The 57,545-nt window shown below is 73.5% G+C and carries 44 protein-coding genes (1 of these 44 cut by a window edge); 21 read left to right on the top strand and 23 right to left on the bottom strand.

The features are described from left to right. The 9 genes from AQJ11_RS08125 to AQJ11_RS08085 all read right to left on the bottom strand — a co-directional run. On the bottom strand, positions 1-1,735 hold the 5' portion of the coding sequence (locus tag AQJ11_RS08125) for an ATP-binding protein (RefSeq protein WP_059262402.1). Its footprint begins 1,013 nt before the window's first position; 1,735 of the gene's 2,748 nt are visible here — the first part of the coding sequence; it begins with the start codon at positions 1,733-1,735; its stop codon lies beyond the left edge, outside the window. 129 nt (positions 1,736-1,864) lie between these two features. Then, positions 1,865-2,929: a helix-turn-helix domain-containing protein gene (locus AQJ11_RS08120; RefSeq protein ID WP_244218155.1), complete on the bottom strand. Its 1,065-nt coding sequence runs from the start codon at positions 2,927-2,929 to the stop codon at positions 1,865-1,867. Between the two features lie 193 nt (positions 2,930-3,122). Further along, a complete protein-coding gene (locus tag AQJ11_RS08115) occupies positions 3,123-3,974 on the bottom strand; it encodes an NmrA/HSCARG family protein (RefSeq protein ID WP_014676892.1) in 852 nt (283 codons plus the stop codon). A gap of 90 nt (positions 3,975-4,064) precedes the next feature. Continuing rightward, positions 4,065-5,855, bottom strand: coding sequence for an ATP-binding cassette domain-containing protein (locus tag AQJ11_RS08110; RefSeq protein ID WP_059262401.1), 1,791 nt, complete (start codon positions 5,853-5,855; stop codon positions 4,065-4,067). Further along, on the bottom strand, positions 5,852-7,606 hold the full coding sequence (locus AQJ11_RS08105; protein WP_059262400.1) for an ABC transporter ATP-binding protein/permease: 1,755 nt from the start codon (positions 7,604-7,606) through the stop codon (positions 5,852-5,854). Before AQJ11_RS08105 ends, AQJ11_RS08110 begins: the two co-directional genes overlap by 4 nt. After that, positions 7,603-8,859: a cytochrome d ubiquinol oxidase subunit II gene (locus AQJ11_RS08100; RefSeq protein ID WP_059262399.1), complete on the bottom strand. Its 1,257-nt coding sequence runs from the start codon at positions 8,857-8,859 to the stop codon at positions 7,603-7,605. Before AQJ11_RS08100 ends, AQJ11_RS08105 begins: the two co-directional genes overlap by 4 nt. Next, the gene (locus AQJ11_RS08095; RefSeq protein ID WP_058083356.1) at positions 8,852-10,219 is read right to left on the bottom strand and encodes a cytochrome ubiquinol oxidase subunit I; all 1,368 of its coding nucleotides are present in this window, start codon (positions 10,217-10,219) and stop codon (positions 8,852-8,854) included. The genes AQJ11_RS08100 and AQJ11_RS08095 overlap by 8 nt, the downstream gene beginning before the upstream one ends. A 120-nt stretch (positions 10,220-10,339) precedes the next feature. Further along, positions 10,340-10,915 carry a Dps family protein gene (locus tag AQJ11_RS08090; RefSeq protein ID WP_058083357.1) on the bottom strand — a complete coding sequence of 192 codons (576 nt, stop codon included), beginning with the start codon at positions 10,913-10,915 and terminating at the stop codon, positions 10,340-10,342. A 125-nt stretch (positions 10,916-11,040) separates the two neighbouring features. After that, complete coding sequence (locus AQJ11_RS08085; protein ID WP_015493427.1) at positions 11,041-11,484, bottom strand: SsgA family sporulation/cell division regulator; 444 nt, start codon at positions 11,482-11,484, stop codon at positions 11,041-11,043. A 272-nt stretch (positions 11,485-11,756) separates the two neighbouring features. Between AQJ11_RS08085 and AQJ11_RS08080 the strand changes: the two genes are divergently transcribed. The 8 genes from AQJ11_RS08080 to AQJ11_RS08045 all read left to right on the top strand — a co-directional run bounded on the left by AQJ11_RS08080 (position 11,757) and on the right by AQJ11_RS08045 (position 21,192). Next, complete coding sequence (locus AQJ11_RS08080; protein WP_014676899.1) at positions 11,757-12,746, top strand: pirin family protein; 990 nt, start codon at positions 11,757-11,759, stop codon at positions 12,744-12,746. A 20-nt stretch (positions 12,747-12,766) separates the two neighbouring features. Continuing rightward, positions 12,767-13,105 carry a GNAT family N-acetyltransferase gene (locus AQJ11_RS08075; RefSeq protein WP_059262398.1) on the top strand — a complete coding sequence of 113 codons (339 nt, stop codon included), beginning with the start codon at positions 12,767-12,769 and terminating at the stop codon, positions 13,103-13,105. A 365-nt stretch (positions 13,106-13,470) separates the two neighbouring features. Continuing rightward, positions 13,471-15,648, top strand: a complete 2,178-nt coding sequence (locus AQJ11_RS08070; protein ID WP_059262397.1) for a xanthine dehydrogenase family protein molybdopterin-binding subunit — start codon at positions 13,471-13,473, stop codon at positions 15,646-15,648. Further along, positions 15,645-16,577, top strand: coding sequence for an FAD binding domain-containing protein (locus AQJ11_RS08065; protein WP_059262396.1), 933 nt, complete (start codon positions 15,645-15,647; stop codon positions 16,575-16,577). The genes AQJ11_RS08070 and AQJ11_RS08065 overlap by 4 nt, the downstream gene beginning before the upstream one ends. Continuing rightward, positions 16,574-17,056, top strand: coding sequence for a (2Fe-2S)-binding protein (locus AQJ11_RS08060; RefSeq protein ID WP_014676904.1), 483 nt, complete (start codon positions 16,574-16,576; stop codon positions 17,054-17,056). The genes AQJ11_RS08065 and AQJ11_RS08060 overlap by 4 nt, the downstream gene beginning before the upstream one ends. A gap of 66 nt (positions 17,057-17,122) precedes the next feature. Then, positions 17,123-18,112: an amidohydrolase family protein gene (locus tag AQJ11_RS08055; RefSeq protein ID WP_014676905.1), complete on the top strand. Its 990-nt coding sequence runs from the start codon at positions 17,123-17,125 to the stop codon at positions 18,110-18,112. Positions 18,113-18,132: 20 nt separating this feature from the next. Then, positions 18,133-19,371: an XdhC family protein gene (locus AQJ11_RS08050; RefSeq protein WP_059262395.1), complete on the top strand. Its 1,239-nt coding sequence runs from the start codon at positions 18,133-18,135 to the stop codon at positions 19,369-19,371. 78 nt (positions 19,372-19,449) lie between these two features. Then, a complete protein-coding gene (locus AQJ11_RS08045; RefSeq protein ID WP_059262394.1) occupies positions 19,450-21,192 on the top strand; it encodes a pyruvate dehydrogenase in 1,743 nt (580 codons plus the stop codon). A gap of 10 nt (positions 21,193-21,202) precedes the next feature. On the opposite strand, the gene AQJ11_RS08040 is transcribed toward AQJ11_RS08045, so the two are convergent. After that, positions 21,203-22,855, bottom strand: coding sequence for an MFS transporter (locus tag AQJ11_RS08040; RefSeq protein ID WP_014676908.1), 1,653 nt, complete (start codon positions 22,853-22,855; stop codon positions 21,203-21,205). A 201-nt stretch (positions 22,856-23,056) separates the two neighbouring features. Here AQJ11_RS08040 and AQJ11_RS08035 point away from each other — a divergent pair, with 201 nt between their 5' ends. After that, positions 23,057-24,019, top strand: a complete 963-nt coding sequence (locus AQJ11_RS08035) for an AraC family transcriptional regulator (RefSeq protein ID WP_059262393.1) — start codon at positions 23,057-23,059, stop codon at positions 24,017-24,019. 28 nt (positions 24,020-24,047) lie between these two features. On the opposite strand, the gene AQJ11_RS08030 is transcribed toward AQJ11_RS08035, so the two are convergent. The 4 genes from AQJ11_RS08030 to AQJ11_RS08015 form a co-directional block, all read right to left on the bottom strand. Next, positions 24,048-24,785: a YoaK family protein gene (locus AQJ11_RS08030; protein ID WP_014676910.1), complete on the bottom strand. Its 738-nt coding sequence runs from the start codon at positions 24,783-24,785 to the stop codon at positions 24,048-24,050. After that, on the bottom strand, positions 24,766-25,290 hold the full coding sequence (locus AQJ11_RS08025; RefSeq protein ID WP_014676911.1) for a DoxX family protein: 525 nt from the start codon (positions 25,288-25,290) through the stop codon (positions 24,766-24,768). Before AQJ11_RS08025 ends, AQJ11_RS08030 begins: the two co-directional genes overlap by 20 nt. Before the next feature lie 52 nt (positions 25,291-25,342). Beyond that, the gene (locus tag AQJ11_RS08020; RefSeq protein WP_014676912.1) at positions 25,343-26,005 is read right to left on the bottom strand and encodes a hydrolase; all 663 of its coding nucleotides are present in this window, start codon (positions 26,003-26,005) and stop codon (positions 25,343-25,345) included. A gap of 104 nt (positions 26,006-26,109) precedes the next feature. Beyond that, the gene (locus AQJ11_RS08015) at positions 26,110-27,978 is read right to left on the bottom strand and encodes an amidohydrolase (protein WP_244218179.1); all 1,869 of its coding nucleotides are present in this window, start codon (positions 27,976-27,978) and stop codon (positions 26,110-26,112) included. 431 nt (positions 27,979-28,409) lie between these two features. Here AQJ11_RS08015 and AQJ11_RS08010 point away from each other — a divergent pair, with 431 nt between their 5' ends. Both AQJ11_RS08010 and AQJ11_RS08005 read left to right on the top strand, forming a co-directional pair. Continuing rightward, positions 28,410-29,381 (top strand): alpha/beta hydrolase, encoded by a 972-nt coding sequence (locus AQJ11_RS08010; RefSeq protein WP_059262718.1) that lies wholly within the window; start codon positions 28,410-28,412, stop codon positions 29,379-29,381. 20 nt (positions 29,382-29,401) lie between these two features. Next, entirely contained in the window at positions 29,402-30,118 is a 717-nt protein-coding gene (locus AQJ11_RS08005; RefSeq protein ID WP_014676916.1) for an alpha/beta fold hydrolase, read from the top strand. A 90-nt stretch (positions 30,119-30,208) separates the two neighbouring features. Here the strand turns inward: AQJ11_RS08005 and AQJ11_RS08000 are convergent, their stop codons facing one another. From AQJ11_RS08000 to AQJ11_RS07990, 3 genes are read right to left on the bottom strand one after another with little or no spacing between them, the layout of a single operon-like run. Then, a complete protein-coding gene (locus AQJ11_RS08000; protein ID WP_059262392.1) occupies positions 30,209-32,383 on the bottom strand; it encodes a bifunctional serine/threonine-protein kinase/ABC transporter substrate-binding protein in 2,175 nt (724 codons plus the stop codon). Continuing rightward, positions 32,383-34,521, bottom strand: a complete 2,139-nt coding sequence (locus AQJ11_RS07995; protein ID WP_059262391.1) for a bifunctional serine/threonine-protein kinase/ABC transporter substrate-binding protein — start codon at positions 34,519-34,521, stop codon at positions 32,383-32,385. The genes AQJ11_RS08000 and AQJ11_RS07995 overlap by 1 nt, the downstream gene beginning before the upstream one ends. After that, entirely contained in the window at positions 34,518-35,372 is an 855-nt protein-coding gene (locus AQJ11_RS07990; RefSeq protein ID WP_244218154.1) for a hypothetical protein, read from the bottom strand. Before AQJ11_RS07990 ends, AQJ11_RS07995 begins: the two co-directional genes overlap by 4 nt. A gap of 567 nt (positions 35,373-35,939) precedes the next feature. Here AQJ11_RS07990 and AQJ11_RS07985 point away from each other — a divergent pair. The 5 genes from AQJ11_RS07985 to AQJ11_RS07965 are packed head-to-tail and all read left to right on the top strand — an operon-like array spanning position 35,940 to position 40,808. Beyond that, entirely contained in the window at positions 35,940-36,878 is a 939-nt protein-coding gene (locus AQJ11_RS07985; RefSeq protein WP_014676920.1) for a chlorinating enzyme, read from the top strand. A 14-nt stretch (positions 36,879-36,892) separates the two neighbouring features. Then, positions 36,893-38,536 carry an amino acid adenylation domain-containing protein gene (locus AQJ11_RS07980; RefSeq protein ID WP_059262390.1) on the top strand — a complete coding sequence of 548 codons (1,644 nt, stop codon included), beginning with the start codon at positions 36,893-36,895 and terminating at the stop codon, positions 38,534-38,536. 31 nt (positions 38,537-38,567) lie between these two features. Then, positions 38,568-38,843, top strand: a complete 276-nt coding sequence (locus AQJ11_RS07975; protein ID WP_059262389.1) for a phosphopantetheine-binding protein — start codon at positions 38,568-38,570, stop codon at positions 38,841-38,843. 4 nt (positions 38,844-38,847) lie between these two features. After that, positions 38,848-39,621 (top strand): thioesterase II family protein, encoded by a 774-nt coding sequence (locus AQJ11_RS07970; RefSeq protein ID WP_059262388.1) that lies wholly within the window; start codon positions 38,848-38,850, stop codon positions 39,619-39,621. Then, positions 39,618-40,808 (top strand): acyl-CoA dehydrogenase family protein, encoded by a 1,191-nt coding sequence (locus AQJ11_RS07965; protein ID WP_059262387.1) that lies wholly within the window; start codon positions 39,618-39,620, stop codon positions 40,806-40,808. Before AQJ11_RS07970 ends, AQJ11_RS07965 begins: the two co-directional genes overlap by 4 nt. Positions 40,809-40,832: 24 nt before the next feature. Here the strand turns inward: AQJ11_RS07965 and AQJ11_RS07960 are convergent, their stop codons facing one another. Beyond that, entirely contained in the window at positions 40,833-42,020 is a 1,188-nt protein-coding gene (locus AQJ11_RS07960; protein WP_059262386.1) for an aromatic ring-hydroxylating oxygenase subunit alpha, read from the bottom strand. 288 nt (positions 42,021-42,308) lie between these two features. On the opposite strand from AQJ11_RS07960, the gene AQJ11_RS07955 reads away from it, so the two are divergent. The 5 genes from AQJ11_RS07955 to AQJ11_RS07935 all read left to right on the top strand — a co-directional run bounded on the left by AQJ11_RS07955 (position 42,309) and on the right by AQJ11_RS07935 (position 48,319). Continuing rightward, positions 42,309-43,817: a peptide ligase PGM1-related protein gene (locus AQJ11_RS07955; protein ID WP_015493428.1), complete on the top strand. Its 1,509-nt coding sequence runs from the start codon at positions 42,309-42,311 to the stop codon at positions 43,815-43,817. 339 nt (positions 43,818-44,156) lie between these two features. Continuing rightward, positions 44,157-44,579, top strand: a complete 423-nt coding sequence (locus AQJ11_RS07950; protein ID WP_244218178.1) for a hypothetical protein — start codon at positions 44,157-44,159, stop codon at positions 44,577-44,579. A 113-nt stretch (positions 44,580-44,692) separates the two neighbouring features. Then, positions 44,693-45,856, top strand: a complete 1,164-nt coding sequence (locus AQJ11_RS07945; RefSeq protein ID WP_059262384.1) for a PLP-dependent cysteine synthase family protein — start codon at positions 44,693-44,695, stop codon at positions 45,854-45,856. Beyond that, positions 45,853-47,094: an MFS transporter gene (locus AQJ11_RS07940; RefSeq protein WP_059262383.1), complete on the top strand. Its 1,242-nt coding sequence runs from the start codon at positions 45,853-45,855 to the stop codon at positions 47,092-47,094. Before AQJ11_RS07945 ends, AQJ11_RS07940 begins: the two co-directional genes overlap by 4 nt. 301 nt (positions 47,095-47,395) lie before the next feature. Next, positions 47,396-48,319: a MalY/PatB family protein gene (locus AQJ11_RS07935; RefSeq protein ID WP_244218153.1), complete on the top strand. Its 924-nt coding sequence runs from the start codon at positions 47,396-47,398 to the stop codon at positions 48,317-48,319. Positions 48,320-49,064: 745 nt separating this feature from the next. Here the strand turns inward: AQJ11_RS07935 and AQJ11_RS07930 are convergent. The 5 genes from AQJ11_RS07930 to AQJ11_RS52630 all read right to left on the bottom strand — a co-directional run. Beyond that, entirely contained in the window at positions 49,065-50,990 is a 1,926-nt protein-coding gene (locus AQJ11_RS07930) for a cellulase family glycosylhydrolase (protein ID WP_059262382.1), read from the bottom strand. Between the two features lie 135 nt (positions 50,991-51,125). Beyond that, positions 51,126-53,045: a glycoside hydrolase family 97 protein gene (locus tag AQJ11_RS07925; protein WP_059262381.1), complete on the bottom strand. Its 1,920-nt coding sequence runs from the start codon at positions 53,043-53,045 to the stop codon at positions 51,126-51,128. Positions 53,046-53,265: 220 nt separating this feature from the next. After that, the gene (locus tag AQJ11_RS07920) at positions 53,266-55,587 is read right to left on the bottom strand and encodes a glycosyl hydrolase family 95 catalytic domain-containing protein (protein ID WP_208616462.1); all 2,322 of its coding nucleotides are present in this window, start codon (positions 55,585-55,587) and stop codon (positions 53,266-53,268) included. Between the two features lie 285 nt (positions 55,588-55,872). Beyond that, positions 55,873-56,985 (bottom strand): glycoside hydrolase family 19 protein, encoded by a 1,113-nt coding sequence (locus tag AQJ11_RS07915; protein WP_208616461.1) that lies wholly within the window; start codon positions 56,983-56,985, stop codon positions 55,873-55,875. A gap of 130 nt (positions 56,986-57,115) precedes the next feature. Beyond that, positions 57,116-57,545 (bottom strand): septal ring lytic transglycosylase RlpA family protein (locus tag AQJ11_RS52630; protein ID WP_279616939.1); only part of this gene is annotated, 430 nt, incomplete at its 5' end.

The following is a 57,545-nucleotide window of genomic DNA, read 5'->3' as shown; positions in this document are numbered from 1 at the left end:
GCCGCTCGCTGGTGTCGAAGTCGTCCATGTGCTGGTACGCGACGATCTCCTCGGGGAAGAAGGTGGGGTCGACGGCGCTGAGCGCGGTGAAGCGTTTCAGCGCGAGGGCGTTCTCCCCGGCGTTGAGCGCGATCTCCCCGAGCGCGAACAGGGCCTGGACATGGGCCTCCCGGTCGCCGGTCACGACGGCGGCACGCAGCGCGTCCTCGCCGGCCTGCCGCGCCGGTGCCAGGTCGTGCGCCCGGGACAGCGCCAGCGCGCGCAGGCCGGCCAGCCGCGCCTCCACCTCCGGGGCCGCGCCGCCGACCGCGAGCGCCGCCTCGGCCCGGCGGCGCAGCTCGTCGGCGAGGTCCAGGTTCCACAGCGTGCCGCCGAGGGCGGCATGGAGCCGGCCGAAGGTCTCCATGGGCGGCCGGCAGGCCAGCAGCCGGTCGCCGGTCGCGAGCGCCTCCCGGTTCCGGCCGGCCCGGGTCAGGGACACGATCGCCTGCTCACCCACGGCGAACCACAACGGGCGTGCCACCGGCACCAGGTCCAGCGCGCGCGTCATCAGGTCGGCCGCGAGCCCCGGCGTGACCGGCAGCACGTCGGCGGCGGCGCGCCTGAGCAGCGCCACCGCCTCCTCGTCCCCGGGCTGGGCGCCCCTGAGGATGTGCGACACCACGTCGATCGGCTGGTGGCCCGCGGCGACGAGCCGGCCCGCGGCCTCCCGGTGCAGCACCTTCCGGGCCGAGGGCGGGATGTCCACGTACACCGCCTGGCGCAGCAGGTCGTGCCGGAAGACGAGCTGGTCGCCGTCGTCGTCCAGAAGCCCCGCGCGCAGGGCCTCCTCCAGCGCCGGGAGCAGCGCGACGGACGGCCGGCCGCAGAGCGCGGCGGCGTCCTGGAAGCCGAAACGGCGGCCCAGCACCGACCCCATCTGAAGGAAGCGCAGTGTGTCGGGGTGCAGCGAGCCGAGCCTGCCGCGGACGCCCACCACCAGCCCCGGGGGCACGGGCTCACCGGAGGTGTCGGTGGTCCGCAGCCCCGCGAGCATCTCGACGGCCAGGAACGGGTTCCCGCCCGCTCCGGCGAGCAGCTCGCGCACCCGCTCGTCGACGGCCGCCCCCAGGGTGTCACCGGCCAGCTGGCCGATGGCCGCGCCGGACAGCGGGCCCAGGGACACGGTGCGCACCGGGAGCTCGTCCGCCCCGGCCGCGACGATCTCCTCCGCCGGGCCGCCGACGCCCTGCCGCTCGGTCAGCAGCCACAGCACGGGTGAGGTCCGCAGCCGGCTGGGCAACTGCTGCAGGGCGAACCGGCTCAGCGGGTCGGCCCACTGGACGTCGTCCAGGGCGATCAGCACCGGCGCGCCGCCGGCCCGGTCCTCGATCGCCTCCGCGAGACGCTCCACCAGCCAGATCCGCTGGTCGTGCCGGTGGGCGAGGTCGACCAGCGCGTCGCCGGACAGCAGCGGCCGGTCGCCGTGCAGGACGCAGGTCGCCAGCGACGACAGCGGCACGAGGTGGTGCAACTCGTCGGCCTTGCCGTAACCGACGGAGAACCCCGCTGCCTCCGCGCCGGTGACGACCTCGGTGAGGAGCGTGGTCTTGCCGATGCCCGGTTCCCCGCGGAGCACGGCGAGCGCCCCGCTGCCCGTGCGGGCCACCGCGTCGATCAGCGTCCGCAGCACTTCCAGTTCGGCCTCCCGGCCGCGCAGACCGCTGCGCGACAGCGGTCCGCCTGACCCCGCCACCTAGGCCCCTCCTGTCCGCACGCGCCGGTCAGGCCGGCGTCCCGGGGGCCACTATGACAAAAACGGCAGCTCAGCGCATTGTCAGGACGCGACGCGTGACCCGGCTCATGCCGACGCGGCCGGTCCGGCTCATGCCGACGCGGCTCGTCCGAGCGACAACGAAGCGGGGATCGCGGCCGTCCCGCCCCGGAACGGCGCGGACCACTCACGCAGGGCGGAGGCGCGCCACGCGGCGGGGGAGACCCCGTAGGCGGCCCGGAACACCCGGCTGAAGTGGGAGGCGCTGGTGAACCCCCAGCGGTGCGCCACCGCGGCGACGGTCAGGTCCGCCGACTCCCGGCGGGCCAGGTCGCGACGGCAGTGCTCCAGCCGGCGTTGCTGGATCCACCGGCTGACGGTGATGTCCTCCAGCTCGAACAGCTTGTGCAGATAGCGCACGGAGATGTGGTGGGCCCGGGCGATGGAGTCCGGCGACAGGTCCGGGTGCGCGAGGTGCCGGTCGATGTACGCCCGGATCCGCACCAGCGACATCCGGGCCCCGCTCGCCGGGTCCTCGGTTCCCCCGCCGAGCCGCTCCTCGGCCAGGGTCTGCACCAGGTCCACCACGTTGCGGGCGATCAGCTCGCCCGTCCGCTGCGGATACGTCGCCGCACTGTCCACGAGCCGGGACAGCAGCGGCGTCAGCAGGCCGCCGACCGCCGACTCGGAGCCGAGCGGAGCCGCTGTGATCCGCCGCAGCTCCGACTCGCTCAGCCCCAGCACCTCCCGGGGCAGCACGAGGGACTTCGTCAGGAAGGGCTCGGGGAAGGTCAGCTGGACGGGCCGCGCCATGTCGTAGACGAAGAGCTGCCCCGGCCGCACACGGGCCTCACGGCCGTCCTGTTCGACGTGGGCGGCGCCCTGGCAGAGCAGCATCACCACCACGTAGTCGTCGTTGCCGCCCTGCGCGATGACCCGTCGGGTGCGCGGAGCCCGCTGCGGATCGCCCTCCACGGCCACGGTCTGCATCGGGCCCAGCGGCGACGTGCGGATCGTGCCGCAGGCGACGTCGTCGGGGACGCCCGGGTCCACGGCGCCGAACGTCTGGGACAGGGCCTCACGCCAGTACGCCCGCCGCCGGTGCGCGGGAACCGTCTTCGTGCTGTGGAGGGTGCCTGGGGCCCCGGGGTCCGGTGTCGATGGATCCGACGACATGCTCTCCGCCCTTCGGCCGCTGCGCTTTCGAAAACGCAGCGTGCCAGGGTGGCCGGGTGACCACATCGCGTGAATGCGTGAGACCAGCGGTACAGGCCGGGGACCCGGCGGTTCCGCCCCGGACCGGCCGGGGCGGAAGCGCCCGGGATCGACCGGAGCGGTTCCGTCCCGGACCGATCTCAGGACGGCCGGTTCAGCGGGCGCCCGCCCAGGTGCGCCGTGCCCACTCCGCGAAGGGGGTCCAGCGGATCCGCGGGTGGGCGGCGTGCAGCGCGGGGATGTCGACGCGGTAGCCCGGTCCGTTCAGGAACGCCCACATCGCGTGCATGTCCGGATTGCCGATCGCCGCCAGCGGGACCTGCTCGTGCCGGACCTCCCGCCCGAGCGCCGAGCCGAGCGCGGCCGCCATCTGGTCGGGAGTGGGTGCGTCGCCGGCCAACTCGATGCGCCGCCCGGTGTAGGGAGCGGGGTCGAGCAGCACCTCCGCCGCGAACGCGCCGAGGTCCGGACGGGCGAGCTGCTGCAACGGCCGGTCGGGCGGCAGCGGCAGATCGAGGACGCCCTCCAGGACGCGCTCCGCTCCGCCCAGCGCGTTGTCGAAGAAGTAGGTCGGCCCCAGGATCGTGTACGGCACGTCGCCGGCGGTGAGCTCCGCCTCGATGCGCGCCTTGCTCTCGAAATGCGGCACCCCGCTGTCCTGGTCGGCCCCCGCCACGGAGCTGAACACGAGATGCGGAACGCGCTTGTCCCGCGCGGCGGCGAGGATGGCCCGCCCCTGCTCCACCTCCGCGTCGACTCCGGCCTCGAAGGGAGTGGTGAACGCGAACACAGCCGCGACCCCGCTCATCGCCGAGGCCATCGACTCACGGTCGCTCAGCGATCCCGCCACCACCTCGACGCCCCGCGCGGACAGTTCCCGGGCGGACCTCCGGCCCGGGTCACGCACCAGCGCGCGGACCCGCGCCCGGCGGCCCAGCAGCGCGTCGGTCACCGCCCCGCCCTGCCCGCCGGTCGCCGCGAGCACCAGAACCGGTTGGTCGGTCATCGAAGATCTCCCTCTTTCGTGTGCGGTGAGGGGCGCCGGCCGGAATGCGCCGCCCCTCGTAACCTTCCACCTCGGCCGTCGTACCCGGCGTCATGGCGCGCGGGTGGCCGGGACCGGCAGCGACGGCGCCACGGCGGCGAGGTCGCCCCCGAGGCGGACGACCTCGGTAGGTGGTCGTTCCAGCAGGTCCACGTCCTGGTCCTGGAGCGCGATCACCAGCGCGGTGTCGGGCAGCGCCCGGGGCAGCCCGGCCAGCAGTGCCTGGGCGGTGGGGCGGTCCAGACCGGCGACGGGTTCGTCCAGGAGCAGGACCGGGGGACGTCTCAGCACGGCCCGCGCGATGGCGAGGCGCCTGCGCTGCCCCTGGGACAGCAGGCGCCCGCCGGGGCCCACCGGGGCGTCGAGCGGCAGGGCCGACAGGCCGACCACGTCCAGTACGGCCTCCAGGGCGGTGGGGTCGGCCGAGGGGGCCGCCTGCCGCAGATTGGCCGCCACCGTGTCGTCGGCCAGCCAGTCGTCGGCCTCCACGAGGGTGACGGTCCCGGCGACGGCTCCGGCCGGCAGCCGGTGCACCGGGGTGCCGTCGAGCAGCACCGTGCCGGCGGGGGCGGGCAGCCGCCCGGCGAGCCGGCCGAGCAGCGTCGACTTGCCGCTGCCGTTGGGGCCGGTGATCAGCGTCAGGCCGGGGCCCGACAGGGTCGTGGTCAGGGTCGCGGAGGAGCCGAACAGGGGCAGGCCGGACGCCTCCACGCAGCGGGCTCCGTCAAGCGCGGTGACATGTCGCGGCCACCGGTTCCAGGGCTGGTCCGCGGGCCGCTCCGTGCTCTCGTCCACGGGTCCCTCGCCGGGCTGGTCCACGGGCTGCTCGGCGCCCCCGTCCACAGGCCGCTCCACGGGCCGCCCCGCGCCCCCGTCCGCAGGCCGCTCGTCCGCCGCGAGCGGTGCGAGGCGGTCGGCGGCGTCTCCGGCCGCGGCCAGGTGCTGGAGTAGCCGGGGCAGTCGCTCCAGCAGGTCCCAGCCCGCGGCCAGCAGCAGCACCTCGCCCACCACGACGGCGACCGGCTGGGCCGGGGCCGAGCCCAGGGCGATCACCAGGACCGCCGCCTGTCCCACGGCGGCCAGGAGTCGCAGGCTCAGCCGGCCGAGCCGTTCGGCTCGGGCGGCGGCCCACTCGGCGGACTCGACGGCCGTCACGGCGGTCGCCGCCGCCCGCCGTGCCTGGGGAACGGCATCCAGACAGCGCAGTTCGTCGAAGGCGGCCCGGCTGCCGAGCAGCACGGTCCGCAGTGCCGCCCTGGCCTCGGCGGCGGTGGCGAGCTGGGCCCGCGCCCGCCGGTGGGCGTGCCGGGCGCACCAGAGACCGGCCGCCCAGACGACCAGTTCGGCCAGCCCCAGCCGGGGCATCGCCGCCAGCAGCAGGATCTCCACCAGGCACGCGGTGACGACCGCCGCTCCCAGTGGCGCGCAGACGTTCGCGGGCAGGCCCGCCACGGTCTCCACGTCGGTGGTGAGCCGGGTGAGCAGCGTCCCGTCGCGCTGGGCGCGCAGCTCCCGTGCGGTGAGCCGGGCGGCGCCCCGGGCCGACCGGGCGCGCAGCGCCACCTGGGCGGAGAGCAGGGCCCGGTGGCTGACCAGGCGTTCCAGGTACCGCAGACCGGTACGGCCCAGGGCCAGCGCCCGCACGGCACCGGACGGATACATCCACGACCAGGTGGTGTCGGCCTGGAGCGTCACCACGGCGCAGGTCGTCAGGAACCACCCGGAGACACCCAGCAGCGCGGCACCGGCGAGTTCGCCCGCGGTCGCCAGCAGCATGCCGGTGAGCAGGGCGCGGAGCGGGACGGCCGTCCGCAGCAGCCGCCAGGCACGGCCCGGCCTCATCGGGTCCCCTCGTGGTCGCCTCGGGGGACTTTCCCGTGGTCCAGCGTGATCACCTGGTCGGCGAGGGACAGCAGCGCGGGGCTGTGGGTGGCGAGCAGGACCGTCCGGTCGCGGGTCAGGGTGCGCAGCGCGAGGATGACGCGCCGCTCCGCCTCGGGGTCGAGGTGGGCGGTGGGCTCGTCCAGGCACAGCAGCGGGGCGTCCCGCAACAGCGCGCGGACGAGGGCGAGTTGCTGCGACTGCCCGGAGGACAGGCCGGTGCCCCGCTCGCCCACCGGTGTGTCCAGCCCCTGGGGCAGTGCGGCCGCGAGGTCGGTGAAGCCGAGCGAGTCGAGGGCGTCCAGCAGATCGTGGTCGTCGGCGGTGGGCCGGGCCAGCAGCAGGTTCTCGCGCACGGTGCCGGGCAGCAGGTGTGCCGGCTGGCCCACCCAGGCGACCCGGCCGGGATCGGCGGGCACGGGCCGGCCGTCGAGCACGTGCTGCGCGCGTCCGTCGTGCGGTGCGCGCAGCCCGGCCGCCACGGCCAGCAGGGTGGACTTGCCCGCCCCGCTGGGCCCGGTGACGGCGAGGCACCGCCCGGGCGCGAGGTGCGCGCTCACCCCGTCCAAGGCCGGTGTCTCCCGGTCCGGATGCCGGACCGTCACGGCGTCCAGGCGCAGTCCCGGCGGTGTCCCGGACGGCCGCGACGGCGGGCCGGCCGGCGTCTCGTCCTCGCCCTGGGCGTCCAGGAGCGGGGCCAGCAGGTCGGCGGCGGCGGTCGCCCGGGCGCGGGCGTGGTAGCCGGCGGCCAGGTCCCGGGCGGGCGCGAAGTAGGCGGGCACCAGGACCAGGACGAACAGCGCGGCCGGCAGGCTTATGTGGTCCGGTACGAGGGGCAGCCGCAGGTAGTCGAGGAGGGCGAGCCCGCAGTAGGTGGCGACCACGGCGAGCGTGCCGGTGATCAGCAGTTCGACCCACGCGGTCGACAGGAAGGCGATCCGCAGCACCTTCTCGGTGCGACCGGCGACCTCCCGGTCGTGGCGGGCCAGCGCACCGGCCGCCTCCTCGTGCGCGCCGAGCCCGACCAGGGTGGGCAGCCCGCGCAGATGGTCCAGCAGCCGCGCCCGGTGGGTGCGGATGGCCGACAGCTGGGCGCGTACGGCGGTCTGCGTGCCCAGGCCGATGACCTTCAGGTTGGCCGGCAGCAGCGGTGTCGCCGCCAGCACGAGCAGGGCGACGAACCAACTGCGCCAGGCGATGGCGGCCAGGGTGATGCCGCTGCCCAGCAGCATGGTGGTCCGCGCGGGCACGTACTCGGTGAGCCAGTCGCTCAGCTCGTCGACCTCGCCGTCGACCGCCTCGGCCGGATCCGTGTCGTCCCCGTCGGTCCGGGCCGGGCCGTGCAGCGGCAGTGCCGACGCGACGAGCCGGACGCGCAGGGTCTCACGCACGGCCCGGGCACCCCGGGCGGCGGCGGCCTCGCCGGCGCAGAGCAGTGCGGCCCGCAGGGCCACCCCGGCCGCCGTCACCAGGGCGGGCGCCAGTACGGCGGACAGGGGCGCGCCGTGCAGCGCGTCCAGTCCGCGCTGGGCCGCCCAGGCCAGACCGCCCGCCCAGACGACGGTGCCCGCCTGGGCCGCGCCGCGCAGGAGCCCCGCGCGGCGCAGCTCAGGCCGGCCGGCGGAGGCCCATTCCCGCAGTCGTCCGGTCGCCGGGGTGCCGGCGCGGTCCGTGGCCAGTTCGTCCAGCAGCACGGTGGTGGCGGTGCTCACGGAGTGCGCTCCGCCTCCGCGTCGAAGCAGCCGGACCGCAGGTCACGGCGGTCGGTGGCGATCCACGCGGCCAGTGCGGCCCCGGCGAGCACGGTGACACCGAGCGGGCCGATCCACTCGGCCACCCCGCCGAAGACGTCCTGCGACAGGGCCGTCGCCAGGATGCCGAGCACCACCAGCAGGATCCGGCGCAGCACGGTCCGCACGGTGCCGGAGGGCGCGGGAGGAGCCACCGGCGGGCGCGGTACCGCCCGCAGCGGCGGAAGGACCTGTTCCACCGGATCGGCGTACTTGCCCCGGAAGCTGCGCCACGCGTACACGTTGTAGGCCAGGACGAACGGCATGCACAGTCCCACGCCCAGCACCAGGAAGAGCTGGGAGGAGTGCGGGCTCGCCACCTGGTGGACCGTCGACGCGGGCGGGACGACCACCGGGGCGGTGAGCGCCACCAGAGCCAGCAGACCCGCGGCCGTCAGGGTGGCCACGGCGGCGAACGGCCGCCAGTCCGGAGCGCGGCCGAAGCCCGACCACGCGACCGCTCCGGCGCCGACGGCCACCGCGACCGCGAGCCAGAACGGTACCGCCCGCAGCGGCTCGTCCAGCCGGAGGTGCTGCGGGTCGGCGCCCGGCAGCAGCAGGCCGAGCACGACCGCCAGGGCCGCCGTGGCCGCGAGCAGCGCCCGTCCGGTGCGGCGGGTCCGCGACCGGGACCAGCCCTCGGTCTTGTCCTGCAACCAGGCGGCCCCGGCCAGCAGGTAGACGACGACCAGACCGAGCGCGCACAGCAGGCTGTAGGGGCTGAGCCAGTCGAAGGCCCCGCCCGTGAAGCGCCCGCCCTCCTGCCGGGGGCCGGTGAGCACCGCACCCAGCACGAGACCCTGGCAGACGGCCGCCGCGAGGGACGCCCCGCCGAACAGCAGCGCCCAGCCGCGCCGGTAGCCGCCGGCCGCGCTGTGCATCTCCAGGCCGAGCCCGCGCAGGATGACGGCGATCAGCATGCCGACGAGCGGCAGGTAGACGGCGGGCAGTACGACGGCGTAGGCGCCCGGCAGACCGGCCCACAGGACGACTCCGGCCAGGATGATCCAGCTCTCGTTGGCGTCCCAGGCGGTGGCGACGATCTCGCCGTACTCCCGTCGGCGTTCGGGCCCCGCGGCCAGGCTGAGCATGCCCACCCCGAGGTCGTAGCCGTCGAGGACGACGTACATGCCGAGCGAGAAGAGGGCGAGGGCATAGGCGGCGTACTCAAGCAACGAGGGCCTCCGGGACGTCGGGCGCGGCGGGCCCGGTGGGCAGTGGCTCGGGGCCGGCCTTGACCGTACGGACGATGTAGCGGACCCAGATGGCCAGCAGGGTGACGTAGAGCAGGACGAAACCGGCCAGGGTGGCGGCGACTTCGAAGATGCTGAGGTGGGAGACGGCGTCGGCGGTGCGCAACTGGCCGTAGACGACCCAGGGCTGGCGGCCGGTCTCGGCGACGATCCAGCCGCCGGTGATGGCGATGATCCCGGCCGGGGTCATCCACACCATCCAGCGCAGGAAGCGGGGGGAGTCGAACAGGCGCCGCCGCAGGCGCAGGACGACGCCGGCGAAGGCCGTGGCGAACATGAGCAGCGCGGTGAAGTACATCGCGCGGAAGCCGTAGAACGTGGTCCACATGTTGGGGCGTTCGTCGGGCGGGGTCTGGAGCAGTCCGGGCGTGTTGGTCTTCCCGCTGAGGTCCTGGGCGATGACCGAGCCGAGGTAGGGGACCTCGACGTGCAGCCGGTTCTCGCCCCGGTCGGTGTCGGGCACGACGAGCAGGTTGTAGCCGTTGTTGTCGCTCTTCCAGTTGCCCTCGAACGCCTCCAGCTTCGGTAGCTGGTGCTGGCCCATGAAGACCGCGGTGCCGTCTCCCACGTAGAGCTGGATCGGCATCAGCACCCCGAGCACCCCGAGGGCGATGGACAGGCACCGGCGCGCCATGGGCTGCGCGGTGACCCGGTTCTTGACCAGGTACCAGGCGGAGATCCCGCCGACGAACCAGGCGGCGCTGATCAGCACGGCCAGCAGCATGTGCGGGAAGCGGTGGGCGAAGGCGGGGTTGAGCAGCACGCTCACCCAGTCCTCGGCGTGGAACTGGCCGTCCACCTTGCGGTAGCCGACCGGGTCCTGCATCCAGCTGTTGGCCGACAGGATCCAGGTGGTGGACAGCAGGGTGCCGAAGGCAACCATCCAGCAGGCCAGGGCCATCGTGCGGGGGCGGATCCGCCCGTCGCCGTAGAGCATCAGGCCGATGAAACCGGCCTCCAGGAAGAAGGCCGTGATCACTTCCATGCCGATGGTGACGCCGATGACCGGTCCGACCGCGTGGGCGTACGTCCCCCAGTTGAGGCCGAACTCGAAGGTCATGACCGTACCGGCGACGACGCCCAGGCCGAAGCCGACGGCGAAGATCTTCTTCCAGAACCGGAAGATCTGGAGGTACAGCGGGTTTCCCGTGCGGACGTACACCGTGTACACGACGGCGAGGAGCACGGACAGGCCGACGGTGAGCGCCGGGAAGGTCATGTGGAAGACCGCGGTGATCGCGAACTGCCAGCGGGACAGTTCGACGACGGCGGGCGAGGCCATGGGTACTCCGGGAGCGGGGCTGACGAGGGTGTGGGGCGGGCGGGGGCGCGCGGCCAGCGGGATCGGGTCCGTGCTGACGGACGCCCCCGCCCGTTCCGCCGTGGGCGGTCCCCGCCGGGCTCAGGAACGGACGAGCGGGGTGTCCACCAGGTGCTCGGCCAGGAACCAGGCCTGGAGTTCGCCGGTGCGGATGATCTGCGACACCAGCAGGTCGTTGGTGCCGTCGTCACCGAGCTCGACGGTGCGGGCAGCCGCGTCGTGGGCCTCGGTCAGGATGGTCTCGTGGGCCTCCAGCAGACGCGAGAGCATCGCCGGGACCTCCTCGACACCGTCCGGCGGGCGCGGGATCGACGTGATCTCGGCGACGTGCCGCGGGTCGCCCACCGCGACGCCGCCCAGGGTCTGGACGCGCTCGGCGAGGGTGTCGACCAGTTCCAGCTGCTCGCCGGCGTGCTTGTCCAGGAGCAGGTGCAGCTGGTAGAAGGTCGCGCCCCGCATGATCCAGTGGTGCTTCTTGTAGAGGCCGTAGAGGATCTGGGTGTCGGCCAGCACCTTGTTCAGGCGCTGGCAGGAGTACATGCGCGCCTCGTAGGACAGGGCGATGGGGAACTGCTTGACGGTTCCGAACTCCTGGATGACCGCGCCCTTCTGGTGCAGCCAGGGCTGGCTGCTCGGGGGCTGGGTTCCGGTGGTCATGACGTGCCTCCTGCGGATGGCGTGCTTGCGTACGTGGTCGACGCTAGGTGCCGAACCGGGGGGCGCGTTGCCCGGGAGTGCACGCATTGGTGCTCGTCAGCGCACCGGGCGGCACATCGGGCGGGTCACTCGCTGCCGGCCGTGAGCTGTTCCACGACACGGTCGAGGTCGATGTGGCGGTGCTCGGTGCCCGGCGGCACCAGTACCTCGGTGCGGTGCAGGAAGGCCGTGACGGAGGCGCTCGCCAGGTCCAGCAGCGCCGATCCGGCGCGCGTCCTGAGCAGGACGCGGATCGAGCCGGGCCGGCCCTGGTGCCGCGGGTAGACCACGACGTCCCCGGACCCGCTGGGCCGGCGCAGCCCCTGGGCGAGGAGCGAGCGGGCGAAGACCCATTCGACGCAGAGCGCGGAGGGCGCGCCCAGGGACAGGCACACGGCGTAGGGATCCGCCGCGGAGTACCTCAGTTCGGCCGGGACCGGTATCGGCAGTTCGCCGGCCACGGTGACGCGGACGCTGGTCTTGCATACGATCGGGTCCTCGTCCGCGGCCCCGGCAGGATCGTGTCTCATGCCGTCCCCCTGTCTGCGACGGTTCGCTTCGGTGTGTCGGCCCGCCCTCTGACGGGCCGGGGTGCTGACGACGGTACGGCGGGTCCGGGGGAGCGGCTTGCCGACGAGCGCACGGGTTGTTGTCCGATGAAGAAGCGCCTCGGCGCGGCCCGTGCGTGCGGCGCGCGGACGGTTCGCGGGGATGGCGGGGGCCCTGTCCGCCTGGCGCTCGGGCCGGTCCGGCCGGATGATGGTTGAATGTAGAACAATTACTGGGTGGAGAGGTGATCCCGATGAGCAATGTCGAGACGGAGCCCGTCGAAGTGCGCTGCGGCACCGAGGAGGACGGCGGGCCGCCGGCCGGGACGCCGCGGGTCGACGTACTGACCCCGCGTGACGTGCCCCTGGGCGGCCCCCGCGCGATGACCGTGCGGCGCACACTGCCGCAGCGCGCCCGGACTCTGATCGGCGCCTGGTGCTTCGCCGACCACTACGGCCCCGACGACGTCGCCGAGACCGGCGGGATGGACGTCGCCCCGCACCCCCACACCGGGCTCCAGACCGTGAGCTGGCTCTTCAGCGGGGAGATCGAGCACCGCGACAGCCTGGGCAGCCACGCCTTCGTACGGCCCGGCGAACTGAACCTCATGACCGGCGGGTACGGCATCAGCCACTCCGAGGTCTCCACCCCGCGCACCACCGTCCTGCACGGCGTCCAGCTCTGGGTGGCGCTGCCCGAGGAGCACCGCGCCACCGCCCGGGACTTCCGGCACCACGTCCCCGAGCCCGTGACGACCGACGGCGCCGAGATCCGGGTCTTCCTCGGCTCCCTCGCCGGCAGCACCTCCCCGGTGCCCGCCTTCACGCCCCTGCTCGGCGCCGAGATCGTCCTGGAGCCGCACGCGTCGGTCACGCTCGCCGTGGACCCCGGCTTCGAGCACGGACTCCTGGTCGACCAGGGAGCCGTCCGCCTCGCCGACGTCCTGCTGAAGCCGGCCGAGCTGGGCTACGTCCACCCGGGCCCCGGCACGCTGACCCTGACCAACGAGTCGGACGACATCGCGCGGACGGTCCTCCTCGGCGGAACTCCCTTCGAGGAGGAGATCGTCATGTGGTGGAATTTCATCGGCCGGAGCCACGAGGATATCGTCAGGGCCCGCGAGGAATGGCAGAACTCCTCCGATCGCTTCGGCGCCGTCGAAGGATATCCGGGAGACCGTCTTCCCGCCCCCGTCCTGCCGAATGCCACCATCACTCCGCGCAGGAATCCGCCGCGTCACTGACGCCATCCGAAAGGCACCCCATGAGTCAGCCTTCCACAACCCCCGTCGTCGAGCGTGTGGACGCCAGGAATCGCTACGAAATACTCGTCGACGGCAAGCGCGCCGGGCTGACCGCCTACCGCGACCGCGACGCGCAGCGCGTCTTCTACCACACCGAGGTCGACGAGGCCTTCGCGGGACAGGGCCTGGCCTCCCAGCTCGTCCAGGAGGCACTCGCCGACGTACGGGAATCCGGGAAGCGGATCGTGCCCGTCTGCCCGTACGTGGCGAAGTTCCTCAAGCGGCACGAGGAGTTCGCCGACCTCGTCGACCCCGTGACGCCCGACGTCCTGCGGTGGCTGGAGACCGAACTCGGCTGACCGCCGTCCTCCGGCCGCCGGCCCTCCCAGGGCCGGCGGCCGGCTGTCCGGGCAGCGCACCACTTCTGGCCTCACAGCGCACACTGCCCGTGTTCCACTCGCCCCGCGCCCGCCTCCGTGGTTAGTGTCCAAGCAGTCGAATTCCACCGGCGTGGCGTTCCCCGTGAACCGCCACGCAGCGACGGGCCGAATATCCCGCACGCGTTCGCTGCCGGGTCAGGCCGTCGACCGGTCAATTCCCGCCCCCACACGAACGAGGTGTTGTTGTGGAGCGATGGACAAGGCGCGAGGACGAACGGCTGCTCACCGGGAAAGGCCGGTACGTCGCCGATATGCACGTGCCGGGATGTCTGGACGCCGCATTTGTGAGAAGCAAGGTCGCCCACGGCACGCTGCGGAGCGTGGACTGTGCCGCGGCGCGCGACGTGCCCGGTGTCGTGGGCGCCTGGTCGGCCGCGGACCTGCCGGACCTGCCGCCGGTCCCGTACACCCTGCTCGCCCGGCTGTCCACGGAGGAAGCGGTCGCCGGCCGGGAGTGGCCGGCGCTCGTCAAGGACCGGGTGCGCTATCCGGGCGAGGCGCTGGCGGTCGTCCTCGGCGAGGACCGCTACCGGGCCGAGGACGGGGCCGCCGAGGTCACCACCGTGGTCGATCCGCTGCCCGCCGTGGTCACACCGTCCGCGGCCCTGGAGGACTCCGTCCGCCTGTTCGACGGCCTCAGCAACACCGCCCTGCGGGGCGAGGCCGGCGCGCCCATCGACCCGTCCGTCTGGCAGGACGCCGCCGCCGTGGTCGAGGCCACCTACCGGCAGCAACTGCTCATGCCCAGCCCCATGGAGTGCCGCACCATCCTCGCCGTACCCGAGGGGGACCGGCTGACCGTGTGGTCGGGGCACCAGATGCCGCACCGGCTGCGCCGCGAACTCGCCGCGCTGCTCGGCTGGTCCGCCGACCGCATCCGGGTCGTCGTCCCGGACACCGGAGGCGCCTTCGGCTCCAAGAGCGCCGCCTTCCCCGAGTTCGTGGTCGTCGCCTACCTGGCCGTCACGCTCGGCCGACCGGTGCGCTGGATCGAGGACCGCCTGGAGTCCATGCTCGTCGCCACCCGCGGCCGGGGCCAGGACCAGACCGTCCGGCTCGCCGCCGACGCCGAAGGGCGCCTGCTCGCCTACGAGTTGACGATCAACGCGGACGTCGGCGCCTATCCGCACCTCGGCGTGGGACTGCCCATGCAGACGGCCTGGATGGCGCCCGGCGCGTACACCACCCCGCACGTCCACGCGACCCTGCGCTCGGTGCTCACCAACACCATGGTGACCTACCCCTACCGCGGCGCCGGACGCCCCGAGGCCGCCATCGCCATCGAACGCACCATGGACCTGCTCGCCCGGCGGCTCGGCATCGACCCGATCGAACTGCGGCGGCGCAACTTCATCCCGCCCGACGCCTTCCCGTACGACACCCCCACCGGCCGCCGCTACGACAGCGGGAACTACGCCGCCGCACTGGACCTCGCGCTGGAGACGGTCGGCTACGAGGAGTGGCGCGCCGAACAGGCCCGCCGCCGCAGCGACCCGGACGCGCTGCCGCTCGGCATCGGCGTCTCCTGCTACGTGGAACGCTCGGGCGGCGAACCCGGCGGACTGCACGAGTTCGGCAGCCTGGAGGTCCACGAGGACGGCACCGTCACCGCCCGCTGCGGCGCCGCCCCCAGCGGCCAGGGGCACGAGACGGTCTTCCCGGCGCTCGTCGCCAAGACCCTCGGCATCCCCGAGGCGCAGGTCCGTCTCGTCGAGGGCGACACGGACGAACAGCCCGAAGGACTGGGCTCCTTCGCCAGCCGGTCGGCACAGGTCGACGGCGCGATGTTCCAGCAGACGGCCGGCCTCCTGATCGAGCAGGCCCGCGAGCGCGCGGCGCGGCTGTGGGACCTGCCGGCCGACAAGGTCGCGTGGGCCGACGGCTCCGTCCACACGACCTCCGGCGATTCGGCCGTCCTGGGCCTGGGCGAACTCGTCAAGGCGACCGGGCCGCTTCGCGTCGAGAACCGCTACGAGGCCGGCATGGCCTTCCCCTTCGGCGCGCACGTCGCCGTGACCGAGGTGGACCCCGACCTCGGCACCGTGAACGTCCTGCGGCTGGTGGCCGTGGACGACTGCGGAGTCGTCCTCAACCCCACCGTGGTGCACGGACAGGCCTACGGATCCGCCGTCCAGGGCATCGGCCAGGCCCTCTACGAAGGCATGACGTTCGACGAGGACGGCGTGCCGCACCTGGCGAGCGGATTCCTGGACTACCTGCTGCCCACGTACACGGAGATCCCGCCCATCGAGATCAAGGACACCTGCACCCCCAGCCCCAGCACCCCGCTGGGCGCCAAGGGAGCGGGGGAATCGGGCTGCATCGGCACCCCGGCCGCCATCGTCAACGCCGTGGCCGACGCCCTGCGGATCGCCGACCCCGACCTGCTCCAGATGCCGCTCACCCCGGACAGCGTCTGGCGGGCGGCCCGCGCCCCGCAGCACGAGGAAGGTGTCCGGTGAAACCCGCGTCCTTCGACTACGCCGTCCCCCGCACGGTCGCCGAGGCCGTCCAGGCGCTCGGCGACACCGACCGCACGGCCCAGGTGCTCGCCGGCGGGCAGAGCCTGATCCTGGAGATGCACCTGAAACGCATCCGGCCGCAGCTCGTCGTCGACATCAACCGCATCCCGGAACTCGACGGCATGCGCGTCGACGGTGACGAACTGCGCGTCGGCGCCCTCGTCCGGCACGCGACCTTCGAGTCGGCCGACGCCGTCCCCGGCCCGCTCGGCACCCTGCTGTCCCGGGCCGTCGTCAACATCGCCCACCCGCCCATCCGCTCCCGGGGCACCATGGCCGGCAGCTTCGGCTGGGCCCACCCCGCCTCGGAGTGGTGCGCCATCGGCGTCGCCCTCGACGCCACCGTCGAGGTCACCGGTCCCGACGGCGCCCGCTCCATCCCGGCGCGGGACTACTTCCTCGGGCCGTACCGCACCGCGCGCCGGCCGCAGGAGCTGATCACCGCCGTACGCCTGCCGCTGCTCGGCGAGAACACCGGCGTCGGCTTCATCGAACACCGCCGCACGCACTTCTGCTTCGCCCAGGTCGCGGTCGCGGCGGCCCTCACCGTGACCGACGGCGTGATCAGCGACGCACGCATCGGACTGGTCAACTCCGCCGACCGCCCCCTGCGCGCCCGCGCCGCCGAACAGGCCCTGATCGGCGCCGGCTTCGCAGCGCTCCCCGAGGGGTCCCGGCTCCCCGACGGCCATCCGTTCGCCCGCGCCGGCCGGGCCGCGGCCCAGGAGGACGCCGCACCGCTCGCCGAACCGTACGCCGACGTGGAGTACAAGCGGCAGGCCATCGCCGTCCTGGTCGGCAGGACGCTCACCGAGGCGGCGACCGACCTGCGCTCGCGTCTCGCCCCACGACAGGGAGGCCCCCGATGAAGATCACGCTCACCGTGAACGGCACCGCGCACGCCCTCGACGTCGAACCCCGCCGCCTGCTCGCCGACGTCCTCCGCGACGACCTGGGCCTCACGGGCACCCACCTGGGCTGCGAGCACGGCATCTGCGGGGCGTGCAGCGTGCTCATGGACGGCGAGGCGGTCCGCGCCTGTCTGGTGCTGGCCGTACAGTGCGACGGCCGCTCGATCCGCACCGTCGAGGGCCTCGCCGGGCCCGACGGCGAACCCCACCCGCTGCAACGGGCGTTCTCCGCCGAGCACGCGCTCCAGTGCGGATTCTGCACCCCCGGCTTCCTCATGGTGGCCGCCGGAGCGCTCGACGCCGACCCCGACCTCGCCGACAAGCCCGACGCCATCGAAGGCGTCGTCGGCTCCAACATCTGCCGGTGCACCGGCTACGAACCCATCCGGCGCGCCATCGCCCGCGCGGCCCGGGAAAAGCGGGAGACCACCGCCTGACACGCGCCGGCCCCGCACGGACCGCCCCTCACCCGGGGCGGTCCCGGACCGACCGAGGAGACACACATGAACGGTGACATCCGCGCCGGAGTGATCGACGTGCACGCCCACTGGCTGCCCCGCGACCTGCTCCCCCTGCCGCCCGGGAACCCGCTCGGCGGCATGAACGACCGCGACGGCGAACTCTTCCTGGGCGACGCCCCGCTGTCGTTCCCGACCACCGCGATGACCGACATCGACACCATCGTCGCCGACACCCTGAAGGCCGGACTCGGCGCGCGCGTCATCTCCGCACCCCCCTTCGCCTTCCCCGTGCACGCCCCCGCCGAGGCCGACGACTACATCGCCGCCTACAACGAACAGCTCGCCCACGCCGTCTCCCGCACGGAGGGCACCCTCGTCGGACTCGGACTGGTCCGGCTGGACGACGCCGACGCCGCCCGCAGGGAACTGACCCGGCTCGCCGCCGCCGACGGCATCGCGGGCATCGCGGTCCCGCCCGTGGTCGACGGCCGCTCCTACGACCGGGGCGTCCCCCGGCAGATCCTCGGCATCGCCGCCGAACTGGGCCTGTCCGTCCTCGTCCACCCGATGCAGCTGCCGCGCGCCGAATGGGACCACCACTACCTGGTCAACCTCATCGGCAACCCGGTGGAGAGCACGACCGCCGTGGCCGGGGTGCTGCTCGGCGGCGTCCTGGAGGAGTTCCCCGGCCTGCGGATCTGCTTCGTCCACGGCGGCGGCTGCGCCCCCGCGCTGCTGGGCCGGTGGGGACACGGCTGGCGCACCCGCGACGACGTGCGCCGCGGCAGCAGCCGCCCCCCGGCGGAGTCCTTCGGCCTGCTCTACTTCGACACGGTCACCCACGACCCCGAGGTCCTCACGCTGCTGCGGGCCCACGCCTCGCCCGACCGGATCGTGTGCGGCAGCGACTACCCCTTCGACATGGCACAGCCCGACCCGGTCGGCTTCCCGCTGGCGCACGGCATCGACGCCGCGACGCTCGAAGCGAACGGCCGCCGGTTCCTCGGGCTGACCACGGCGAACCACGGCTGACGGCAGATCGGAGAGATCCCATGCGAGACCTGGCGCCCCGCCTGCTGGAGTGGCAGGCCGCCGGAGCCCGCTGCGCCCTCGCGAGCGTCGTCGCCGTCCGGGGCAGCGCGCCGCTGCGCCCCGGAGCGGCGCTGTGCGTCCACGAGGACGGCACGGCCCTCGGCAGTGTGTCGGGAGGCTGTGTCGAAGGCTCCGTCTACGACCTGGCCCGTGAGGTGCTGGACTCGGGCGAGGCGCGGTGCGTGTCCTTCGGGTACGCCGACGACGACGCGTTCGCGGTGGGGCTGATGTGCGGAGGCGAGATCGACGTCCTCGTCCAGGCCGTCGACGACGCCACGGCACGGGTCCTCGGCGCCGCCGCACTGGCCGCGGCGGCGCGGCGCCCGGTCGTCGTGGCGCGCGTACTGCCGGGACCCGACGCGGGCGCCGGCTGCGTCGCCGTGTGGCGGGACGGCCACCTGGGCAGCACCGGCGACCCCGCCCTGGACCTCGCCGTCCTCGCCGACGCCCGCCGCATGCTCGACCGGGACGGCACCGTCGTACGGACGTACCAGGCCGGTGCGTCAAGGCCGCACGACGCCGGCGTGTCCCGTTCCCGCGAGGCCGGCGTGCCGAGCGGGTCGCGGGCCCCGCGCGTGCTGTTCGAGGCCTGGGTCCCGTCGCCCCGGCTGCTGGTGTTCGGCGCCAACGCCCACGCCGCCGCGGTGAGCCGGATCGGTGCCCTCCTCGGCTACCACGTCACGGTCTGCGACGCCCGGGCCACCTTCACCACACCCGAGCGCTTCCCGGACGCCGACGAGGTCGTGGTCGACTGGCCCCACCGGTACCTGGCGGCCACGGAGACCGACCGGCGGACCGTGGTGTGCGTGATGACGCACGACCCGAAGTTCGACGTCCCCGTCCTCGCCGAAGCCCTCGGCCGCCCCCTGGCCTACGTCGGAGCGCTCGGCTCCCGCCGCGTCCAGGCACGCAGGCGGGAGGACCTCGTCGCGGCCGGCGTGTCGCCCGACGCCCTCGCGCGGTTGCACGCGCCCCTCGGCCTCGACCTGGGCGGGTCCACCCCCGAGGAGACCGCCGTGTCCTTCGCCGCGGAACTCATCGCCGTCCGCTCCGGCCGCACCGCCCACCCGCTCTCCCTGCTGGACGGGCCCATCCACCCGACCGCCACCAAGGAGCGCCCCGGCGCCGGCGAGGCCCGGTGCGCTGCCGGAACCGATCCGGTGCGCGGACGGACAACCGCGGCGCTCCGCGCTCACTAGCGTGGGCCGGGCGCGAGGCAGGCCCTCCGTGCCCCCGCCCGGAGGGTCGTGCCGCAAGGCCCGAACCCGAGGAGTCCCATGGCCAAGCAGACCATCGCCGAACAGTACGTCGACCTCATGGCGCGCGCCGGTGTGCGCCGCATGTACGGCGTGGTCGGAGACAGCCTGAATCCCGTCGTCGACGCCGTCCGGCGGCACGCCGACGTCGAGTGGATCCAGGTCCGCCACGAGGAGGTAGCGGCGTTCGCCGCCGGGGCGGAGGCCCAGCTCACCGGCCGGCTCGCCGCGTGCGCGGGATCGTGCGGGCCGGGCAACCTCCACCTGATCAACGGCCTGTACGACGCCCACCGCTCGATGGCGCCCGTGCTGGCGCTGGCCGCCCACATACCCAGCGGCGAGATCGGCACCGGCTACTTCCAGGAGACCCACCCCGACCGGCTGTTCGCCGAGTGCAGCCACTACTCCGAGCTGATCTCCTCACCGCGCCAGATGCCCCGCGTGGTGCAGACGGCCATCCAGCACGCCGTCGGCCGGCGCGGCGTCTCGGTCGTGGCACTGTCCGGTGACACCGCCGCCGAGGAATCCCCGGACGCGGCACCCGAACTCGCCATGCCCCTGGACCTGCCAGCCATCCGCCCCAGCGACCAGGAGATCGCCCGGCTCACCGAGCTGGTGGACGGCGCCGAACGCGTCATGGTGTTCTGCGGCCGGGGCGTCGCCGGAGCCCACGCCGAGGTGATGGAGTTCGCCGGGAAGGTCAAGGCCCCGGTCGGCCACGCCCTGCGCGGCAAGGAACACATCCAGTACGACAACCCGTACGACGTCGGCATGTCCGGACTGCTCGGCTACGGCGCCGCGTACGAGGCCATGCACGAGTGCGACCTGCTCATCCTCCTCGGCACCGACTTCCCGTACACCGACTTCCTGCCCCGCGATGTGCGCACCGTGCAGGTCGACGTGCAGCCCGAGCGGCTCGGCCGGCGCACCCAACTCGACTTCGCCGTCTGGGGAGACGTACGCGAGACCCTGCGCTGCCTGACGCCCGCGGTGCGGGAGAAGCAGTCGCGCCGGTTCCTCGACCGGATGCTGGAGCGGCACGCGCACGCCCTCGAAGGCGCCGTCAGCGCCTACACGCGCGACGTCGAGCGGCACACCCCCATCCACCCCGAGTACGTGGCCTCGGTGCTCGACGAGGAGGCCGCCGACGACGCCGTGTTCACCGTCGACACCGGCATGTGCTGCGTGTGGGCGGCGCGTTACCTCACGCCCAACGGCCGCCGCCGCATCCTCGGCTCCTTCGTGCACGGCTCCATGGCCAACGCGCTGCCCCAGGCCATCGGCGCCCAGTTCCTCGACCGCGGCCGGCAGGTCGTCTCGCTCTCCGGCGACGGCGGGTTCTCCATGCTCATGGGCGACTTCCTCACCCTCGTCCAGTACGACCTGCCGGTGAAGGTGGTCGTCTTCAACAACTCCTCCCTCGGCATGGTCGACCTGGAGATGATGGTCGACGGCCTGCCCCCGCACGGCACGACCTACCCGCACGCCGACTACGCCGCCATCGCCACGGCCGCCGGAGCGCGCGGCATCCGGGTGGAGCGGCCCGGTGACGTCCGGGACGCGCTGCGCGAGGCGTTCGCCCATGACGGGCCCGCGCTGGTGGACGTCGTCACCGACCCCGCCGCGCTGGCCGTGCCCCCGAAGATCACCACCGAGCAGCTCACCGGCTTCGCCCTGTCCGCGAGCCGGACCGTGCTGAGCGGGGGCGTCGGCCGCATGGTCCACCTGGCCCGGGCCAACCTCCGCAACATCCCCCGCCCCTGACCCATCGCCCCTACGGGGCGGGCGCGGGGCCGGACCCGGCCGGTACGGCCGGCCCCGCCACGGTGTCGAAGGCATGGGTCACCTCGGGCACCGTCCCCGGCGCGAGCAGCTCACGGGCCTCCTCCTCGCGCCGGCGGTCGGTGTCCGTCCACCGGACGTGGTGCTGGGCGCGGTGTTCCGCCCAGGTACTGACCAGGTAGTTCTCGACGAAGCGCGCCGGGTCGTTGCCGTCCTGGTAGAGACCCCAGGACAGGGCCCCCGTACGGCGCCGGGAGCGGGCGACCTGGCGCATGCGGGCCGTGAACGCGGCCCGGTTCCCGGCGGGGACGCGGTAGACGACGGAGACCAGGACCGGGCCGTCGGCCTCCCCGGGCTCGAACACCAGGGGCGGAGCCGGCCAGTGGTCGGACGGCGTGGGGTTGATGCCCGCGGCGTCGTACAGCGGCCACCGGCGCACACTGGCCGCGCTGAGCAGCATCACCGCACCGGCGATCAGCAGGCACGCGCTGAGCCCGACCCAGTCGGCGACCGCGCCCCACAGCGGTGCCGCGAGCGCCTGGCCGCCCTGGAACACCAGCAGGTACACCGCGAGACCACGCGCCCTGACCCAGCCGGGCAGTCGCGTCTGCACGGCCGCGTTGAGCGTCGACAGCACCCCGATCCAGGCGAGTCCCGCCGGCAGCAGGGCGACCGCGACCACCCAGGGGGTGCGGACCGTCGCCAGCACGGCGAGCACGCCGGCGAACACCACGGCGCCCGCGGCGAGCGTGCCGTTGATACCCAGCAGGGCGCGGACGCGCCGCAGCGCGAACGCCCCCGCCACGGCCCCCACACCCACCGCCGCCAGCAGGACCCCGTACCCGGCCGAGCCGAGGCCGAGGGAACTGCTCGCGGTCAGCGGCAGCAGCGCCCACAGCGCGGCACCGCCGGGGATGAACAGGACCGTGCGCAGCAGCACCCGGCGGACGCCGGGCGCGTTCCACACATAGCGGCGGCCGGCGTACAGGGCCGCCAGCAGCCCGTCGTTCCCGGGGAGGGTCGCGGTCGCCGGCTCCGGGCGCCGCCACGCCATGAGGACGGCCGCGATGCCCAGGTAGGAGGCCGCGTTGAAGGCGAAGACCCAGCCCGCGCCCGCCGCCGCGACCACCGCCCCGCCGAGCGCCGGGCCGACGGCACGGGCCAGGTTCACGTTCACCGCGCCCAGCGCCGCCGCCTGATCGAGCCGCCGGCGCTCCACCAGTTCCGGCTGGATCGCCTGCCACGCCGGGCCCATCAGCGCGGTGCCGCAGCCCAGCAGGAACGTGAGCACGAGCAGCACCGCCGGCGTCAGGGCGTCCAGGAACGCCAGCACGGCCAGCACACCGGACACGGCGAGCATCGCGAACTGCGCGGCCAGCAGCACCGAGCGCCGGTCGAAGCGGTCGGCGACCACCCCGGCGGGCAGGGCCAGCAGGACCACGGGGAGGCCGGCGGCGGTCTGCACGAGCGTCACCAGCGCGGCACCGTGTCCGACCAGCAGCCACTGCGCGCCCACGGTCTGCATCCAGCTGCCGACGTTGGAGACCAGCTGGGCGATCCACAGGGCCCGGAAGACGTGCGCCGCGAGCGGGGCCCAGGGGGAGTCGGTCGCGGCGGGTGCGGGGGCTGAAGGGGGGCTGCTCATGTCCGGGACAGTAGGGGCCGCCGCCCTCCGGCTCTTGACCATGAGCGCATGGGGTGTGATCCGGCAGCGCAGCCCCGGTCACTGTCTTGTCACTCTTTTCGCACAGCCACCGGCCTACGCTCCCGGCGAAGCGGAGCCGACTACGGATTCCCCGGAACGGCCGCTTCAAACACGGCAACGGTTCGAAGGCAAGGGCGGTTCATGTCCCGCACAGGCACGTCCCTCATCGGCAGGCGCACGGCCGGCACGTCCACGGCCGGCACGTCACCGGGCAGCAGAGTGCGGCGGATGCCCATGGGCCTGGACATCGTCATCAGGGACGCGGTGCCCGCACGCCTGCCCGGGGAGAGGCCGCCGGGCGCGCCGCCGGCTCCCGCGGCAGGTCCCCGGCGGCTCATCGCCCGGCAGGGCGGCGAGTACCTCTTCGTGGGGCTGCGCGGCGCCGCCGGCTTACCCGCGCGGCAGCCCGCCACGGACATCGTCCTCGGCCCCGGCGACATCTGCTTCTACGACGTGCACCAGCCCCCGGTGCTGGACTTCCCCCGGCACGCCCGCCTGAAGGTCTTCCTGCTCTCGCGTCAGCTGCTCGGGCTGGCCCGGTCGGACGTGCCCCGCCTCACGCACGCCCCGGTCACCCCGACGTCCCGGCTGGGCGCCCTGCTCTCGCCGTTCCTGTCCGACTTCGCCGACACGGCGGCGGTGGCCCGGTCCGCGGTCGGCGACATGCTCGCCTGGAACGCCGTGAGCCTGCTGTCCACCCTGGCCGGCGAGCATCTGGCCGACCAGGCGCGGGGGCGGGAGCCGGACACCCGGGCGCCGCTGATGTCGGACATCCTGGACTTCATCGACCTGCGGCTCAGCGACACCGGCCTGTCCCCGAAGACGATCGCCCGCGCACACCACATCTCCGTCCGCTACCTGCACAAGCTGTTCCGGGAGGAGGGCATGACGGTCGGCCGGCTCATCCAGCGCCGGCGGCTGGCCGAGTGCCGGCGTGTCCTCACCCTGCGGTCCGCGGAGAACATGACCATCGCGGCCGTCGCGCACCACTGGGGCTTCGCGAGCCCCACCCACTTCAGCCGTGTGTTCCGCGACACCTACGGGATGTCGCCCAGCGAATGGCGGGAGTTGGCCGGACGGGGCGACCGGGAGGCCGGGGAATGACCCGGCCTCCCGGTCCGTGACCCCTCCGTCAGGACGTCGGCTTGGTCCAGGCGGCACCGTCGGCGGACAGCCGGTGGGTCAGCACGGAGGTGACCGCCAGGAGCAGCAGGCACAGGACCAGGGTGAGCACCAGGTGCCCGTGCAGGACGAGTTCCGCGCCGAGGAGGGCGCCGAGCAGCATGGCCACCACGGACAGGATCCGCCGGCCGGGCCTCGGCGCCGCACCGCCCGCCGGCGGCGAGTCCGCGGCCAGACCGGTGAGGGTCAGCGTCAGTACGGTCGTGGTGAGGTCCGGCACGCCGAGGCGCCGGGCGACCGCGTTCTGCAATCCCATGGCGAGCCCGAGGCACACGATGAGCGTGTACTCGACGCCGGTGGTGACCCGGCCGTCGGCGACCGCCGTGACGACGACGGTGACGGCGACCAGCACCGTCTGCGCGGCGGTGGCCGTCTTCAGCAGGTTCCCGCGGTGCCCCGCGAACCGGGTCCCCAGCCGGCCGCCGGCCAGCGCGCCGGTGAGGAAGGCCGCCAGCGCGACGACGGAGGCGAGCACGGACAGGGTCTGGGCACCTGCCAGGGCGAAGCCGAGGAACACCACGTTGCCCGTCATGTTGGCGACGAAGACGTGGCCCAGTGCCAGATAGCTCACCGCGTCGACCAGACCGGTGACCACGGTCAGGGTGAGCATCAGGGGAGGCAGCGGGCCGTGCCGGTCGCCCTTGGGCGGGACGAGCGTGTGGGCCGCGTCAGTCAGCAGGCTGCGCATAGGTCTTTCCTTCCGGTACCAGGGGCGGGCGGTGCAGCACGAGCCGGGTCAGCAGCCCGCTCGCCGGGCCGATCACGATCGCGGCGACCGCGATCCACACCCTCCACGGTGTGATGCCCAGCGCGTGGTCGAGGGACCACGCGCCGGGCCCCGTGAGGGCCAGCGCAGCGGAGATGACCACGAGGACCAGCGGGTACTCGTAGCCGTCGTTCTGCACCCACAGGCCCTTGGGCCGCTTGACGGTGCCCGCGACCGTCATCACGCCCATGGCGGCCATCGCCGCCAGGGGCGTGAGCAGACCGGCGGTCAGGAACAGGCCGGCCCCGATCTGGCTGGCGCCCGCGACGACCGCGGTCAGCCGGCCCCCGCGGAACCCGTCGTGCCGGAACTCCTCGGTTCCGCCTGCCAAGCCGTGGCCCCCGAGCCGGAAGCTCACCTTCTGCACCCCGTGGCCGGTGATGAGGAGTCCCGCCACCACCCGGAGGACCAGCAGTCCCGCGTCCATCTCTTCCTGCCTGTTCCTGACTCAGTCCTTGATCGCTGTGCTGGGGAGGGGCTCAGCCGGCCGCGTGGCCACCGATGAAGGTCTGGGCGTACACCAGGCCGAGGCCGTAGGCGCCGCCGTGCTCCTTCACGACCTCCGTCACCGGCACGTACGTCTCGCCGCGGGCCCAGTCGCGCTGGAGCTCCAGCAGCACCTGCACCCAGGTGACCGGCACGGCGCCGCCCTGGATCATGCGCTGGACGGCGTGCTCGTGGGCCTGCGGGCTGACACCGCCGGACGCGTCGGTGACGACGTACACCTCGTAGCCCTGGGCGATGGCGGAGAGCACCGGCAGCACGACGCAGACCTCGGTCCACAGACCGGCGATGACGAGCTTCTTGCGGCCGGTCGCCTTGACGGCCTCGACGAACGCGGTGTCCTCCCAGGCGTTCATCGTCGTGCGGTCCACGATCTTGTGGTCCGGGAACACGTCCGCGAGCTGCGGCAGGATCGGACCGGAGAAGGACTCGGCGGCCACGGTGCTCAGCACGACCGGCACGTCGAACACCTTGGCGGCCTTGGCCAGACCCAGGGTGGAGTTGATGATCGCGGTGCGGTCGCCGCTGCCGGTGCCGAAGAACATCTGCGGCTGGTGGTCCACGAACAGGACCGCGCAGTTGTCCGGGGTCAGCAGGTCGGGGCTGGGGGACGCGGTGACCTGGGCGATGTCGACCATGAGAGTGCCTTTCCATTCTTGGGTAACGGCGCGGACGGGCGTCCGCGCCGGGCAACGACCGTCCTGGGGACGGAGTCTGCGGGTGTGGACGGAGCGGGGACCGCTCAGAGGACGAAGCAGGGATCGAACGGCATGTCGGCCGCGCCGGGGGCCAGACCGCGCCGTGCGCGCCAGGCGCGGTGCTGCTCCGACTCCGCGACGGCCTCGCCGAGGGCCTCGGCCTGGCGCACACCGGCCGGCCGGGACGCCTGGTAGCCGCCGAAGTGCGCCACCGGGCTCCACGCGGGGGTGACGGGCGGCAGCTCCTCGTCCAGGCCCTCGTACTCGCGGGCGGCGTAGACGATCCGGCCGCCGGTGACCGTGAGCAGGGACTCGATGTTCGCGATCTCCGGCTCCGGCACGGTGAAGTAGTCGTCGGACAGCACCGCGAGGTCCGCGTAACACCCCGGCCGCAGCACGCCCTTGACCTGCTCCTCGCCGGTCAGTTCGGCGCCGGCGACGGTGAACATCCGCAGCGCGGTCTCCCGGTCGACGCGGTTGGCGGGGGAGCGGAGCACCAGGTCGCCGATGTCCCGTCCGCTCACCAGCCAGTGCAGGGCGACCCAGGGGTTGTAGGTGGACACCCGGGTGGCGTCCGTACCGGCGGCCACGGTCAGCCCGCGGTCCAGCATGGCCCGGATGGGCGGGGCGTCCGCAGCGGCTCCGGGGCCGTAACGGCGCAGGAACGCCTCGCCCTGGAAGTACAGCCGGTTCTGGACGGACATGGCACCGCCGAGCGCGGCCACACGGTCCAGGCTCTGCGCGGACACGGTCTCCGCGTGGTCGAACAGCCACCGGTTCCCCGCCGGGAAGAGCCCCTCGGCGGCCAGCTTCTCGAAGACCGCGAGATCCCGGCGGATCGTCTCGTCGTACGTGGCGTGCAGCCGGAACCCCCAGCCATTCTCCATCAGGAGACGCACGGCCTTCTCGAACTCGCCCTCGTAGTCGCCGAGTTCCGGGCGCGGCTGGCTGAAGTTCTCGAAGTCCGCCGCCGCCCAGGTGAGGTTCTCGCCCGCGCCGTTGAGACGCAGCCACGCGTCCCCGTCCTCCGGACGGGCCATCTCGATCCAGCGGGTGAGGTCGGCTATCTCCTGGCCCGCGGTCTGCGGGAAGAGGTGATAGGCGATGCGCAGCGACAGCTGACCGGCCTTCGCCAGCTCGACGACGGTGCTGTAGTTCTCGGGGAAGTTCTGGAAGCCGCCGGCGGCGTCGATCGCCGAGGTCAGGCCGAACCGGTTGAGCTCGCGCAGGAAGTGACGGGTCGACACCTTCTTGTCCTCGCCCTCCAGGACCGGCGCCTTGGCCAGCGTCGAGTAGAGGATGAGGGCGCTCGGCGCGGCCAGCAGCATGCCGGTCGGCTCCCCGTCCCGGCCGCGGACGATCTGCCCGCCCTTCGGGTCGGGCGTGTCCTTGGCGAACCCGGCGGCCCGCAGCGCCGCCCGGTTCAGGACGGCCGACTGGTACAGGTGCAGCACGAACACCGGGGTGTCGGGGGCGGCGGCGTTCAGCTCGGCCACCGTCGGCAGCCGCCGCTCGGCGAACTGGTCGGCCGACCAGCCTCCGACCACCCGCACCCACTGGCCCTTCGGCGTCCGCGCGGCCTGTTCCCGCAGCATCGCCAGGGCCTGGCGGAGCGTCCGGACGCCGTCCCAGCGAAGCTCCAGGACGTAGTTGAGGCCACCCCGGATCACGTGCAGATGGGCGTCGTTGAGCCCCGGGATCATCCGCCGGCCGAGCGCGTCCACCACCTTCGTGTCGGGCCCGACGTGCGGGGCGACGTCCTTGTCGTCGCCGACTACCGTGATGACACCGTCTCGCACCGCGAGCGCCTCGGCACGCGGGCGGCGCGGGTCCCCCGTATGAATGCTGGCGTTGCGGACGACCAGCTCCGCGGCGTCGTCGATGGCCTGGGGAACAAGCCCGCCGACCGGCATGACAGACACGTGTGCGAGACCTCCTGCGTGGTGGGCGTCCTGGATGTCCGCCGCGCCCGCGCTCGGCGCCCAGTAAGAGCGGCGAGCGGGGCGACGGGAAACGCGATCGAAGACGCGGGCGAGAACAGCGGTGATGGCGTGGGAGTCCGCCGTCGTATCCGATGGGCGAAGCGCGACCGCTGTGCCCTCACGCTAGGGCCGGGGAACAGCGCCGGGTATCCCCTCCGTGCACTGACCCGTACCTCACAGTGCACTCGGCCCGCGACGGGCGGCACTCGTGCACTTTGGGGACGTCATGCGTGCACGGACGGGCAATCGCCCGCCGGGAGCGGTCCTACTGTTGCCCTCAGCGGCGCCGGAGTGCCCAGTACGTCGATCCGGCTCGTACGCCGGAACGACCGGTGCCCCCTATGCAAGTGCAGGAGATCGACATGTCTGATGCCCAGGCGCCGGTGACCCCGGTGCTGGAGCCCGCCGCGGCCGAGTTCGTGGCGGCGACCGCCAACCCGCCCTACCTCTTCGACCTGCCCCCCGCCGAGGGCCGCAAGGCCGTCGACGAGGTCCAGTCCGGCGAGATCGACAAGCCCGCCGTCGACGAGGAGTGGATCACCGTCGAGGGCGGCCCCACCGGCAGCGTCCGGGCACGGATCGTCAAGCCCGCCGGCTCCACCGGCACCCTCCCCGTCATCCTCTACATCCACGGCGCCGGCTGGGTCTTCGGCAACGCCCACACCCACGACCGCCTGGTGCGCGAACTCGCCGTCGGCGCCGACGCGGCCGTGGTCTTCCCCGAGTACGACCTCTCTCCCGAGGTCCGCTACCCGGTGGCCATCGAGCAGAACTTCACCGTCGCCAAGTGGGTCGTGGAGCAGGGCGCCTCCAAGGGCCTGGACGGCTCCCGCCTCGCCGTGGCCGGTGACTCCGTCGGCGGCAACATGACCGCCGCGCTGACCCTGATGGCCAAGGAACGCGGCGGCATCCCGCTCGTGCAGCAGGTGCTGTTCTACCCGGTCACGGACGCGAACTTCGACACGCCGTCGTACCACCAGTTCGCCACCGGCTACTTCCTGCGCCGCGACGGCATGCAGTGGTTCTGGGACCAGTACACCACCGACGAGACCGAGCGCGCCCAGATCACCGCCTCCCCGCTGCGCGCCACCACCGAGCAGCTCACCGGTCTGCCCCCGGCCCTGGTCATCACCGGCGAGGCCGACGTGCTGCGCGACGAGGGCGAGGCGTACGCCAACAAGCTCCGCGAGGCCGGTGTGCCCGTCACCGCGGTCCGCTTCCAGGGCATCATCCACGACTTCGTGATGCTCAACGCGCTGCGCGGCACGCACGCCGCCGAGGCCGCCATCACCATGGCGGTCCGCACGCTGCACGCCGCCCTGCACACCGCCTGATCCCGGGGAGAAGCACGGACATGAGCACCACTCCTACCGTCGTCCTGGTACACGGAGCCTTCGCCGACGCGGCGAGCTGGTCCGGGGTCATCGAGGAGCTCCAGAGCCACGGCGTTCCCGTGATCGCGCCGCCGAACCCGCTGCGCGGCCTCGCGTCCGACGCCGCGTACGTCGCCTCCGTCGCCTCCCAGATCGACGGTCCGGTCGTGCTGGTCGGCCACTCGTACGGCGGTGCGCTGATCACCGTGGCCGGCACCACCGAGAACGTCGTCGGCCTCGTCTACGTCGCCGCCTACGCCCTCGATGAGGGCGAGAGCCTCGGCGAGCTCCAGGGCCGCTTCCCGCTCTCGCCGCTGGTGAGCAACCTCAAGCAGTGGACGTACCCCGTCCCGGGCGGCGAGCCCGCCGTCGAGGTCACCATCGCCGAGGACGCCTTCCCGTCGGTCTTCGCCGCCGACGTGCCCGCGGAGGTCACCAAGATCCTCGCGGCCGCGCAGCGTCCGCTGGCCGCCGCGGCCTTCGAGGAGACGGCCTCCGCCGCCGCCTGGAAGACCAAGCCGTCCTGGGCCCTGGTGGCCGGCGCGGACAACGCCATCAACCCGGAGGTGGAGCGCTTCGGCGCGAAGCGGGCCGGGGCGACGATCGTCGAGATCGAGGGCGCCTCGCACGCCGTGGCCGTCTCCCAGCCGAAGGCCGTCGCCGAGCTGATCCGCGACGCGGTCCGCGCGACGGGCTGACCCGGCTCCACGAACGACCGCGCGGACGCCTCCCCCGTATCGCGTCCGCGCGGTCTCGCGCGCCCGCGCCGCGGGCGGACGGTGGGCGGTTCAGCTCACCCGGTCGTACCGGCCGAGGAACCGGAAGGCGTCGTCCCTCACCTGGTACAGGAAGTACACGGCGTCCGGTTCCAGCGCGAGGGCGTGGGAGGCTTCGAAGCGGAGCGTCTTGGCGAGGCCCCGGTAGGTGAGGCCGAAGAGGCGCTGTGCCACGGCACCCGGTGCGGTGTCCGCCGAGCCGCCCAGCGCCTCCAGGGCCCGCGCGACCAGCCCCACCGCGTCGTACGCCTCCGGTGCCCAGCGGCCGGGTGCGGTGCCGTAGGCCGCGCGGTGGGCGGACACGAACGCCGGGGACACGCTGCCGGGGTCGGTGAAGGGGGTGCCGAACAGCCAGCCCCGGGCGGCCGGTCCGGCCTGCTGGAGGAAGGCCGGGCGCATGATGTGCCAGGTGCCCAGCCGCGGCCCGGTGAAGCCCGCGTCCGCGAGAGCACGGGCGCAGCGTGCGGCGCGCTGCGGTGAGGTCCCGCTGAAGACGACGGCCTGCGCCCGGTCGGCGAGGACGGCGCGCACGGCGGGGCGGAAGTCGTCGTCGGCGGCGGCCACGGAGTGCACGCTGGTCGTGTCCTGGGGCAGGCCCTGGGTGAGGGCGCCGGTGAGATCGGCGCCCGCCTGGCTCGCGGCCCGGTCGTCGATGACGGCGGCGCGGTCGATCCGTCGTACGGCGTTCAGGTACGTGATGAACGCGAGCGCCACCTGCCGTTCCGGGCCCCGGGTGACGCAGAGGGTCCGCAGCTCGCCGGTGTCGAGTCGTGGATCGGACACGGAGATCAACACCATGGCGGTGTTCGCGGCCTGGTAGCGCGGGCCCGCGGCGAGGGCGGCGGTGGGTGTGCCGGGGCCGAGGACCGCGCGCACGCCGGTCCGGGTGAAGCGCTCGGCCGCCTGCCGGGCCCGGGCGGCGTCACCCCGGTCGTCGTAGGTGTCGAGCGCGAGACGGAAGGCGATGCCGGCGCGCGCGTTGTGGTGCGCCACGGCGAGGCGCGCCCCGCGTTCCTGGGCCACGCCGTCCGCCTTGCCGTCGCCGGTCAGATCGGCCTGGAAGCCGAGGGTGTGCACGGGCAGGCCGCTTCCGGAACCGCCCCCGGCCCCGCGTCCGGCCGTCAGGTACGCGGCGGTCCCACCGCCGACCGCGACCACGGAGGCCGCCGCGCTTCCCATGAGCAGGACGCGCCGCCGCGTCGGTGGCCGGGCGGCGGCCGGTTCGGCGGCGGCCGGGCCGTTGACGGTGTCTTCGCTCGCCGGCCGTCGGGGGGTGGGGACGTCCAGTGCGCGCGCGGACCGTTCGGCCACCAGGCGGAGGACCGCGGGCGGCAGCCAGTCCTCGTCCCGCGCTGCGGGAACGTCCCACGCCGGCGAGGTCCGGGGGTCCCGCAGGGCGGTCCCGAGCCGGGTGGCCGTCGGGCGCCGCGCGGGGTCCTTGGCCAGGCAGGCCCCGATCAGTGACCGCAGGTCGGCGGGTACGCCCGTCAGGTCGGGTTCCTCGTGCACCGTGCGGAACAGGACGCCCGCCGCGTGCCCGGTGCCGAACGGGCGCCGTGCCGATGCCGCGTACGCCAGGACGCAGCCCAGGGAGAAGATGTCGCTCGGCGGGCCGACCTCCTGTGCGCGGGCCCGCGCCTGCTCCGGCGAGAGGAAGCCGGGGGTGCCCACGACGGCGTCGGGTGCGGTGAGCGCGGTGGCGCCGGCGGCGTGGGCGATGCCGAAGTCGATCAGCCGGGGGCCGTCCAGGCCGAGCAGGACGTTGTCCGGCTTCACGTCCCGGTGCACCAGCCCCGCCGCGTGGACGGCGCCCAGCGCCTCGGCCAGCCGGAGGCCCAGGGTCCGTACCGTCGCGACGGGCAGGGCACCGTGGCCGTCGACCGCCTCGGACAGGGCGGGACCGGGAACGAACTGCGTGGCCAGCCAGGGTTTTGGGGCCTCCGGGTCGGCGGCCACGACCGGCACCAGCCCATGGCCGGTCAGGGCCCGCACGGCCGTCACCTCGCGCCGGAAACGGGCGCGGAAGGCCGGGTCCGCCGCGTGCTCGGCGCGGATCACCTTGAGCGCGACCAGCGACCCGCCCGCACCGCGGGCGAGGTAGACGACGCCCATGCCGCCGGCGCCGAGCCGGGCCAGCAGCCGGTGGCCGCCGATGTCCTCGGGGTCGTCCGCCGTGAGCGGGCGCATCAGAGAGCCGCCTCCCCCGCGTAGGCGTACCGGCCGCCCTTCACCTCGTAGCGGAAGACGTCGTACCCCTTGAGCATCCGGTTCTTGTCGAACGCGTACGTCCGCACGAGCCCCTTGTAGGTGCCCTTCGCCAGCAGGTCGTACAGCCTGGTCCGGGAGGGCCGGCCGCCCGCCTCGGTGACGCGGGTGATGACCATCCGGGCCACGTCGTAGGCCTCCGCCGCCCAGTACGGGGGCGCGGAGCCGTAGCGCCGGCGATAGGCGGTGGCGAAGCTCCGCACGCGCGCGGCCGACGGGTCGATGTACGGCGCGAAGACCTGCCAGCCTTCGGCGGCCGGGCCCGCGGCGGTCAGGAACTCCTGGTCGGCGGCCGGGTAGCCGAGGACGCGGACGCCGGTGAAGCGCCGCTCCGCGAGGGCACGGGCGACGGCCGCCGCGCGCGCCGGTGTGCCCGTGTAGACGATGCCGTCCGGCTCGTGGACGAGCAGCTGCGCGACCACCGGGGCGAGATGCCGGGCCAGCCGGGGTACGACCCGTGGCTCGGCCGGGATCCTCATGACGCCGAGGGACTGGAACGTGGTGTGGCCGAGCTGCCAGGCCGCGATGCCGCCGTCGCGGTCGATCAGGACGCCCGCGCGCCTGGCGCCCGCCTTGCCGAGCCGCAGGGCGATCAGCGCGGGTGACACGCCGTACCCGGGGACGGCCTGGAGGAAGTGGCGGGGCTGCGAGGTGCCGTACACCTCCTGTGCGGAGGAGGCCGTGAGCTGGGGGACGAGCCGGGCGTCGTACGTGTCGAGGCTCGCGCCGGTGGTCCGGTCGCCGGTGGAGCCGATGACGGCGAGCAGGTCGCGGTCGGCGGCGAGGCTCTGGGCGGCCCGGACGGCGCCGGTCTCGTCGCCCCGGTCGTCGGCGACCGCCAGGGTCAGCGTGAACGGCTTGTCCTCGCGGGCGTTGAACTGCTCGACGGCCAGGCGCACGCCGCGTTCCTGGGCCCTCCCGACGGCTCTCTGCGGGCCCGTCAGGTCGGCCTGGACGCCGAGTGTCCAGCGGCGGGCGGCGGGTGCGGGGCCGTCGTCGCGACGGGACGCCCAGAAGGCCGCGCCGCCGCCCGCGGCGAGCAGGGCCCCGCCGCCGAGGAGCAGGAAGGCGCGGCGGCTGCCGGGGCGCGGTGACGCGTCCCCGGGAGCCACCGCCCGCCGCTCGTCCGTTGTCGTGTCGAGGGCCGTCGCGTCGAGGGCCGTCGCCTCGATGTCCGGCAGGGCGAGCATCGCGGCGGAGCGGTCCGCGATGAGCCGTACGACGTCGTCGGGCAGCCAGTCCGCGGTGCCGGCGGGAGTGCGCTCGCCGAGCGCCTCGTCCACTTCACGGGCGGTGGGCCGGGCGGCCGGGTCCTTGGCGAGACAGCGCTCCAGCGGCTCGCGCAGGCCGTCGGGGAGGCCGGCGAGGTCGGGCTCGTCGTGCACGGTGCGGTAGAGGAGGGCGTCCACGGCTCCGGTGCCGAACGGCGGGCGGCCGGTGGCGGCGTAGGAGAGGAGGCAGCCGAGGGCGAAGACATCACTGGCCGGAGTGGCGGGGTGCGCCCGCGCCTGCTCCGGCGCCAGGAAGCCGGGGGTGCCGACCACCATGTCGGCCGAGGTGAGGGCCGTCTCCTCGGCGGCGCGCGCGATGCCGAAGTCGATCAGGCGGGGGCCGTCGAGGGCGAGGAGGACGTTGCCGGGCTTGACGTCGCGGTGCACGAGTCCCGCGTCGTGCACGGCGGTCAGCGCCCGGGCCAGCATCCGGCCGAGCGCACGTACCCCGCGCGGCGGCAGCGGGCCACAGGCGGCGACCGCCTCGGCGAGCGAGGGTCCGGGCACGAACGCGGTGGCCAGCCAGGGCGCGGGCGCGTCCGGGTCGGCGCCGGTCACCGGCACGGCCCACGGGCTGTCCACGCGCCGGGCGGCGGCCACCTCACGGCGGAACCGCGCGCGGAACTCGGGCTGGTCGGCGTACTCCGGCAGGATCACCTTGACGGCGGCCAGCTCCCCGGACTCCGCCCGGCCGAGGTAGACCACGCCCATGCCGCCCGCGCCGAGCCGGGCGAGCAGACGGTGGCCGCCGATCCGGGCCGGGTCGGAGCGGGCGAGCTTCTCGGTCATCGGCGGCTGCCCTTCGTGACGGGGGACTCGGATCCCGAGGGGGCGCCGGTACCGGCCGGGGCGTCCCGCTCGACCGCGCGCCGCAGACCGGTGCGCATCCTCGTGTGCGGGTCCCTCAGCCGGTCGAAGAGGTCGGTCTTGGACCAGCCCTTGGCGCCCTTGGCCGAGACCACGACGGTGAACGGGCCGATGCGGGTCTGCTCCCAGACGTACGGGTGGGGTCCGCCGAGCCGGTCGCTGGTGTACGTGCCGGTCTCGGTCAGGGTGTCGTCGCCGTAGTCGTTGCCTAAGTCGCCGAGGGCGTTCGGGACGTCGGTCAGGTCCGTGAGTACCTCGGCCGAGCGCAGCAGCTGGGAGGGGCAGCGCAGCATCTCCTCCAGTACCTCGGCGTTCTCCTGGTCGGCCTGCTCGGCGGTCCGGTGCACGGTGACGACGGCGCTCAGCGCGAGCGGACCCCGGCCGCCGCTCGCCGGGATCTCGTAATGGCGGGTCAGGGAGGCGAGGACGTCCTTCGGGAGCGCCTGTTGCTCCCAGACGCAGTCGTCCCCGAGCACCGCCCAGCGCCGTGGGTCGCTCTCGTACGGGCTGCTGCGGACCGCGTCCGGACCGAACGCGGAGGGCTGCGCGAGGACATCGCGGACCAGGGCGGCGGCCTGAGCGGCGGTCGTCGGCAGCTTGGCCGGGTCGATGCCGGCCACGCCGGTCGGCGAGGGACTCGGGCTGACCGCGCTCTGGGCCGTCGTCCCGGCCGCCGGTCCGCGGGGCCCGTCCCCACCGGAGGTGCAGCCGGCCAGCAGCGCGCCGCACACCGCCACGGCGCAGCCGAGCCGCACCGCCGAACCTCCCAGCACCACACGTTCCCCCAGCCGTCACCGGATCACCCGTCGGCCTCATGCTAGGTGCCAACTTGCCTTGACCGGCCGGTGGTTGACGATCGTGCCCCAGCTGTGCCACGGCTGTCACACAGTCCCGGCGCCACCGTGCCGGGGGGCGGGGTGCCGCCGAGGCGGGGGAAGTGCGCTTCCGCGTCGGCGTGGTCCGCCGCCTCGCCCGGGTCGGTGCGGAAGCCGGTGCCGGGTGGGGAGACGGACACGATCGCCGTGGCGGTGCCCAGCGGGTCCATCAGCTCCGGCGCCCGGCCGCCTCGTACGAACAGACCGGCGGTGAATGAGGCATGAATGGAAGCGGTATCGGAAATTCCAGAATTTCGGGCGCGGCGAAAAGGCGCCCCTTGATGGCGTGTTAGCGACTAGGCGAACCAGCAGGAGAGCCGTCTCGCAGGTCAAAGGCGCGCTCACGATCGTTCCTTTCGGCCGACGCGCCCTTCACAAGCGGGCTCGCCGCTGTTTACAGTCGGCGAGAGCGGGCTCGGGTTTTCTTCCACTGTGCAGAAGAGATGGCCGAAAGTCAGGTGACGCATGGTCGACTTCCAGCTCAGCCAGCAAGAGATCGAGCAGTTCCACCGCGACGGTTACATCGGTCCGTTCGACCTCTACGAGCCCGAGGAGATGGCGAAGAACCTCCAGGCCCTGCGGCCCAGGCTCCTGAACACCAAGCGGGCGATCTACGGGCGGGGCAGGGGGATCTCGGGAGTCACCAATCTCGCCAACTACGACCGCCACCTGGACGTCGACTTCCTGGCCGAGCACATCACCCGCCCGGAGATCGTCCACCGGGTCTCCAGCCTGCTGGGCCCCGACGTCCTGTGCTGGCGCACCGAGTTCTTCCCGAAGTACCCGGGGGACGAGGGAACCGACTGGCACCAGGCCGACAACTTCTCCAATGTGGCCGGATCCAAGCACCCGCAGATCGTCTGGCCGGAGGACTCCGAGTTCGGCGGCACGATCACGGTCTGGTCCGCATTCACCGAGGCGAGCGAGGAGATGGGCTGCCTCCAGTTCATTCCGGGCTCGCACAGGACCATGAACTACGACGAGTCCAAGGTCATGGAGTACAACGCCGATTCCATCGGAAAGGTGGAGAAGGACGGCGTTCGGCGGGGGTTTTTCGGCTACGACTACCGCCAGTTGCAAAAGGATCCGGACTGGAGCCCCGACGAGTCCAAGGCGCAGTCCATGGTCATGCGCCAGGGCCAGTTCATCATCTTCTGGTCCACGCTCATGCACGCCTCGCACCCGCACGCGGGGCTCACCGAGGACATGCGCCTGGGCTACGCCGCGCGATACCTGCCGACCCAGGTGAGGGTCTACCCGTACTCCGACGCGCTCTCCGAGTTCGGCGGCGAGGCCAGCCTGGAGAAGTTCGGGTGTGTGCTGGTCTCCGGCAAGGACGAGTACCAGCACAACAGGTTCGTCGACCGGACGGTCAACGGCACGCCGTTCCAGGTCGCCGGCTGAGCGGGCGGGAGCCGATGCCCCCGTCGTCACGGCCGCCGGTCCCGCCGGGTGCCGCGCCACCGGGCGGCCTCCCGGAGACCGCCAGGCCCATCCGGATCACCGGATCCCCGGCCGCCCTGGCCGTCCACCGCGACGTGAACCGCACCGCCGTCGCCTACCCGCGTGACCGCAGCGTCCCCGAACTGTTCGGGGCCTGCGCCACCCGGTGGCCCGACGCGCCCGCGGTCGTCCACGGCGGACTGACCCTGACCTACCGCGCACTGGACCGGCGGGCCAACGCGCTCGCCTGGCGTCTCGCGGAGCAGGGGGTGAGGCCCGGGGCCGTCGTCGGCGTCTGCGTGGCCCGCTCACCGGAGTTGATCGTCACGCTGCTGGCGGTGCTCAAGTGCGGGGGCGCCTACCTGCCCGTCGACGCCGCCTGGCCCGACGAGCGTCTGCACCAGCTGCTCACCGGCGCCGAGTGCGCCTGGATGGTGACCGACCGGGAGTCCGAGCTGGACCGCCGGCTGAGCGGCTGCCGGGTGGTGGCCGTGACCGGCGATGACCCGGCCGGCCGTGACACGGGGCCCGCAGTGGCCGTACCGGCCGACGCCCTCGCGTACGTCAACTTCACCTCGGGCTCCACCGGACGGCCCAAAGGCGTCGCCATCCGTCACCGCGCCATCACCCGGCTGGTGTACGGAGCGCGGTACGCGCCCCTCGACCGCACCAGCCGGCTGCTGCAACTGGCCCCCGTCACGTTCGACGCGGCCACCTTCGAGATCTGGGGCGCCCTGCTGCACGGCGGCACCTGTGTGCTGTACCCGCACGACTTCGTGCGCCTGTCGCGGCTCGGAGGGGAGCTGCGCCGGCACCGGGTGACCGTCCTCTTCCTCACGACGGCGCTGTTCAACACCGTGCTGGACGAGGCGCCCGACGCGCTGGCCGAGGTGGGCACCCTCCTCACCGGCGGCGAACCGCACTCCGTACGCCATCTCGCCGCCGCGCTGGACCGCTTCGGCCCCGGACGGCTGGTGCACGTCTACGGCCCCACCGAAGCCACCACGTTCGCCACCTACCACCGCGTCGACAGCATCAGCGAGGACTCCGCGGTGGTGCCGATCGGCCGGCCGATCCAGAACACCCGGCTGTACGTCGTCGACGGCGGCGAACTGTGCGCACCGGGCGCCGTCGGCGAGATCTGCCTAGCGGGCGACGGCCTCGCCGCCGGCTACCTCGGCATGCCGGAGCCGACCGCCGAGAAGTTCGTCGACGCGGTGGTGGACTCCGTTCCCGAACGGCTCTACCGCACCGGGGACTTCGGCTACCTCCTGCCCGACGGGCGTCTGGTCTTCCACGGCCGGGAGGACGACCAGGTCAAGATCAACGGGTTCCGTATCGAGCTGGGCGAGATCACGCACCAGCTCGACCGGCACCCGGCGGTGCGGCGGAGCTACGTCACCGTGACCACCCGCGGCGAGAAGGCGCTGGTCGCCTTCGTCGTCCCGGACGCCCCCGTCACGGAGGCCGAACTGCGCGCTCATCTGCGGGCCCGGCTGCCCGGCTACATGGTGCCCCACCGCATCCACACCCGTGACCGACTGCCCCTGACCCCCACGGGCAAGACCGACCGTCACGCGCTGCTCGCCACGCACGAAGCGGCGCCACGGCCGTGCTGACGCCGCACCACGACACTCCCAGGAGAGCACGATGACGTCCCAGGAACCCACCGCCCCGGAGCCCGGCGCTCAGGCGCTCACCAGCACGGAGAAGGCGCTGGCCGACATCTGGCGCAGTCTGTTCGGCATCGACGAGGTGAGCGCGGACGACGACTTCTTCGCCCTCGGCGGCAACTCCCTGACGGCAATACGGTTCCTCGCACGGGTCGAGGAGCAGTTCGCGGAAGACGTCCTGCCGCCCGAGACCCTGTACGAGGATCCCCGCCTCGCGAGCCTCGCCCAGGCCATCGACACGGCGATGGCCTAGGACGGTGCACCTGCTCGCACCGTTCGGCGGCGCCACCGCGGTCAGCCGGGACGGCCGAGGCGGGGCGGACGCCGCCGACGTGCGGCTGTACTGCTTCCCGTACGCCGGAGGCGGCACCCAGGTCTTCCGCGGCTGGCAGTCCCGGCTCACCTCGCGCGTCCCGGTCGTCGCAGTACGGCTGCCGGGCCGCGAACAGCGCTTCCGCGAACCGGCCCACACCTCGTGGGACACGGCACTGGCGGAACTGACCGCCGCCTTCGCCCCGCTGAGCGACCAGGGGCCGTACGCGTTCTTCGGGCACAGCCTCGGCGCCCGACTGGCGTACGAACTGGCGCACCGGCTGGTCGACGACGGCCGCCGCCCTCCCGAGCTGCTCGTCGTCTCCGCCTGCCGCGGGCCCGGCAGACCCCCGCGCCACCCGGACATGCACTCCCTGGACGGCCCGGCGCTGCGGGCCCGGCTGCGCGCGATGAACGGGGTGCCGCCCGAGGTCCTGGACAACCAGCCGCTCATGGATCTGCTGGAACCGATGCTCCGCGCCGACCTGCGGCTGGCCGAGACCTGGCGGCCCACCCCCGGCCGCCTCCCGGTCCCGGTCCTCGCCCTGTGCGGCGACCACGACGACGTCGACCCGTACGAGGACATGATCGACTGGCAGCACCACACCTGGAAGGAATTCGCCATCCACTCGTTCCCCGCCGGCCACTTCTTCCTGCGGGAGCAGGAACCCGCCGTCGTCGAGGTCATCGCCGAGCGGCTGCGGGGAGGCGCCCGATGACCATGCAGGCGGCGCCGTCGCCCGTCCGGTCCCCGTACCTCACCGCCGAGCACGAGGCGTTCCGGCACTCCGTGCGCACCTTCCTCCAGCAGCGGATCGCCCCCCACGCGGCGGAGTGGGAACGCGGACGGACCATGCCGCGCTCGGCCTGGCGCGCCCTCGGGGCGGAAGGACTCCTCGGCCTGAACCACCCCGTGTCGGCGGGGGGTTCCGGCAAGGACATCTTCCACTCGGTGGTCTTCCTGGAGGAGCTGGGCCGGCTGGGCTTCGGCGGGGTGCGATTCGCCGTCGCCCTCCACTCCTACATGGGCACGAGCTACCTGGCCGCCGACGGCTCGGCCGAACTGCGGGAACGGTTCCTGCGTCCGGCCGTGGCCGGCGAACTGGTCGTCGCCCTGGCGATCACCGAACCGCAGGCGGGCTCCGACCTGGCACGGCTGGCCTCGACCGCGCGGGAGGAGGGCGACGACCTGGTGGTCGACGGCGAGAAGCGCTTCGTCGTCAACGGCGGGTTCGCCGACTTCTTCGTGACCGCGGTGCGGACCGGATCACCCACCGCCGGCCGATCCGCCCACCAGGACCTGAGCCTGCTGGTCGTCGAACGGGACCGCGCGGGAGTGAGCGTGCGCCCCAACGACTGCGCGGCCTGGCGGGCCTCGGCGGTGGCGGACGTCGGCCTGCGCGGTGTACGCGTCCCGCGCACCCACCTCATCGGCCGGCGCAACAGCGGCTTCATCCAGATCATGAAGAACATGCAGCTGGAGCGCCTCGCCGCGGGCATCACGGCCGTCGGCGCCGCGGAGGAGTGCCTGGAGGCCACCTGGCGGCACCTCAAGGGGCGCGCGGCCTTCGAGTCGACCCTCAGCGGCAAGCAGGCGGTCCGGCACCGGATGGCCGACCTGCTGACCGAGCTGGAGGCGACCCGCCAGCTCGTGCACCACGCGGCCTGGAGCTACGCCCGGGACCCGCTGTCGATCACCGCGTGCTCGATGGCGAAGCTCAAGGCGACCGAGCTGTCCCGGACCGTCGCCGAGGAGTGCCAGCGTCTGTACGGGGCGGAGGGCTTCCGCGAGGACGCGGCCGTCGCCCGCGCTGTGCAGGACGCGCGCGCCGCCACCGTCGCCGCCGGGGCGAGCGAGGTCATGCGCGACATCATCGCGCAGGCGGGATACGACGAGCGGGGCTGAGCCCGGCGCGCACGCGCGACGTCCTCAACAGCCCGGCGGCTCTCCGGGCGCCCCGGGGGCCCCGGGCTCTCCCGGGCCGAGGAGGTACCTCTCGATCGTGTCGTTGTAGGTGCGCAGAGCGAACTCCTGCGTGCCGAAACAGTGTTCCTCATTGGCTCCGGACGCCAGGCCCCGCTGGATCTCGCGGTAGATCTCCAGGTCCTCGTACTGCACCTGGTACGTCAGTTTCCGGTTGTCCTCCCAGCGTTCGGCGTCCTCTCCGGTCGTCGAACCGGGGGGCACCAGAAGACGGAGTTTCACCAGGGTCCTGGTCGGACCGAGCGGGTGCGAGGTGATCCAGAGGAAATGGTCCGACTGATGCAGGACGGTCTCGTTCGGGAATACGGTGTGGATGACATTGGCCACCGACAGCAGCCGTCGCTCATCGCGTTCCGTCTCGGTGATGAAGTTGATGGAACGTTTCGGGAGGATGGACCGCAGGTGGGGCCCGAAGGAGTCGAAAAAGAAGGTGTTGGGCTCGAAGAGCGGATTGGCACTCTTGGTGTGGAGGAAGGGGAAATGGTATCCCTCCAGCGTGCCCTCGACGACCAGTTTCCAGTTGATGTCCCACTCGTGACTCTCGGCCCCGTACACGTCGAAGTCCGCCAGATTCAGGTCCTCGATGTCCCGCCGGAAGTCCCCGAGGAATTCGTCGAGATCCTTGAGTTCCGACCTGCCCTCGGGCATCAGCCACACGAACCCGTACGCCTCGACCGAGGGACACTCCCGCAGGTTCCTCGTGCCCGGCTCGACCCCGGGGAAGCAGTGCGCGCTCGGGATGGCGCTCAGGGTGCCGTCCAGCTCGTAGCGCCAGGCGTGATACCCGCAGGTGAAGTGGCGGCGCTGCCCGGACGGGTCCGGTTCCACCCGCGCACCGCGGTGGCGGCAGGCGTTGAGGAGGACCCGGGCCGTCCCGTCGTGGCCGCGGGTGACGATCAACGGCCGCCCGAAGTGCTCGAACGTGACGAAGCTGCCCGGCTCCGGGATCTCGGAGGTGTGGACGAGCATCGACGGAAGACGGGTGAAGACGCGTTCGATCTCCGCCCGGTACCAGTCGGGCGACCGATAACGCTCCACGCCGACCCGGGTGTCGTTCTCGGTGAGTTGCTTGCGCTTGTTGCGGAGGTGCTCCAAGGCCCGGTCCAGCAGGCGGAGTTCTTCCGTGCGATCCATGCGGCGGGCTCCCTCGAAGCGACCCTCACCTCAACTGTGCATGATTGTTTCCAGCCGGCCCTGACGAACGGGAAACAAGACTGACAGACCGGTGAAGTCCGTGGCAGAGGGGATTTCGGCCAGACATCAGTGGATCTCGGCTTGTTCCGGGAGGGTCGGCGGACGGGGCGGAGGACGCGGTGCCGGCAGCGGCCGGATGCTCGGTGGCCGACTTGAGGCGCCTCAGGATTGGGTCGCGAGAACAGCGGGGAATGCTGACGTCGTACTCCACCGGGAAAGGCAGATTTCGTGGCGGGTAACGCAGACCTGAACACCGATTTCGACAGGCTCCAGAAGAACCTGGTCTCTCCCCTCGACGGCACGGGACGGCCGCGGGTCGTCGTGGTGCTCCCCAGCTTCACCCTGGACCAGGCGGGGATGACCAAGATCCCGGGCATCATGTACTACGAGGAGCGGTTGCTGTCCTTCCTGCATCTGCTGCGCCACCCCGACCGGCACCTCGTCTACGTCACCAGCATGCCGATGCCGGACCACGTGGTGGACTACGCGCTCGGCCTGGTGCGCTCGCTGCCGGCCGAGGACGCCCGCCGCCGGCTCACCCTGGTGGACTGCGCGGACCCCGGCCCCGAGCCGCTGACGCGGAAGATCCTGCGACGCCCCGAGGTGATCGAGCGGTTGCAGCGGTCCCTCACCGGCCCCGAGGACGCCTGCCTCCTCGCCTTCAACGGAACGCCGTTCGAGCGGGAACTCGCCGTCCGGCTCGGTGTGCCCCTGTTCGCCTGCGACCCGGAACTGGCCCCCCTCGGCTCCAAGAGCGGGGCCCGGCGCGTGTTCGCGGAGGCGGGCGTGCCGACGCCCGCCGGCGTGGAGGATCTCCGGGACGAGGACGACCTCGTCCAGGCCCTGGCCCGGCTGCACGCCACCCGGCCCGCTTCCGGGCGCGCCGTCATCAAGCTCAACGAGAGCTTCGGAGCCGGCGGCAACGCTCTCTTCGACTTCCGGGGGGCGCCCGGGCCGGGAGGCGTCGAGGCGTGGATCCGGCGGGTGCTGCCCGACCGCGTCGAGTTCGCCACCCCGCCCGACACCTGGGACCACTACGCGGCCAAGTTCGCCGAGATGGGCGGGGTCGTGGAGGAGTTCGTCACGGGCGCCGAGGTCAGGTCGCCGTCGGCCCAGGTGGGAGTCTCCCCCTCGGGTGACGTCCGGGTGCTGTCCACCCAGGACCAGTTCTTCGTGGGCGCCGCGGGGCAGACCTACGCCGGCGCCACCGCCCCCGCCCTGGAGGACTACCGACTCGAACTGCACGCCCTCGCGTCGCGGACGGGACGCGCGCTGGCCGCCAAGGGCGTGGTCGGCATCGCGAGCGTCGACTTCGTCTCGGCACGTGAGGAGGGCGGCGGCTGGCGGCACCACGCCCTGGAGATCAACCTCCGGATGGGCGGCGGAACGGCGCCGCTGAACTTCCTGGAGGGCGTCGCGCAGGCGCGGCTCGACCCCGCCACCGGCAGCTACCTCACCCCGGACGGCGTACCCCTGTGCTACGTCGCCACGGACCGGCTCCAGCACGAGCGGTACCGGACCCTGACGGCGCAGCAGGTCCTCGACATCGCGTCCCGGGAAGGTCTCCTCTACCGCGACGAGGACCGTCGCGGCGCCGTCTTCTCCATGCTGGGCGCCCTGCCGGAGTTCGGGAAGATGGGCGCCGTGGTCATCGACCGCAGCCACGGCGCCGCCCGGGAGCGGTACCGCGCAGTGGTGGCCGCGCTCGACGCGGCGTGCGGAGCGGAGCGCGGCTAGCCGGGCACCGGGGAAGCGGTGAGGCCCGGAGCACGGGCCACCGGACGCGCCGCAGACGCCGGCCTCGGCCGAGGGCGCGGACCAGGTGCCGCCGGCGGCGCGCGCGGGGGTGCGAGTGGTGCACGGGTGCCCGTCGGGTGAGGCCCCGCCCCCGGCATCGGGATCGGCATCGGCATCGGCGGCGGTGGGTGTCGAAGCCCCAGCGGGTGTGGGTGGCGGTGGGTGTCGAAGCCCCAGCGGGCGTCGGTAGCGGTGGGCGTCGAAGCCCCCCTCGCGGGCGAATCGCACCCCCGGCGATGTGACATGCCGTCACCACACGATTACTGTGGGTCTGTGATCATGTCGTGGGGCAGCGGTGGCGGACGCGCGGGGCGCTCCCGTCGTGCCGCCCTGCTGGTCGGGCTGGTCCTGGTGATCGCCGCCCACCTCTCCGGCGCGGTGCACGCCTGCTCCTTCGCCGGCCCGGACCCGAGTGCCCTGGTGACACAGGACGTCCGGCAGGTCGCGGACGGAGCCGACGAGACGGGTTCGAACGGACCGCCCCAGCACCGGCACGCGGCGGACGGGCACGTCGACCACACGGCGGACCGGCCGCGTGCCGCCCTGGACGACACCGCCCTCGACGGTGAGACGCACCAGCCGCTCCTTCCCGCCGGGCTCCGCGGGCCCCTCGCACACACCGCTCGGTGCAGACCGCCCGGTGTCTCCCCCTCCTGTGCGCACAGTTCCTCGCTCGCGCTCGTCCGGGTGCTACGGCAGTAGGCCCCGCCCGCACGCCCCCCCGCCCCCGCGCGGACCGGGGCGTGCCTCGCGCGCCACCCCCCACCCGCACAGCGCCCGCCGCACGGCCGCCGGGCGCGAAGGAGCCGTACGCCATGCACCCCTCCCTGCCCGGATTCCTCCCCGATGCCCTGCCCGGAGTCCTCCCGGAACCCCTGCCCGAACCCTTCCGGACCCGCACCCCCCGCCTCCGGACCGCCCGGCGCCCCGCCCACCTCGTCGGCGACACCCCGGTCCTGTGGGTGGACGAACCCTTCGCCCCGCCCGGCCGCGGCTTCCACGCCAAGCTGGAAGGCGCCAACCCGGGCGGCCTCAAGGACCGGCCCGCCCTGCACATGGTCCGTGAGGCCCGCCGGCGCGGCGACCTCGCGCCGGGCGCGCCGATCATCGAGTCCTCCAGCGGCACGCTCGGCCTCGGCCTCGCCCTGGCCGGGCTGACCTACGGCCACCCGGTGACCGTCGTGACCGACCCCGGCATGGAACCGGCCATGGCTCGCCTGCTCACCGCGCGGGGCGCGCGCCTCCTCCAGGTCGCCGCGCCGCACCCCGAGGGCGGCTGGCAGGAGGCGCGCCGCGCGTGCGTCACCGAACTGCTGGCCCGCACCCCGGGCGCCTACTGCCCGGACCAGTACCGCAACCCCGACAACGCCGCCGCCTACCGCCCCCTCGCGGCCGAGCTGATCGCCCAACTCGGCTGGGTGGACGTGCTGGTGACGGCGGTCGGCACGGGCGGACACTCCGCCGGCGTCTCCGCCGTACTGGGTGAGGCCTTCCCGCGCCTGACGCTCATCGGGGTGGACTCGGTCGGCTCGGCGATCTTCGGCCAGCCGGCGGGACCGCGGCTGATGCGCGGCCTCGGTTCCAGCATCCACCCGGACAACGTCGCCTACGCGGCCTTCGCCGAGGTCCACTGGGTGGCCCCGGCCGAGGCGGTCTGGGCCTGCCGCCAACTCGCCCTACGGCACTACGCCTCCGGCGGCTGGAGTGTCGGAGCGGTGGCGCTGGTGGCCGGATGGGCGGCGCGGACGTACCCCGCCGGGACGAGGATCGCCGCGATCTTCCCCGACGGCCCGCACCGCTACCTGCACACGGTCTACGACGACGGCTGGTGCCGCGAGCACGGCCTCCTCGGGCGGACACCGCCGCCGGAGCCCGACGACATCACCGAGCCGGACGCGTGCGTCGTGACCCGGTGGACGCGCTGCGGCCGGGTCCGCGACCCGCTCGCCCGCGACCTGACGAAGGCGGGTGCCCGGTGAAGCGGCTACGGCTCCCGCCGGCCTCCTTCGACCGGCCGGCCCGGCTGCTGATGGTGAACCAGTTCGCCATCAACCTGGGCTTCTACATGCTCATGCCCTACCTCGCCGACCACCTGGCCCACGGCCTCGGCCTCGCCGCCTGGGCGGTCGGCCTGGTGCTGGGGGTGCGCACTTTCTCCCAGCAGGGCATGTTCCTCGTCGGCGGCACCCTCGCCGACCGCTACGGCTGCAAGCCGATGATCCTCACGGGGTGCGCCCTGCGCGTGGTCGCCTTCGGGCTGCTGGCGGTCGCCGGCTCGCTCCCCGCCCTGGTGGCGGCGTCGGCGCTGACCGGCCTGGCGGGCGCGCTGTTCAACCCGGCCGTCCGCGCGTATCTCGCGGCGGACGCCGGCGAGGAGCGCCGGGTGGCGGCGTTCGCCGCGTTCAACGTCTTCTACCAGGCGGGCATCCTGGTCGGCCCGCTCGCCGGACTGGCCCTGCTGACCTGGAACTTCAGCGCGGTGTGCGCGGTCGCGGCCACCATCTTCGGCGCCCTCGCCGCGGTGCAGTCCCGCGCCCTGCCCGCCCGGCCCCCCGCCGGCCGCGGCACCGGACCCGCCTGGCGGGCGGTCGCCGCCGACTGGCGTGCCGTCGCCGCCAACCGCCCCTTCCTGCTCTTCGCGGTCGCCATGAGCGGCTCCTACGTCCTGGCCTTCCAGGTCTACCTCGCCCTCCCGCTGCACGCCCGCGCGCTCTTCGGCCAGCGGACCGGATGGGTCACCGGGGTGGTCTTCGCCGCGTCGGCGCTGGCCGCGCTGGCGGGCCAGCTCAAGCTGACCGCGTGGGCGCAGCGCACCCTGTCCGGACCGCGGGCCGTCGTGTGGGGGCTCGTGGTCATGGGCGTCGCCTTCCTGCCACTGCTGCCCCGCTCGTACGGCGCGCCGGCCGGGCTCTGCGCGCTGACGCTGTGCGCGGTCCTGCTGGCCGGGGGCGGGGCGCTGCTCTACCCCTTCGAGATGGACACCGTGGTACGGCTCTCCGGCGACCGGCTCGTCGCGACGTACTACGGCGCCTACAACACGGCCTCCGGCATCGCGGTCTCGCTGGGCAACCTCGCCGTCGGGGCGCTGTTCGACACCGGGGTACGCTGGCTGCCGTGGGCGGCCCTGGCCGCGACCGGCCTCGGCTGCGCCGGCCTGGTCGCCCGGCTGCACCTGGGCGGGCACCTCGTGGTACGGCCGGCGCCGGTGGCCGGCTGACGTGTCGCCCGGCAGAGGGGTGTGTCCACGTCTCGTCGGCGGCAGGATGGACGGATGGCGGCAGAGAGGCACCCCATGTTCGACGACCTGGACGTCCGCGCGCTGTCCCGGCGGCCCGGAGCCAAGTGGAGCCGCGTCGAGCCGGACGTACTCCCGGCGTGGATCGCGGAGATGGACTTCCCGCCGGCGCCCGCCGTGCGTGCGGCCCTGGCGCGGTGCGTGGACCACGACCTCGGCTACCCCTCCTGGGACGGACGGACGGTCCGTCCGGAACCCCCTGCGGGACGCCTTCGCCGAGCGGATGCGCGAACGCCACGGCTGGGTGCTCGACGCCGCGCACGTCAGGGAGTTCACCGACATCAACCAGGGCCTCCAGGCCGTACTGCACGTCGCCACGCGGCCCGGCGACGGCGTCGTGGTGCACACCCCGGCCTACCCGCCGTTCCTGGAGACGATCGCGAGCATGGGGCGGCGCCCGCACCCGGTGCCGTACACGCCGGACGGCGACACCTGGACGTTCGACGCCGACCGGCTCGACCGGGAACTGCGGGAGAGGCCCGCACGGGTGCTGCTGCTGGTCAACCCGCACAACCCGACAGGACGCGTGCTGCGCCGCGAGGAACTCCGGACACTGGCGGGGCTCGCCCTCCGCCACGGCCTGCTGGTCGTCGCGGACGAGATCCACTCCGACCTCGTCCACGCCCCGCACCGGCACCTCCCGTTCGCCTCCCTCTCGGCCGAGGTGGCCGCGCGCACGGTGACCCTGACCTCGGCCACGAAGGCGTTCAACGTGCCGGGACTGCGCTGCGCCGTCGCCCACGTCGGCGCGGCCGAGGTGCGCGAGGCACTGGCGCACCCCACCCACCTGTACGGCGAACCGAACACCTTCGGCGTCGCGGCCACCCTGGCCGCCTGGCGGGACGGGGACGCCTGGCTGGCGGAGCTGAGGACGGTCCTGGCGCGCAACGCAGCGCTGGTCGCTCAGGAGCTTCCGCCCGGTGTGCGCCACCGCACGCCCCAGGCGACGTTCCTCGCCTGGCTCGACTGCCGTGAGCTGGACCTGGACACCGACCTGCAGACCTTCTTCCTGAAGGAGGCGCGGGTGCTGCTCAACGACGGCCGCACGTTCGGAGCGGAGGGCGAGGGCTTCGTACGGCTCAACTTCGGGACGTCGGAGGGCATCCTGCGGGAGATCCTGCACCGAATCCGGAACGCCCTGACCTGAGGCCGCAGGTGTGTCCGCCGGCCGGGCGGTGGCCGGCCGGCGGCGCCCCGGGCGAGGACCCGTCCGGCGGACGTCCGGGCGGTCGCCGCGTCAGCCGCCCCTGGCGCAGGAGTCGTTCCGGTGCGCGCTGCCGGGGACGACACTGGCGCACGACGCCGGCTGACGGCTGACGGCTGACGGCTGACGGCGCCCGTAGGCCGCCGCGCAGGACCGCGCTGCCCAGGCGAGCAGCGATGCCGGGCGCTGCCTCGGCGGCGCCCGGCAGACGTCCGGGGCGGCGAGCCCGACCCGACCGCGCGCGGAACCGGCGCACTCGGCGGAGCGGCGCGCTCGGTGGAGCGCCGGTCGGTGGCGGCCGGCCGTGGCGGTCCCGGCGCGAAGAGCCCGGCCGTGCCGCACCGAGCGGGTTGGGGTCGGGGGCGCCACCCGCGCAGCCGCTGCCACGCGCGGGCGCCGGGCGCGCGCCCTCGGCGGTCGTGGGTGGCCGGTCGGTGGCGGCTGGCCGTAGCGGTCCCGACGCCAAGTGCCCGCGCTGTGCCGCACCGAGCGGGTCGGGGCCGGGGCGCCACCCTCGCAGCCGCAGCCGCAGCCGCAGCCGCAGCCGCAGCCGCAGCCGCAGCCGCAGCCGCAGCCGCAGCCGCAGCCGCGTGCGGGTGGCGGGCGGGGTCGCAGGTGCCGGGCCCCGCGCCGTCGGCGGTCGCGGGGCCCGGCCGCGTGGCAGGCTCGTGCGGGAGGGGTCCGGTGGTCAGGGCAACGGGCGGCACAGCAGGGCCGCCGGGCCGGGGCGGCTGCCCACGCGGGTGGTGAAGGCGATTCCGGCGGCGTACTCGGTCGCCGCGCACTGGCCCTTGAAGGCGCCCTCCGCGAAGTCCCCGCCGGCGCCGTCGGCGGGACGGTTGTCGGACCGGTCGAACCACACCGTGCGCCCGGCGCCCGGCAGCGCGGTCCGCGCCGGGACGCACAGCGCCGCCGACACGCGCTCCCCCCGCAGGCTGTAGCCGATGAGGAACTCCCCGGCCGGGCACTGGTACTTGGTGTACCCGGACGCCCAGTCCCCGCCGCCCGGCACGTACCGCTCATCGGTGACGACCGTCTGGCGGGCGTCGGCGGCGCGCAGGTCTCCCGCCCCGGTGTCGGTGCACAGACCACGCCCGCCGGTGTGGCTCAGCCCGGCCAGCCTCGTACCGTCGGGGCAGGCCGCCTTGTGCGCTCCCGGGTCCCAGTCTCCCGTGGCGCGCACCCGCGGCGACGTCACCGCGTCTCCGTGATCGGTGCTCAGCATGCGCCAGAGCGGGACGGACGCCACGGGGCCGGTGGTGCCCGGCGCGGACATCAGACGCTGCCACGCGGTGGCGCGCCAGTCCCCGGAGTCGAGGATGCCGGAGCGGTGCCCCGCGGTGTCGTAGCGCAGCAGGGCCCAGTCGTCGTGGCCCTCGAAGCCGACCAGCGGCCAGAACGCGAAGTCGGCGTCGTGGTCGGCGAAGTAGTCGGTGACGTGGCCGAACCAGGTGCGGGCCGCCGCCTTCGTCTCGCCCGACCCGATGCCGAACTCGCTCACCCAGACGGGCGCGGTGTAGTGCCGGCCGGTCTCCTCCACGAAGAACGCCTCGTCGTCCAGGGCCGCGGCCAACTCGGCGCGGGACAGGTCCTGGTAGCGGGCGTCGTGGGTCTCGCCGATGCCGGTGGCGCCGCTGTGGCGGGGCCCCGTGTAGCCGTAGAAGTGGGCGGAGTAGACCAGTTTGCGGGCGTCCACGAGGGTGTGCGAGAGGGTGCGCGCGGGGGTGAGCACCGGCCGGCCGTGGGGGAGTCCGTCCACGGGCACACCGGTCCAGTTGATGCCCTCGATCACGATGAGGAGGCGCGGGTTCACCTCGGTGAGGATGCGGTCGGCGGCCAGCCGGGCCGCGCCGTACCAGTCGTGGTCGTCCCCCAGGCCCCAGTTCGGGTCGTCCAGCACGTCACGCCGGACCTCGTTGTACAGATCGGCGCCGACCACGCGGGGCACGGAGGCGTAGCGACGGGCCATGAACACCCAGTCGTCCGCCCACCGGGCGGTGGACTGCCCGCTGTTCCAGCGCTCGTTGCCGTCGATGCCGCAGCACCACCGGGAGGTGTTGGTGTGGTTGTTGAGCACGACGGCGAAACCGCTCTGGCTGAGCGCCTCCACCACGGCGTCGTAGATCTCCAGCGGTGTCCTGCCGCGCAGTTGAGGGTTGGCCGCGACCGCGCCGTCGGGTACGGGCGCGGTGCTGTGGATCATCTCGTTGGAGAACGGCAGCCGGATGGTGTTGATGCCCAGCTGGTGGAAGTCCGCCAGCAGTCGGGGCAGCGGTACGCGGTCCAGGCCGAGCGGTATGCCGTGCGAGTCCTGCCCGGCGTGGTGGTTGGCCGGGTCGGTGGCGCTGCCGCCGCCGGTCCAGGAGCCCTGCGCGCCGTCCCAGTTGGCGCCCTTCAGCCGGAAGCGGTCGCCGTGCGCGTCGACGATGTACCGGCCCCGGGTCGACAACGGCGCGGACCAGCCGGCCGGGTTCGGCGTGTCGGCGGCGATCCGGGTGGGCGCGGTGCGCGGCGGCACGGCGGCGAGGGCCGCGGTGCCGGCGCCGGTGGTGGCCGTGAGGAGGAGTCCCACGGCGGTGACGGCGAGTCGCAGCGCGGCTGGTGGCATCGGCATGAGGGCAGCCCCTGGGGTCGGAGGTGGGGGAGCCGGGCGGTGACCGGTCGACGGCACCGCCCGGCCGGGGTGCCCACCACCGTGCCGGGAAGGACCGAGAAGGTCCATAGCCCTGACGGCCGACCGGCGCCGGCCTCAGCGGTGGCAGGTGGTGACCCCGGGGTGCCAGCGGCAGGCGATCCCGGCGAAACCGCCGCCCGCGACGACATCGACGCCGAGCGTGTCGCCGCCGCGCACCACCCGCCTGTCCTGGACCAGCCCGCCGGCGCCGTCCCGGATCGTCTCGACCAGCCACCGTCCGGCCCCGAGGGACAGCGGCACCCCGGCCGTGCGCGCGGGACCGGCGTACACCCCGCCCAGGAACCAGCGGTCGCCGCCACGCCGGGCGAGGACCGCCTCCCGCCCGGGTGCGCCCGCGAGCAGCCGCGTGTCGTCCCAGGCGGCGGGCAGTTGGGCGAGGAAGTCCCGGGCGAGCGGCCGGGCGTCGTACGACTCCGGGCTGCCCGCGAGCATCTGGAGACCCGACTCGTAGGTGACGGCGAGACCGGCCTCGGCCGCGTCGGAGTTCGGGCGTTGGCCGACGCGCTGGAAGCCGCCGGGGGTGAAGTCCATGGAGCCGAGGACGTTGCGCGTGAACGGCAGGGTGGTCAGGTGGGCGGACGTGTTGGTGCGCTTCTCCTCGCCGCCGACGCCCTCCATGGTCATCACCTGCGGCCAGGTGCGCTGGATGCCCTTCGGGATCGTGGAACCGTGGAAGTCGACCATGAGGTGGTGTTCGGCCGTCTCCTTGAGGATGGCGTCGTACCACTGGAGCATGGACTGCGACTCCGAGTTCATGAAGTCGATCTTGACGCCCTTGACGCCCCACCGCTCCAGCGTGGGCAGCCACTGGGCGCGTTCCTCGGGCGTGTCCAGGTCGCGCTGGTGGATCCAGACGACGATCCCGACGCCCTTGGCCCGCGCGTACGCGGTGAGCTGGGGCAGCCAGCTGTCCGTCTGCCAGTCGGGGTCGGTGGTGTCCCACTGGTCGCTCCGGAAGTACCAGCCCGCGTCGACGGCCTCGTACGGCCAGTGCCGTGCGGCGGCGTAGTAGACGTACGCCTGCTGCGCCGTGAGGCTCTGGCCGGCCGCGCGGCCTCCGGCGAGCCAGGTCCACAGCACGGTGCCGGGCCGGATCCAGGAGGTGTCGGCGACCCGGGAGGCGGGGGCGAGGTCGTCGGTGAACGTGGACCGCGTGACGGTGGCCAGGCTGCCGGTGACCATCGCCCGCCATGGCGTGGCGAGGGGACCCCCGGTGCTGTGGATCCGATCGTCGGCGAGCGTGACCCGGTACGTGCCGCTGCCCTGGTCGTGCGCGAGCCGGGCACCGGAGTAGGCGCCGCTCAGGCCCGACTCGGCGAGCAGGGTGTAGCCGCCGTCGGTCGCGAACAGCGCCTGGTCCGAGTAGGAGCCGGTGGGCGCGCTGCCGGCGGAGTACTCGGCGAACTGGCCCTCGTTGTCCGCCCGGTAGGCGCTGAGCCACGCGCGCGCGTCCGCCGGCAGGGTGAACGCGGAGGTCTCGCCGAGCACGTCGCCGTATCCCCCGGGCAGTACGTACCGGTAGGCGACACCGTCGGCGGCGGCACGCACGACGAGGTCGAACCGGGCGCCCGCGGCGGTGCCGAACGACAGCCGTGTCTCGTTCATCCAGGACCGCCGGTCAAGCCGTTTGCCGGACTTCGTCCGGTAGCGCTCGTCCACCAGCCGGTCCGTGCGGTGCAGGAAGCGCAGGCCCTGGGAGAGATCGGCCCGCTCGGTGCGGATGCCGACGGGGGACGGCTCGATGACCGTCCGTCCGCCGCGGGACACGGACAGGTCCAGGGTGCCGGTGGTGCCGTCCAGGGACACGCGGGCGCGCGGTGCCTGTGCCGCGGCGCCGGGCCCGGGCGCGGACACGGTCCAGACGTGCGCGGCGGAGCCGGTGTCCTGGCCGGCCCGCGCGGGCCCGCCGCCGAGAAGTGAGGCCGCCAGCCCGGCGCACAGCGCGGCGACCGCGGTCCTGATCGGAACCGCCATGGGAACCCTCCCGGGGTGATGGGGTGGAGGTGGGAGAAGGGTAGGGACGGCCGCTCGGTGCCCTGCGGGGAGGAGCGGGGCGCGGGACGGGGTGCGCGCGGCGTCCTGCGAGGCGGACGCCGGTGGGGACGGGCACGCGGCGCCGCGCCGGCCGAACCGGCGGCGGGGGACGGCCGCACGGCCCCGTGCGGGGCAGGGCCGTGGCGATGGGGGACGGCCGCTACGGCAACCCCCACGCCGGACCGGGTTCGCTGACGGCCACCGGGGCGATGAGCAGGTCGGGGCGGGACCCGGAGTGGACCAGCACCTCGCGGTCCTTGGGCAGGTCGATGGCGAGGGTGCCGTCGCCGAGGTCCCGGGTGTGCGCCGGGGAGCCGTCGTCCAGCAGCACGGTGAGGGTTCCGCTCAGGCCGTGCCGGAGCTTCAGCGGCTCGCCGGCCAGACTCCTGACCCGGATGAACCGGGTGACGCCCGCCTTGCGGACGGCGCTCACCAGGAAGGCGCCCTGCGTGCGGAAGTCGTGCAGGGTGACGTCCGCCCACGCCGAGGGGACGGCCGGGAAGACGCGGATCACCCCGCCCCAGCTCTGGCAGAACATGTCGTGCAGCGACTGCGAGGCGGACAGCGGCGTCTCGATCACCGGACCGGCCTCGGTGTAGTGCGTGTTGGCCCGGCACGGGTAGCGGGTAGCGGGGTCGAAGAACTTCCGCAGGTAGCCGAGCGCGGTGTCACCGTCGCCGGTCATGGCGTGGATCGACGCGGCCCCGGTGTAGCTGTAGCCCCGGTGGGCGCCGGTCAGCGCGTGCCAGTGGGTCACCGACTTCATGATCAGCTCGCGGTTCTCGGGCTGGTCCCAGTTGACCAGGTACAGCGGGTACACCATCAGCATGTGTGAGTAGTGCCGGTGGGACTGCGCGTACGGGGTGTCGGCACCGATCATGAACCCGTTGTCGTCGACCGGGTACGGCGTGAGCCGGGCCAGCACCTCCCGCCAGCGTGGCGCCGCCTCGTCCTGGACGCCGAGCAGTTCGGCCGACTCCAGGAGCGTCCGGCAGCCCCAGCGGATCAGCGCCAGGTCGTAGTTGGTGTCCTGCGGCGGCACGACGGGGTACTCCGGCGAGAGCGTGCTCGGCAGATGGAGCTTGCCGTCGCTGCCCGGGGTGAGGAAGTGCAGGTAGTAGTTGACGGCCCGGCGCAGCACCGGGTAGACCGTGTCCCGCAGCAGGGCCTTGTCCATGCTGTGCCGGTAGGACAGCCACACGTTGTGCAGCGCCCAGGTGAGGTCGCCGGTCTCGGCACCGGTGCCCGGCTCTCCCACGGAGCGGTTCGCGAACATGTCGGAGCTGCGGCCGATCCCGGAGCTGTCCTTGCGGTACGCGGCGGGCACGTTGGCGACGAGTTGTTCCTGGTTCTGCCGCAGCGTGCCGGCGAGCGCGTCGAGCTCCAGGTGGTTGGAGCCGTGGATGAGCCAGTACTCCAGCTGGACGTTGAGGTTCCACCAGACCGCCGGCCAGGGTGTCGGCTCCAGCCAGGGCCCGCTGGTGGCCATGACGGGCCCGCCCGCGCGGCTGGCGGAGGCGACCTTGTAGAGCTGGATCCAGTGGAAGCTCTGCAACCGCTGGTCGGGGAAGGACACGAAGCTCTTCCGGTAGAAGGCGTGCCACCAGCTCACGTGCCGCCGCCTGAGGGCCGCGTACGACGTCCCGTGCCGCAGGGTGCGCAGCGAGTCGGCCTCGGCGGCGGTCCCGGAGGGGAAGCTGTGACCGACGCTGAGCAGCAGTTCGTCGCCGGTGCGGCGGTAGGCGGTGGCCGTCTGCCCGCCCCCGGTGAGCGGCTGGAGCACCTGCTCGGTGCCGTCGGCGGCGGTCCGGGTGGTCCACGGAGGGTTGCCGGTGTAGCCGGCGGGCGGGGCCTCCTGGATCTTGCGGGGGCTGATGGCCTCCTCGGGGTGGAAGGTCCACGTGACCCGCTCGCCGCCGCTCGCCGTCACGCGGACCGCCAGGACCTCGTCGTGGATGAGGGCGGCCAGGGTGAGCGTGCCCGCGGTGGTGGTCACGGTGCCGGTGAGCTCGGCGTTCCACAGGCTCAACCGCCAGTCCACGGCGGTGATGGCGCCGACCGGTTCGAGGGTGAGGTGTCCGACCGGCAGCCGGCAGGTGCCCCAGCCGCTGCCGAGCTCGGGCCGGTGGTCCTGGACCCGGCCGTGCTGGACGGTGAACCGGATCTGCTGGGCGTCCGGCTCCCGGTAGATCATGCTGCCGAGCAGCCCGTCGCCCAGGAAGGGGCCCTCGTGCCAGAGGGCGGGCAGCCGGCTCCACAGCAGATCCTGGCCGCGCAGGAACGTCTCCCAGGCGCTGTCGTCGGCCAGGGCGGTGCCAAGCCGCCACGGCCGTCGGCCGCCCGCCGGGCCGGCGTCCCCGCCCGCCCCCGCCTGCTCCGCGTGCGCCGCCCCCGGCAGTGCCGCCACCGCGGCTCCGCCCAGCGCGGTACCGAGCACGGATCTCCGGGCCACCGGTGAGCGCTTGTCCGACTGTGAGGCCATCGTCGTCCTCCAGACCTGACGGGTCGTCAATACATCGGGTGTATTGGCGAACCTAGGCACCCTTCGTGCACCTGTCAATCGTCTAGACGGTGAACGAACCCGCCATCCAGCGGGAGACACATCGGATGTATGAGCGGTCTTTGATTGGAGGCCGCAGGTGAAAGGGGTTGCCTCCGGTCGCGTCCGGCTGGTCTTCCGGAACCCGGCGGCACAACGAGGAAACCCCTGGCGCGCGGGCCCGGTTCGTACCGGCCCGTACGCCAGGGGCGTGGTGCTGGAGGTCGGTCAGCAGTACAGGTTGCCGCCCGGGCTGACGCCGAGGATCTGGGTGAACCTCTGGTAGGCGTCGACCCGGCTCTGGACCTGCGCGGGGTTCTTGCCGTCGCACTCCAGGGAGCCGTTGATCGAGCGGATGGTCTGGCCGAAGCCGGCGCCGTTGACCATGGCGTTGTGCGGGGTCATCGTGCCGGGACCGGACTGGGTGTTCCAGTACCACAGGCCGGTCTTCCAGGCGACGGCGGCGTCGTTCTGCACCAGCCAGGGGTTGTTGAGCAAGTCGATGTGGAGCGCGTCGCCGGCGGCCTTGTAGTTGAAGTTCCAGGAGAGCTGGATGGGGCCGCGCCCGTAGTACGCCGCCTGACCCGCCGGGCAGCCGTACGGCTGGTTCGGGTCGCAGTAGTGCGGGTAGTTGGCGGTGTTCTGCTCCACGATGTACACCAGGCCGCCGGTCTCGTGGCTGACGTTGGCGAGGAAGGCGGCGGCCTCCTGCTTCTTCACGGTGTCGCTGCCGGTGTTCGCGAAGGCGGGGTACGCACTGAGGGCGGCGGTGAGACCGCTGTAGGTGTAGAAGGGGTTCCGGTTCGGGAACATCTGGTTGAACTGGGCCTCGGAGACGACGAATCCGGACGGCGTGGTGCCGCCCCCGCCGCTCGCCGGCGCGTTCCACTTCTGGTTCGCCCCGCCGGTGCAGCTCCAGATCTGGAGGCGGGTGCCGTTGGCGGAGTTGTTGTCCCGCACGTCCAGGCACTTGTTCGCCGCCGGGTTGACGATGTCGTGCGCGGCGGTGACCACCCACTGCTGGTTGGCTCCGCCGGAGCAGTCCCACAGCTGTACGGCGGCTCCGTCGGCCGTGCCGCGGTCGACGATGTCGAGGCACTTGCCGAGCGCCCGCAGGGTGCCGTCGCCGGGGTTGGACCACCGCTGGGCGTTCGTGCCGTTGCAGTCGTAGAGCTGGACGGCGGTGCCGTTGGCGCTGTTCGCGCCCGCCACGTCGACGCACTTGCCGGCGAGGCCGGTGATCTGCCCGTCGGCGGCCTGGGCCGGGGTGACGGCGCACAGCGCGGCGAGGCAGGCGGCGACGGAGGCGGCCAGCATCCGTCCGAGGTGCACGCGTCTCATCGGTATCCGTCTGAGGTACGGGACATTCATGGGGGATGCGCTCCAGTTCACGGGGCGTACTGCGAGGGGGGACGTACGGACGTGCGGAGGCGAGGCGGCACGTCGGCCGCCAACTCCGCTTGTCGGCTGATCAGTTGAGGACGGTCTGCGTGACGACTATGTGTCCGGCGTCCGGGTTCAGGCTTCCGCCGAGCCGGCCGAACGCGCCGTCGGTCAGGTCGAGGCACTTGGGCTCCTGCGGCGTCTGCGCGAAGGTGCCCCGGTCGTTGATGCGGACCACCAGTGAGCGGCCGTTGGCGACGTTGGTCACCTGGACGCGGGTGCCGAACGGCAGTTGCGGCTGGCGGCTGAGGGAGGTCGCCGCCGTGTCGGCGTTGTTGTCGAAGATCTCGCCGCTGGCCGTCAGGGCACCGGGCGGCTGGGGCCCGTAGTGCGTCGCCCAGCACTGCTCGGCCGGCTGCTGCGCGGCCGTGGGCGCGTTCCACTTCTGGTTGGCGGCGCCGGTGCAGGTCCAGATCTGTGCCCGGGTGCCGTTGGCGGAGTTGTTGCCGGTGACGTCG

It is taken from the genome of Streptomyces corchorusii (assembly GCF_001514055.1).
GTDB lineage: Bacteria > Actinomycetota > Actinomycetes > Streptomycetales > Streptomycetaceae > Streptomyces > Streptomyces olivaceoviridis.
This window is presented reverse-complemented; position numbering and strand designations above follow the sequence as displayed.

Excerpts from the sequence above, each read along its gene's own strand:
- AQJ11_RS08120 (WP_244218155.1), bottom strand. The coding sequence starts at position 2,929 with ATGTCGTCGGATCCATCGACACCGGACCCCGGGGCCCCAGGCACCCTC.
- AQJ11_RS08115 (WP_014676892.1), bottom strand. The coding sequence starts at position 3,974 with ATGACCGACCAACCGGTTCTGGTGCTCGCGGCGACCGGCGGGCAGGGC.
- AQJ11_RS08110 (WP_059262401.1), bottom strand. The coding sequence starts at position 5,855 with ATGAGGCCGGGCCGTGCCTGGCGGCTGCTGCGGACGGCCGTCCCGCTC.
- AQJ11_RS08095 (WP_058083356.1), bottom strand. The coding sequence starts at position 10,219 with ATGGCCTCGCCCGCCGTCGTCGAACTGTCCCGCTGGCAGTTCGCGATC.
- AQJ11_RS08090 (WP_058083357.1), bottom strand. The coding sequence starts at position 10,915 with ATGACCACCGGAACCCAGCCCCCGAGCAGCCAGCCCTGGCTGCACCAG.
- AQJ11_RS08085 (WP_015493427.1), bottom strand. The coding sequence starts at position 11,484 with ATGAGACACGATCCTGCCGGGGCCGCGGACGAGGACCCGATCGTATGC.
- AQJ11_RS08080 (WP_014676899.1), top strand. The coding sequence starts at position 11,757 with ATGAGCAATGTCGAGACGGAGCCCGTCGAAGTGCGCTGCGGCACCGAG.
- AQJ11_RS08075 (WP_059262398.1), top strand. The coding sequence starts at position 12,767 with ATGAGTCAGCCTTCCACAACCCCCGTCGTCGAGCGTGTGGACGCCAGG.
- AQJ11_RS08060 (WP_014676904.1), top strand. The coding sequence starts at position 16,574 with ATGAAGATCACGCTCACCGTGAACGGCACCGCGCACGCCCTCGACGTC.
- AQJ11_RS08055 (WP_014676905.1), top strand. The coding sequence starts at position 17,123 with ATGAACGGTGACATCCGCGCCGGAGTGATCGACGTGCACGCCCACTGG.
- AQJ11_RS08050 (WP_059262395.1), top strand. The coding sequence starts at position 18,133 with ATGCGAGACCTGGCGCCCCGCCTGCTGGAGTGGCAGGCCGCCGGAGCC.
- AQJ11_RS08045 (WP_059262394.1), top strand. The coding sequence starts at position 19,450 with ATGGCCAAGCAGACCATCGCCGAACAGTACGTCGACCTCATGGCGCGC.
- AQJ11_RS08040 (WP_014676908.1), bottom strand. The coding sequence starts at position 22,855 with ATGAGCAGCCCCCCTTCAGCCCCCGCACCCGCCGCGACCGACTCCCCC.
- AQJ11_RS08035 (WP_059262393.1), top strand. The coding sequence starts at position 23,057 with ATGTCCCGCACAGGCACGTCCCTCATCGGCAGGCGCACGGCCGGCACG.
- AQJ11_RS08030 (WP_014676910.1), bottom strand. The coding sequence starts at position 24,785 with ATGCGCAGCCTGCTGACTGACGCGGCCCACACGCTCGTCCCGCCCAAG.
- AQJ11_RS08025 (WP_014676911.1), bottom strand. The coding sequence starts at position 25,290 with ATGGACGCGGGACTGCTGGTCCTCCGGGTGGTGGCGGGACTCCTCATC.
- AQJ11_RS08020 (WP_014676912.1), bottom strand. The coding sequence starts at position 26,005 with ATGGTCGACATCGCCCAGGTCACCGCGTCCCCCAGCCCCGACCTGCTG.
- AQJ11_RS08015 (WP_244218179.1), bottom strand. The coding sequence starts at position 27,978 with ATGCCGGTCGGCGGGCTTGTTCCCCAGGCCATCGACGACGCCGCGGAG.
- AQJ11_RS08010 (WP_059262718.1), top strand. The coding sequence starts at position 28,410 with ATGTCTGATGCCCAGGCGCCGGTGACCCCGGTGCTGGAGCCCGCCGCG.
- AQJ11_RS08005 (WP_014676916.1), top strand. The coding sequence starts at position 29,402 with ATGAGCACCACTCCTACCGTCGTCCTGGTACACGGAGCCTTCGCCGAC.
- AQJ11_RS08000 (WP_059262392.1), bottom strand. The coding sequence starts at position 32,383 with ATGCGCCCGCTCACGGCGGACGACCCCGAGGACATCGGCGGCCACCGG.
- AQJ11_RS07995 (WP_059262391.1), bottom strand. The coding sequence starts at position 34,521 with ATGACCGAGAAGCTCGCCCGCTCCGACCCGGCCCGGATCGGCGGCCAC.
- AQJ11_RS07985 (WP_014676920.1), top strand. The coding sequence starts at position 35,940 with ATGGTCGACTTCCAGCTCAGCCAGCAAGAGATCGAGCAGTTCCACCGC.
- AQJ11_RS07980 (WP_059262390.1), top strand. The coding sequence starts at position 36,893 with ATGCCCCCGTCGTCACGGCCGCCGGTCCCGCCGGGTGCCGCGCCACCG.
- AQJ11_RS07975 (WP_059262389.1), top strand. The coding sequence starts at position 38,568 with ATGACGTCCCAGGAACCCACCGCCCCGGAGCCCGGCGCTCAGGCGCTC.
- AQJ11_RS07965 (WP_059262387.1), top strand. The coding sequence starts at position 39,618 with ATGACCATGCAGGCGGCGCCGTCGCCCGTCCGGTCCCCGTACCTCACC.
- AQJ11_RS07960 (WP_059262386.1), bottom strand. The coding sequence starts at position 42,020 with ATGGATCGCACGGAAGAACTCCGCCTGCTGGACCGGGCCTTGGAGCAC.
- AQJ11_RS07950 (WP_244218178.1), top strand. The coding sequence starts at position 44,157 with ATGTCGTGGGGCAGCGGTGGCGGACGCGCGGGGCGCTCCCGTCGTGCC.
- AQJ11_RS07945 (WP_059262384.1), top strand. The coding sequence starts at position 44,693 with ATGCACCCCTCCCTGCCCGGATTCCTCCCCGATGCCCTGCCCGGAGTC.
- AQJ11_RS07935 (WP_244218153.1), top strand. The coding sequence starts at position 47,396 with ATGCGCGAACGCCACGGCTGGGTGCTCGACGCCGCGCACGTCAGGGAG.
- AQJ11_RS07930 (WP_059262382.1), bottom strand. The coding sequence starts at position 50,990 with ATGCCGATGCCACCAGCCGCGCTGCGACTCGCCGTCACCGCCGTGGGA.
- AQJ11_RS07925 (WP_059262381.1), bottom strand. The coding sequence starts at position 53,045 with ATGGCGGTTCCGATCAGGACCGCGGTCGCCGCGCTGTGCGCCGGGCTG.
- AQJ11_RS07920 (WP_208616462.1), bottom strand. The coding sequence starts at position 55,587 with ATGGCCTCACAGTCGGACAAGCGCTCACCGGTGGCCCGGAGATCCGTG.
- AQJ11_RS07915 (WP_208616461.1), bottom strand. The coding sequence starts at position 56,985 with ATGAGACGCGTGCACCTCGGACGGATGCTGGCCGCCTCCGTCGCCGCC.